The sequence below is a fragment of the Brucella sp. GW823-FHT04E01 genome (assembly GCF_058796175.1).
Window position 1 is genome coordinate 279,416 of sequence record NZ_JBXAIK010000001.1, and the last position, 57,671, is coordinate 337,086.

Consider the following 57,671-nt stretch of genomic DNA (forward strand, 5'->3'; position numbering starts at 1 on the left):
CCACCGAACACCTGTTTCCGTGATTTCGCTGAACATGGACAAACGGTTGAGCACACCGCGAGCGCGTGCCGCTTCAATGGCCGGCGTCAACGGCAGCCCCGTTACTGAAACGACCGATCCAGGTGGCAAGCCCCGGCGTACCCTTTCCTCAACCAAAGCCACGGCAGCACGGCCCAACTCCGGTGTAAACGGACCTTTCCGGAAAGCAGGTTCTTTGCGCGTGACCCATACGGTTTTCGTCACACGCGATATCTCGTCCAGAAGCTGCACAGCCGAGATACCCGCGCCTACGACAAGAACACGTTTGCCCTTGAAGGCGTCAGCTGTCTGATAATCCCGCGTGTGAAGTTGCTGGCCTTTGAAAAGCTCCGCACCCGGATAGGGTGGGATATAAGGAGACTCCCATGTGCCGGTCGCGTTGATGATCCCGCGTGCCGAATAGTTGCCCCGATCTGTCTCCACACGAAGCCGTTCGCCACGATCGCAAACGACTTTCACGGCCACAGGACGGTGCACCGGAAGATCGAAGGCTTCCTCATAGGCGCGGTAATATTGTGGGACGGCAACCGATGCACGCACCTCGCCATTGGTCGTTTCGACAATATCCTCGAACTTCATGCCGGGGAGATCGTGAATGGCGTTGGCAGTCTGGAGAGTTAGCGAAGGCCAGCGGAATTGCCAGGCTCCGCCCGGCCCTGCGGCCTTGTCCAGAACCACGAATTGCCGTTCGCCTGCGAGACCAAGTTTATTCAGATGATAGGCCGACGAGAGCCCCGCCTGCCCGGCTCCAATAACCACAATGTCGACCTTGCGGACGACTTTCACATGGCCATTATCGGCTGGCTGCTGATCGACGGACTGTATATCTGACATGATGCGCTATAGGCTTCCGAAATATGATTTGTGTCCGTAGATAGGGATCAGACGGCGGCGTCGAAAGCCCACCTATCCTACCATCGCAGCCGAGCGCAGTCTTTTATTGCGCCCCTCCCAAACACTCACGACCAGCATGATAACCGTCGTCAATATGCCCATTTCCAATAAATCGGCCATATAGCCGACCGGGATCGCTGCCAGTAGAGCCAGAACGCCAAAGACGTGGGACGTGGGAATAACGCCATAGACAACCTTCTTGTAGATCGCGCTGCCAATCAGATAGATCGCCGGTCCTGCGACAAGAACAAGAACGTAAGCAGTCTTCAACGGATCATGCGGATGGGCCATGACAAGATCGTTTCCAACTGCCGTTGCGATAATCCCGGCCACCAGAATGGCGTGAACATAGTGGAAATATGCGCCAATCCGTCCAGGATCAGCGGAGTGGGTGATCGTATCTGTCGCATCCTTGCTGGAGGTGCCAAAGTATAGCCACCACATGGCAAGCGTCCCGAGAAAAGTGGCCAGCAGCGCCGACATGAGGGCCAAATTCCAGACTTCAGCATTTGCAAGGGTTGCCCCGGTAGCCAAAACCGTTTCGCCAAGTGCCACGATTACGAACAACTGGCAACGCTCCGCCAGATGTCCGCCTTCAATGGTCCAATCACTGGTGTGAGAGCGTCCGAGACCCGGTAGAGCAAAGCCGAACATCGGCGATAAATATTCGCAAAGCACGGCAATAAGCCACAACACCATACGGGCTTCATGCTCGACGAAACAACCGGCTATCCAGAAGACAGCGGAAATAGTGAGCCAACCGAGCATACGCCTGTAATTGGCGGCAAGTGGATGGTTCTGCCCCAGAACAAACACGATATAGGCTGTTTTGCCGACCTGAATCGCCACATAGGCCAGAGCAAATATCCAGCCTTTGTCAGCGAAAGCACCGGGGATGGACGATGCCATCACCAAACCGAGCAACATGACGCAGAACAAAAGGCTGCGTATCTGCGGCGTTTCCGGGTTGAACCAGTTTGTCACCCAGCAGGTATATTGCCAGCCGAGCCATACCGCGAACCAGAGGATCAGCGTTTCGACAACACCGGTGAGCGTCAGATTGTGCAGAAGTTCATGACTGAGCTGCGTAACCGCGAAAACATAGACCAGATCGAAGAACAATTCCTCGAATGTCACCCGGGCATGGTGCCCGTCTCTTTGTCTCAAAAGCGGATGTGAAGCGACGGTAGAAGCTGAATTCATGCGAATGTACCTTCCCCTCAGACGGCAAGCATTCAATACCACTGTCCGGCAGCTTAGCCCGCAGTCGATCAGCCGTATATCCGAATGTGCTGATTTCCACTTAAAGAAGTCAGTGTCGTCTTATTTCCCGCCGAACGTGTTACCTGCTTCGAGCCATGCATCGATACCGTCCGCCGCCGCGCGGCCCATCGCGAAACAGGCAGTCAGGAGATAGCCGCCAGTTGGAGCCTCCCAGTCGATCATTTCTCCGACAACGAAAATGCCGGGTAGCTTCGGCAGCATGTAGTTCTTGTCGATTTCATGCCAACGAATACCGCCTGCCGACGAAATCGCTTCATCCAGCGGGCGCGGACGGAGCAGTGGAATGGAAATAGCTTTGATCGCAGTGGCCAGCACTTTCGAGCTTCTGTCGCGGGTAAATTCCGTCACAAGAGCTGCCTTCACGCCCGTCAGACCTGCAGCCTTGCGCAACAGATTGCCGAAGCTCAGCTTTGTATCCTGCCGAGCAATATCGCTTTCCAGTCGCTCGATAGTTCGTCCAGGAACAAGATCGAGCGTCAGAAATGCCTTTCCATGTTTCTGCAAGCTGTCGCGCAGAGCTGCGGAATGCGCATAGATGAGACTACCCTCAACCCCACCGCGTGTAATGACAAACTCGCCCTGTGTCGCGCCTGCATGGGAAGTTGCGATAACAGACTTCACCGGTTCACCGGCGAAGCGTTCAGCAAAGAAGTCGCTCCAGGCAACGTCAAAACCGCAATTTGCGGGTTGAAACGGTGCTATATCGATTGACCTTCGCTGAAACTCATTGATCCAGAGGCCGTTGGAACCGAGCTTCGGCCAGCTGCCACCGCCAAAAGCAAAGAGCGCGGCATCACATGTAATCGTCTGAACACCGTCGGGGTTCTCGATCTTGAGACTATTGCCCTCGAAGCCAATCCAGCGATGTCGGGTGAGAATGCGAACACCCTGATCTTCCAGACGTTTTCCCCAAGCCCGCAAAAGCGGAGACGCTTTCATCGCTTTGGGAAAGACACGACCGGATGAGCCGACAAATGTCTCGGCACCCAATTCATCCGCCCAGGCACGTAATTCGGTCGGGCCGAAAGCCGTCAAGGCTGGCAATATACGGTCACTGCTTGAGCCGAAGCGTTTCGCGAAAGTTGCAAAATCTTCCGAATGCGTAATGTTCAGCCCTGACTTTCCGGCAAGCAGGAACTTGCGGCCAACTGTCGGCATCTGCTCGTAGACCATCACGCGATAGCCTCGCGCTGACAGTCTTTCGGCGGCCATCAGACCAGATGGCCCGCCTCCGAGAATGGCAATATTGCCTTCAGGCATCACGGTATCAGCCTCGCCGCAGTATTAATCCTGCTTCTCCAGCATTTCCTTAACTGTGGTCGCCAACTGCTTGAGTGAGAACGGCTTTGGCAGGAATCCGAACTTGGCATCAGCTGGAAGATTGCGTGCAAAGGCATCCTCCGCGTAACCCGACACGAAGATGAATTTGATATCAGGATACGTCTTGCGAAGCTCACGCAGCAGTGTCGGGCCATCCATTTCGGGCATGACGACATCCGATACGACGATATCCACCTCACCGCCAAGTTCTGCCATGACTTCAAGCGCTTCGACACCGGAAGCCGCTTCGTGGACTGTATAACCGCGTGACTGGAGTGCGCGCACGCCGCCCATACGGACCGCGTCTTCGTCTTCCACCAGGAGAACGGTCGCGGAACCGGAAAGATCGGTTGCTTTCTCGACCTTCTTTTCCTTCACGACAACCGGCGCATCGTCGGCGCGTTTTTCCTCGATGAGGCGCGGCAGGAAGATCTTGAATGTCGTGCCTTTTCCAACCTCGGAATCACAATAGATGAAGCCACCGGTCTGTTTAATGATCCCGTAGACCATCGACAGCCCAAGGCCCGTACCCTTGCCCACTTCCTTCGTCGTGAAGAACGGCTCGAAAATCTTTTCGAGCACATCCGCAGGAATACCCGTCCCGGTGTCTTCCACTTCGAAGACCACATAGTCCGCTTCCGGAAGATCGCGATAATGCAGCTTTGCGACTTCCTGCGCCGACACGTTACGGGTGCGCAACGTGATTTCGCCGCCGTCCGGCATGGCATCACGTGCATTGACCGCGAGATTGACAGCAACCTGTTCGAACTGTCCGAGATCGGCCTTGACCGGCCAGAGATCACGTCCATGATCGATCTTCAGCTCTATATCCTTGCCGACAAGGCGAGCCAGAAGCATACGCAGATCTGCAAGAACGTCGGTCAGGTCGAGCACTTCCGGACGAAGCGTCTGACGGCGCGAGAAGGCCAACAACTGGCGCACGAGCGAGGCCGCGCGATTGGCGTTCTGCTTGATGTTCATAATGTCCGGGAAGGACGGATCGGATGCGCGATGGTTGGTCAGCAGCAGGTCCGACGACATGATGATCGCCGTCAGAACGTTGTTGAAGTCGTGCGCAATACCACCTGCAAGCTGGCCGACAGCCTGCATCTTCTGGCTCTGCGCCATCTGGTTTTCAAGGGCTTTCTGCTCGGTTGTTTCGACAGCCGAGATAATCGCCGCTTCTTCGGCGCGCTCGCCGCCCAGATCAGTGACAGGGCTCATATAAAAGCGGATGTGCCGCTCTTCGTTGCCCGGCAACACCGTATCAACAGGCGAAATGCTTGCCTGTCCTGCAAAGGCTGCGGCAAGCGCTCTGTTGAAGGTCTCGCGGTCGCGTTCATGCACGACAATTTCAAGCTTCGCATTGCCGTCAATCGCATCGCGATCGACAACAGGGGCGAAAATATCGAGGAAGCGCGCATTGGTGCGCAGTATATGTCCGGCAGAATCAACCGCAGCGATGGCCATCGGAGCCGAATTGAAGAAACGCGTGAAGCGCACTTCTGCGGAACGCAGCGCCATTGATGAATCTTCGCCCTCCGCACGATCCAGAACGATGGTACGGCTCGTACCGCGCGTTCCATCACGCGCAGCCTGGACACGGTGATAGAAGCGAACGGCGAGGCTCTGTCCGTTCCGCTTGATCAGATCAAGATCGATGACAGTGTTGCGGCTTGTGCCCGGCTCGGCTTTCACCGCCTTGATGAGCGCCATTCCACTGCCTGCCACTATATCGTTGAGTGTCAACGATCCCGGTGTGAACTGGGTCAGATCGACACCGAGCCACTCTGCAAGCGTCGCATTGAGGTAGATGATCCGGCCGGAAGGGTCGGCAGAAAAGAACCCGGCTGGCGCGTGATCGAGGTGATTGATCGCTTCCTGCAGCTCCTGAAAGAAGCGCTCCTGCTCCGCACGCTCGTCGGAAATATCGGCAATCTGCCACGCGACGAGCGGGCTTTTGAATTCGTGTCCGGCTTCAACGGGACGCGCCTTGATGCGATACCAGACAGGCGCCAGCGAGCCATGCCCCTCACGGGAAAGGCCGCCGGAAAGACGCACTTCCTCCTGTGCCGACAGACCATCGCGAACGGCATTCGTCAGACGGTATATGGCATCGGATGCCGCGGGTTCTGCCGTCAATACATTATCGAGCGAACGGACTCCTTCGGCATTCGCAACACCAGTCATGACGGCATAAGCCTGATTGGCATAAACGATCTGGCCGCGCGCGTCGGAAATGACAGTCCCTTCCGGCTGCGAATCCATAAAGGAATGAGCGAGGTCCTGTTCACCGTTCTTCTGGCTGAATTGAATGAGACCCGTTGCTGCGCCGAAAAGGTAGAATACGCCGACCATCGACAGAACGCCCATAAGAACGAGGGCGAATCCATCTCCAAGCCGGTCGCGGAACACAAAATAGGCGATTGCGGCGACCGTAAGCAGAATACCGGCGATCAGCAGGCGAAGAGCTCCGCTGCGATTGCGCTTGGGCATTACGAGCGGTTTCGGGTAAGCGTTGTCCGTCTGTCGCGACATCAAGCCTGCTGCCCTTTCATGTTGCGTGGCCGAGCACCAACAGGCATCCGGGTGTCCCGGGTGCCATGCATTTTTTCGATCAGCCAAGACGTCATTTCAATCATCCGCATATCCGATTTTCTCGAATGCACTTTTCCGCACAGTTCAGCTCTCACGTGGGAACACGCAGCCAATATGTCAGGGTATATCCGATTCGCAGAATGCTTTAATCGGCGAGCAGTACAAGCATTGCCGTACTGAAACGGTGCAAATTGGACTTTTTTGCACCGTTTTGCCTGGGGATCATATATTTCTCGCATTTCCAAGAAACATTCCCAAGGCTTAGAAATTCAACTACTGTACCAATCATGTGATGATGCGGAGTGCCGGGGGAAGCGCAGTCTCCATTCGCCGCAGGTTTTTCGTTTATTGTATAAGAGGGTATCCGCATGAAGGAATGGCTCAGCGGCATCGTTGGAGAGAGTGCGGCTAATATTGTTGGCTTCATCCTAATATTTGCGATCATTCTTGGCGGAATTTTCGTTGTTCTCAGTATCATTCGCCGTTTCAGCGGCGGTACTTTCGTTTCCAACGGGCGTACGCGACAGCCGCGCCTTTCGGTGATGGACGCAGCAGCGGTCGACAGCCGACGCAAGCTCGTGCTTATTCGCCGCGACGACGTGGAACATCTCCTGCTCATCGGCGGGCCAACCGATGTTGTGGTGGAACAGAATATTGTCATGGAATCGCGGGCTCATGCGCGTGTGCAAGCTTCACGCATCGAGCCTGAACATATCGAACGCTTCAAGCAGCACGAAGCAACCCTGACCAATGACAAGGCGGAGCGCCCTGCTCTCTCACTGCAAACACCGCAGGCCGAAGAGAAGGACGAAGCGATCCAGATCACCTCCGCAATTGAAGCACCGGTCTACCGCAAGCCTGAGCCAGCACGAGAAGAGCCGGTCCAGCAGGCTGCTGCACCTGTTCGTGTGCCGCCGCAGGCGCCGACGGCACCAATCCCGCCGCGACCACCTGTCGAGCAGAAATCCGCTCAACCACCCCAACCACGGCCTCAACCGCGCCCGGCGCCGAACTATCCGCCGCAGCCACGCACCGTATTGCCGCCCCGCCCCGCGCAAGCACAGCCGCAGTCAACACGTGCACATCCGGCCTATCCATTGAGCCAGGTTTCGCGCGGCGTTCTGAGTTCAACCTCGTCCGGTGCGACCGCCACTGCAGCCGGTGTTGCCGCCGCCGCATCGGTTGCTTCAGCAAATCTTGGCAGCATCGTTCCCGAGCGTGAAACAACGGTTGCGGATAAATCTCCTCCGGTCGATGTAACCGGACCTACAGTCTCTTTGACTGCAGCTCCGGCATTCAGCGCCCCTTCGGAACCGGAGCGCGTCGAGCCTGAAATCGTGGTTGCCGAGTCAAAGCCTGTAGCAACAGAGGCCGTAGCAGTAGAAACGCCGAGCGATAATCTGGCCGATCTCGGCGGTGCATTGCACGAAGCAATTGCTGCAGACGTCAATTCGGAGAGCGCCGCCAGCGATGACGCCAAGGACGCGATCTCATTCGATACTGAATTCTTCGAGAATGAGCTTCTAAGCTCACTTGATATTTCCGCAACGGACGACGTTGTCGAAGACAAGGCGAAGGATGATATCGAAGATGAAATGGAAAAGCTTCTCGGTGAATTGACCAAGGATGAAACTCGCAGAAGCTGAACTTCCGGCCAAAATTTGTCTCAATACAAAGAAAATAGGCTGCGGAAACCGCAGCCTATAAATTTTCAAACCGTCTCGAAGCTTAGTCGTCGCGATAGACTTTCTCACGACGCTCATGGCGCTCCTGCGCTTCGATAGATAGCGTAGCGATCGGACGCGCATCAAGCCGCTTCAAGCTGATAGGTTCTCCCGTTTCCTCGCAGAAGCCGTATGTTCCTTCATCAATGCGGCTCAATGCTGCGTCGATTTTGGAGATCAATTTGCGCTGTCTGTCGCGAGCACGTAGCTCAATTGCCCGATCCGTTTCGGAGGATGCCCTGTCCGCCAGGTCCGGGTGGTTTGCATTTTCCTGCTGTAGCGCCTCAAGCGTTTCACGCGCTTCTCGCAGAATATCATTCTTCCATGCGACCAGTTTCGCGCGGAAGTAAGACTTCTGCCGCTCATTCATGAACGGCTCGTCTTCAGTGGGCCTATAGTCAAGGTCAATCAATTCACTCATTCTGAATTACCCCACATCTAGGAGACGCGAGCGGTTATATAGTTCCATAGCAACAAGGACACAACATCAAACAACCGTATCCCACTACTTTTTAGTGCATCAATTTTGTATGATTTTGCATCAAAATTATGCAATTCAAAACTGCACGCAAAAAATTGCTCTTTGGACTTTCAGAATAACTTCAATCAATTGCCAATAAAGTGGGTATATTTTCCAGTCACTGTCACCATCAACCTATGGAAGCATAATCAGCCCAATAATTAGGCATGTGGCACCTGTAAATAATGCTGACAGACATCAAAAAATCGGGAGAATGGACCACCGGAGCGCTCAATTGCGCTCGAAATATGGTCGAAAATGCTCACAAAACACAGCTTGGAACGTTACAGATGAGTCGTTTGCTTCTCCTTAGACATGCTAAAGCCGTGTGGGCGAAACCTGGAATGAAGGATTTTGACCGCCCTCTTGATCAGGAAGGCAAAGCTTCGCTCGACCGGCTTGCAAGGACGATGAAGTCAATCGATCTTTATCCTGATCGGGTGGTTCTTTCCGGTTCATGTAGGACGCGAGAAACCGCGTTAGGCATTATTGAACGTCTGGGTATCGAGGTCGAAACCATCGTCGACGATACGATCTATAGCGGCGGCGCGGCTGACTACATGCAAGCTATACGTGAACATGGCGATGTGCCGACGCTGTTGCTCGTGGGACACAATCCCAGCATAGAGGATCTGGCGCTGGCCTTATGTGGCGATGGCAACAAGGATGGCCTCTTGAAGCTCCGGGCAGGTTTTCCCACTGCCGCACTGGCAAATATTACATTTCCTGCCTCACTGGGCGAACTCGAACGTGGAGCAGGCTATCTCGAAAGCTTCATACTACCCCAGTAGATTTTCCGTAAGTGCACCAACATTCCTTGCCAAGACCGCTGACACAACCCTATCTATACCGCTGACAGATCATTGAATTCGGCGAGGATTAATTGGCTAAGCTGACAAGTATCGGCGACGAAGCGAAGATCGCACTGGATACGCTGGCAGATCGTGCGACCGGGCTTTTGTCTCCATCATTGCGGCTCGGTGTGACTGGTTTGTCGCGTGCCGGAAAGACGGTCTTCATCACGGCTCTCGTTCACAACATGCTGCATGGCGGCAGGCTTCCAATGTTCGAGGCCTATAAATCTGGCCGCATTTCACGCGCGCTGCTCGAACCGCAGCCCGATGATGCAGTCCCCCGCTTTCAATATGAAGAGCATCTGTCGGCTTTGATTGATGAGCGTATCTGGCCGGACTCCACGCGCGCAATCTCGCAATTGCGCCTGACAATCGAATATGAATCCGCTTCTGCCTGGGGGCGCTGGTTGTCACCGGGCAAGCTTTCGGTCGATATTGTGGATTATCCCGGAGAATGGCTGCTGGATCTGCCTTTGCTGGGCAAATCCTATGCTGAATTCAGCGCGGACTCCTTTGCTCTGGCCCATGAACCGACGCACAAGGATCTGGCTCAGGATTGGATCACCGAAGCTTCACTCATCACCTCTTCCGAAAAGGCAGATGAACTGACCGCACAGCGTCTGGCCAAGAGTTTTACGGCTTATTTGCGTGCAGGCAAAGCCGATGAGCGTGCATTATCGACCTTGCCGCCGGGGCGTTTCCTGATGCCGGGCGATCTCGAGGGTTCACCGGCACTGACATTTGCCCCGCTTCCCGACCTGAAACCGGACGATCTGAAGGCCGGTTCTCTGGGCGCAATGATGGAGCGGCGCTACGAAGCCTATAAAACCTATGTCATCAAGCCCTTCTTTCGCGAACATATTGCGCGGCTCGACCGGCAAATTGTGCTTATCGACGCCATGCAGGCAATGAATGCCGGTGGCGCGGTCGTTGCCGACCTCGAACGTGCACTCACCGATATCCTGTCCTGCTTCCGACCGGGACGCTCTAACCTGCTAACCGGGCTGATCCAGCGACGGATCGGCCGGATTCTCGTGGCTGCAACGAAGGCCGACCATCTGCATCATGAAAGTCATGACCGTCTGCAAGCCATCGTGCGCCGTCTCGTGGAACGGGCTATAGAGCGCGCCGATTTTTCCGGAGCAGATATTGATGTCCTCGCAATGGCTGCCGTGCGCGCCACGCGCGAGGCAACCGTTACACAAGGTAAGGAAACTCTGCCCGTCATCGTCGGCACACCGCTGAAAGGCGAAAAGATCGACGGTGAAGTATTCGATGGCGAAACCGAAACAGCTATATTTCCCGGCGACTTACCGAAGAATCCCAATGCGATTTTTGAAAAGTCCTTTGCGCAGGATGATCCAGCCATTCGTTTCGTCCGTTTCCGGCCACCCCGGCTTGAACGTACCGCCGAAGGCATCACGTTGTCCCTGCCCCACATAAGGCTGGATCGTGCCTTGCAGTTTCTGATTGGGGATCGTCTCGCATGACAGAGAAGACACCACGCAAACCAGCTTCCTTTACGGTAAGCCAGCCCTCCGCCCGCACAGAAACAGTGGATGAAGCGCCGCGCCGTCCTCGTGCAGTGCGGGACCTTGATGTTGTTGTCGCCCAACCAGATGTTTTTGCATTGAGCGAGGAAGAGGCGGCAGAGCTGGAAATCCTCGATCCGTCGTTTGAAGCGCCTGAACGCAAGGGCTGGTCGCTCAGCAGAATACTTTTCGGTGCACTCGGTATCCTTGTTTCATTCGCCATCGGCATCTGGACCGAAGACCTTATCCGAGCGCTATTTTCCCGCGCGGATTGGCTGGGCTGGACGGCTCTAGGTGTTGCGATAATTGCGCTTGCCGCCTTTATCGCCATCGTCGTTCGCGAACTGGTCGCATTACGCCGCCTCGCTTCGGTGCAGCACCTTCGCAAGGACGCGGCAGATGCCGCAGAGCGGGACGATATGGCCGCGGCCAGAAAGGCAGTGGACGCCTTGCGCTCAATTGCGGCGGGCTTGCCGGAGACGGCACGCGGACGACAGCTTCTGGACGGTCTGACAGACGATATCATTGACGGCCGAAACCTGATCCAGCTTGCCGAAACAGAAATCCTTCGCCCCCTCGACCGTGAAGCACGCACACTTATTCTGAATGCTTCAAAGCGGGTTTCGATTGTCACGGCAATCAGCCCACGTGCGCTGGTCGATATCGGTTACGTCATTTTTGAATCAGCTCGGCTGATCCGCCGACTGTCACAACTTTACGGTGGTCGTCCTGGCACGCTAGGCTTTCTGAAACTTGCCCGCCGGGTCATTGCCCATCTGGCCGTGACAGGAACGCTGGCCATGGGGGACAGCGTGATCCAGCAGCTCGTCGGCCATGGTCTTGCGTCCCGGTTATCGGCCAAGCTCGGTGAAGGCGTCGTCAACGGACTCATGACGGCGCGCATCGGGATTGCCGCCATGGATGTGGTGCGTCCGTTTCCATTCAATGCGGAAAAACGCCCCGGCATCGGCGACTTTATCGGCGATCTCGTGAAGATCAACGGCGAACGACCGGATAAAAAGCATCCCGGAAAATAGCGGTTTATTTCCGAAGCATTAACCATTCGCGACGATTATGGATAGATAGAAATCTGCGCCAGAATCGAGCGACCAGATGTATCGGCACACTCCCCTGAACCGTGCCCTTCTCTGTCAATCGGCTTATGGCAACGTCGGCAAATCCGACGGTTTGCGAGGCGCGACCAGCTTTTGGTCGTGACATGCTGGAAAACAACGATTAGGAATGACGTCCGATCAAGGTCGTGAATCCGGGACAGAGCTGAATATGAAGAATTGCATCGCCGCCTGCCTGACGCTGCTGCCCGTGTCATTTTCCGCTGCGCCGGTTCTGGCCGCTGACAAGGACAAACAGTTCTTTCAAACGATCGAAGGCCAATGGTCAGGCCCGGGTGAAATCGTCGCCGGGAAATACAAAGGCACGAAGTTCGTCTGCAATCTCGCCGGGTCGACCCCGGATGAAGATATTGGCATGACACTCGACGGCACCTGCCGCGTCGGTGTCTTTTCGCAGCCGATGAAGGCCACCGTCACGCGTGTCGGGTCCGCTTATTCCGGCAAGTTCAATGATGGTGCAGCGGGCAAAGGCCTTGATGTTACGTCGGGTTCCGTCAGTGGAAACAAGGTTGTTTTCGGCCTGAACCGCAAGCAGCTCAATGGTGCGATGCTGGCACGTGTCTCCGATCCGAACACGATGAACGTGACGGTTTCGGTGCGGGTCGACAAGGAACTGGTTCCGGTCATCGGCATGAGCCTGAAGCGCGTCGATAATATCGCTGTCGGCAGTATCGCCAAGAACTGACCGGAACGCTATTCACGCCACCAGCCCGCATCCGTGCGGGCTTTTTCTATTCCGGATTGCTCTATCCCGGCATTCCAGTCCGCAACGGCCTTGCCTGCAATTTCGAGAGACGGTGCAATATCGCTCAGGGGCACGAGGACGAAAGCCCGCTCGTGCATACGCGGATGCGGAAGCTCGAGAGCGGAATCCGCCATGACGACAGTCTCTCCGGCATCATCCTGCATTGCCAGTATGTCGATATCGATGATGCGCGGGCCCCATCTTTCAAGCCTGACACGCTTCAAAGAACGCTCCACATCAAGGCAGGTCGCAATCAACTCCAATGGCTGCAACGACGTTTCTATCTCTGCACAGGCATTGTGAAACCACGCCTGATCCGTCTTCCCCCATGGCGGCGTGCGATAGACTGCCGAAACCGCAACGACATCTGTGTCGGCTCGTTCGTCCAATATACGCAACGCCTTGCCCATCGAAGCGACAGGATCATCGATGTTTCCGCCAAGCCCCAGCCAGGCACGATAATGTCTGCCTGTAGTCACTGCGGATAAACCACCGTCACTTCAACATGGTCCAATACGCCCGGAACAGGTGCATTCGGCTTGCGGACGGTAATTTCTGCGCGCTTTACCTGCGGAAACCGGGCAGTCATTGCCTTGGCCACGTCGAGAGCCAGCGTCTCGATCAGATAGCGCTGACGACCGGTGATGATGTCTTCAATGACAGCAAAGGCGATACCGTAATGCACGGTGCCGTCGATATCGTCATTCTCCAGCGCATTGCCCGGATCGACATCAAGGATAGCATCGACGTAAAAACGCTGACCGAGCTTGTGCTCTTCATCGAAAACGCCGTGATGCGCGAAAAACGCGCAGTTCATCATTCGGATCGTGTACACGGCTTCACTTTCTATTTTCACTGCGTCTGGATTGCAGGATATCATCTGCAACGGCAAGTGCATCTCTATTAAAAGCGACATTGTGAACACGGAAGATGTCGGCACCTGCCAAACGCAGTGCGACAGACGTTGCCGCAGTTCCTATGTCGCGGTCGAGCGGATTGTCCCTGCCCGTCATGCCGCCGATAAAGCGTTTGCGCGACGTGCCGACGAGCAACGGAAATCCGAATTTCTGCAATTCGCCTGCTCTCGCCAGCAGCGCAATATCCTCATCCTTGTTCTTGCCGAAACCAAAACCGGGATCGAGTACGATGCGGGTTTCTTCAATGCCTGCCTTTTTCGCTATATCCAGTGAAGCATCCAGGAACGAGAACTGGTCCTCGATGACATCAGCAAGAACGGGTCGATCCCTGCTGGTATGCATGATGACCAGCCCTGCGCCGCTCCTTTTGGCGACATGAGCGATTTCTGGTTCTCGTTGTAGCCCCCAGACATCATTGACGATATGTGCCCCGGCACTAACTGCCGCCTGCGCTGTTGCTGCGCGGTAAGTGTCGATGGAGATGATGCAATCGTATTTTTTCACCAACGCTTCGATGACCGGGACAACGCGCGCGATTTCCGTTTCGGAATCGATCGCAGCAGCTCCGGGCCGGGTCGATTCTCCGCCAACATCAATGATCGTCGCTCCATCGGCAAGCATCTGACCGGCCACTTCGACGGCCCTTTCCAGCTCATTGTGGTGGCCGCCATCGGAAAATGAGTCTGGCGTGACATTCAATATGCCCATGATCACGGACTTTTCCCCCAGACGAAGGCTTCTTCCATGAGCAACGTGCCATTCTTTCGTCATAGCGAAATGTTCCTGTGTCATTTCCTTGGGCTGTTTACCTGGGGCATTTCATTGCGGCGAGGTTGCAACCAACCTCGCCTGAAGTCATTTTGTGAAGGGCGTTATAGTTCTCTTGACGATTGCATGCCATGCTCACGGCAATAAAAAGAGAATTTCTTACTGGTTTTAGAAAGAGGTGCCAGGACATGAATTTGAGGAAGAAGGTTCTGGCTCTCAGTGCAGTTCTTGCCATCGTAGCTCCCCAAGCGGAAGCCGCCGCGATCTTTCGCGAATTCAGCTACTATACCGTGAGCGGCAAAACGGCAGCGGACCTCGACAAGGCTCTTTCCCGCAATGGCCCCTTCCTCAAGAAGACTGGTCAGCATCATCCCGGTGCCGCTGAAATCCGTTTCGATGCGAAGGTACGTTATGGTCGCGCGCCCGGGAAAGCCTGCAAGGTGCAGGACGTTTATGTAAACGTTCACGCAAAGGTCTCCCTGCCCCGCTGGAAACAGCGCCGCAAGGCCACGCCGGAACTGGCGCTGATCTGGGATACCCTGTTGCAGGATATTCGCCGCCACGAAGAGAGTCACATCGTCATTGCCCGCAGCTTTGCAAGCCAGATGGAACGGGAAATACGCGGACTGCGCACCCGCACGGATTGCTCTGTGCTTCGCGCTGACATCGACAAAGTGACTGCACGCCTTATGGAAGCGCATGATAAGGAGCAACAACGGTTTGACCGGGTTGAGACGATCAATTTCGAAAACCGCTTTGCACGCTTGCTGACTTATCGCATGGAGCGCGCCCAGCAGGCTTCCAAACAACAGTAGTGCCGAACTATCTCAATTCGCGGCGTATAGCCTGCGTCATCAATGCTGCTTCATGGAACCCTGACAGGATAAGTTTCAGCTTGCCCGGATAGTGGCAAGCATCGCCGATAGCGTAGACCTTCGGACTTGAAGTTCTGAAGGTCTCGGGACTAACAGCCAGCATGTTGCCCGTCTTGATTAAGGAAATTTCGGCCAGAGGGTCGGGACGGATAACCTGTCCATCGAGACCGAAAGCACCAAGACCGGATGCAATCACCGCTGTCCGTGCTTCAAGCTTGTCGCCATTGCTAGTGTCAACAGCCACGCCGTCATCATCGACCGCGATGCTGACCGCGATCTTGTTGAAATGAAAAACAGGATTATATGGCGCGATCTGCTTGAGAAGCCTTTCGACAAGCTCCTCACCCATGATTTCAGGAAACCCGGGCACGTCGTAAATCGGCTTGTCGGCATAGAGTGCCGTACATTGACCACCGGGCCGATCACTGGCATCAATGAGATGGCACCTGAAACCGAACAGCCCAAGCTGAAAAACGGAAAAGAGTGCAACAGGCCCGCAGCCGATAATGACAATATCATTCTGCGGTTCGGCGCCCATCACATCACCATCTCTTTCAAAACTTAATTCTGGCGTTCGGGCACCTGCACGACAAGGCCGTCAATATCGTCAGAAACCCGGATCTGACACGAGAGGCGTGAAGTAGGACGAACTTCATAAGCGAAGTCCAGCATGTCCTCTTCCATCGCGTCAGGTCCGCCGACAGTGTCCGTCCAGTCTTCATCAACATAGACATGGCAGGTTGCACAGGCGCAAGCACCGCCACATTCCGCATCAATGCCCGGAATGCCATTGCGAATGGCAGCTTCCATCACGCTTGACCCGTTGTCGGCTTCGACTTCGGTCCGTGTCGCGCCATCAGCTGATACGAATACGATCTTCGTCATTTTTATTCCTTGAAACACGCAAGTTTCGCGCGATCTTCATCCTGAGCGCCCGTCACTGCCTTCGCAGGGAAACGCAAATAAACTCGGAATGGCAGATACGGCGTTCTGCAATTAGTTTCAACCTTGACCGCGCCCGCGCCCACAACTGCGCCAATATGCCGTGCATCGACGACGAGTTTCCCTGCCTGATAAACCCGACAGTTGGGCCCAAAACCCGAAAACTCTTCCTTGCCGTCTGCGGAAACTGCATCATATGATGTGAATTGAGGAACGGTTAGGAATGACGGACAGAATCCAGCGCTACAGTGCATGCAATCATGAAATGAAATTCAGTCATCCAGACACTCTATACGGGTATTCTTGTTAATAAACTCGTAGAGCTTTCCTGGATGAAGGAAACGGTCCGGATCGATTTCCACAACTTGCTGGTAAATGCGGGAAGCCCGGAAATGTCGAATTTTCATGAATTGAGCCGGTTTCCGTTAACCTTGTATTTAAAGTTTTAGGTATCGGCAGAAGAGGCCTATTTCCTTAACAAGCCCGAGCCGATACGATGCAAAATGGCGGAGAAAGTTTTGTAACGGCCTTTTTATGGTCCGGCCGTCGCAGTAATGAGTACGAGGTAGGCAAACAATGGCTTCCAAATCCAAGGCACAGAAGCTCGACCTTGAGGTTGAAAAGGCGCTGGAACAGGCACTCGATATCGATTTCGGTGACGATCTTGATATCGACATGGACTTGAGTGCGTTCGATGAAGGCTTCTCCGTCGATGATCTGGAAGAACAGATTTCGCGCGCGGCTGAAGAACTTGTTGCTGAGCAGAAGACCAAGACGGTAGAGCCCGTTGCCGTTTCCCCTGTGGAAACTGCTGCAAAAGTGGCCACCATCACCACTGCCTCGGTGATTGCAACGCCTGCAGCGCCGCCGGTCCCGCCGGTTGTGAAAGCTGCCGGACCAGTTTCGCAAGGTACGGCCAACGTTCAGCACAAGCCTGCCAACACCTCGAAGGTCGCAACGCCCGCGCCCGAACCTGTTGTCAGCAAGCCTGTTTCCGCTGCACCTGTTGCAACCGCCGCCACCGTTGCATCCCCTACCTTCACGCCGGCCAATGACGATTCCCGCAGTGAAAAAGCGATTATCGCCGCTCCGCGCCGTGCGACGGAAAACTCCTCTAAGCTTTTCTGGACGACAACTGCAATCAGCGTGCTCTGGGCCGCTGGCGGCGTCGCCCTGAGCAAAGCCATCAATCCTGATGTCTTTTCGACCCTGCAAGCCACCAAGGACTTTTTCACCTCGCCCGCCGGCCTCGGCGTCGTTGCGGGTGTAGCATTGCCGGTCGCCATGTTCTGGGGCTTCGCGCAACTCGTAAAACGCGCGCAGGAAATGCATACGGCAGCACGCAGCATGTCGGAAGCTGCGATGCGCCTGCTCCAGCCGGAAGCCGTATCCGGTGATCGCGTTTCTACCCTCGGACAGGCAGTGCGCCGCGAAGTCGCCGCCATGAACGAAGGCATCGAACGCACCTTGGCTCGTGCCGTCGAGCTGGAAACGCTCGTTCAGTCCGAAGTCAATCAGCTTGAGCGTGCTTATAGCGACAATGAAGTTCGCATTCGTTCGCTCGTCAGCGATCTGGGCAATGAGCGTGAAGCTGTTGTCAGCCATGCCGAACGGGTACGTTCATCGATCTCCGGTGCGCATGAGCAGCTTAAGGAAGAACTTTCCAGCGCGTCCAACATCATCCGCGACAATGTTCTGTCTGCCTCGCAGCAGCTGAGCACCCTGCTCGGCGAATCCGGTGAACGCCTGATCGGCAGCATCAACGAAAGCGGCGGCGCTATTGCCGAGGCCATTGAAACCCGCACCGGTGACATCGGCTCCCGCATCACGACTTCGGGCGAAGCTTTTGCAAACCTGCTCGATACGCGCATTGCAACGCTTGATGAACAGTCGCGCACTGTATCGGACCGCCTGACGGAAGCTCTGGACGAACGCACGACCGGTATTGCCAATCTGCTCGGCGGTGCAACGCAATCCATGGTCAGCGAATTCGACACCCGTCTTGCAAACCTCGAAAGCACCCTTTCCGAGCGTGGCCGGTCGCTTCTGTCCGAATTCGAAGCCCGTGCGCATGCTCTCGACAGCAGCACTGAGAAGCTCAATGCAGCTCTCGAAACCCGTTCGCGCCAGATCAACGAAAACCTCATCGCTCGTACTCGTGAAATCGCAGAGACCTTCTCCAGCGGTCGCACGTCTCTGAGCACGATGATCGACGAAACCAAGACAAAGATCGGCGAAGATCTGACATCTATCGGCGAAAGCGTCGGCAATATTCTTGGCGAAAAGGCCGATGCCTTTGCAGGCAAGCTTGCCGAAAGCCGTGATGTTCTGGCTGCTTCGCTGGAAGGCGAAACGGAACGCGTTTCCTCCGTCATCCGCGGTCATGCCGATACGCTTGCTGCACGCACGAGCGATATCGAGAATGCCGTTAACGTCAGCGCATCTGCCCTCAACACCGTTGCCGATAGTCATGCGGCAATTCTGGAAGAGCGGACCAACGCATTGCGCGAGACAATGGCAAGCCATTCCGCACTGCTTGATGCAAGCTTTGCAGACCACGCTCGTTCGCTGGAAGAGCGCGCCACCACGCTTCATGGTGTCATCGCGGGCAATCAAGCCATGCTTGCTCAACTGATGGATGAGCGTGCCGCCGCAATGCGCGATAACTTCAACGAAAACCGTGAGGTTCTCGCTCGCACTTTCGATGAGCGCGTAAATTCGCTACAGGCGCTCATCACTGATAATCAGAACACGCTCGCACGCATTCTCGATGAACGTGCAAGCAGCATGACTGATTCCATTGGTGCCGGTCGCGATGCATTTGTTGCCGCCTTGGGCGAACATGTTCGTCAGGTCGAAGAGCGCACGAGCGGCCTTCATAACGTCCTGAACGATCACAACAATGCCCTCTCCGGCATTCTGGACGGTCACGAGCGCACAATTGAAACGCGTGCTGCCGAAATCCGCTCGACCCTGAGTGAGAGCACGACATCGCTGAGCCAGACGCTGCAGGATCACAGTGATATCCTGGAACAGCGCACGACCAACCTTCACAACGCAATTGCCGACAGCAGTTCGACCATCAGCCGCGCATTCGAAGGCCAGACCGGCATTATCGAAGAACGCACACAGACGATGGAAAAGGCACTCACCATCGGCGTCGACAATGTCCGTCGTGCACTCGAACAGAGCGCTGGCATCGTTGCTGGCACGCTGCGCGAGAAGATCGGCGAAGCCGCGAGCACGCTTTCGGCTGAAGCAGCCAAGGCTGGTGAAGCTCTGGACGGCTTCGGCGAAGCATTCAGCGCTCGCCTGATCGATAATCTGTCTGGGACGGAAGCACGTCTCGGCGACCGCGCCGACGCGATTGCCGGTCGTCTTGGTGAGATCGAAAGCCGCCTCACCGGCGAGCTTGGCTCAATCGAAGCCCGCATCGCCAACACGGCAAGCAGAACCAGCGAAACGCTTGCTGGTCACAGCGAAGCCTTCGCTGCAAGCGTCGCCGACAACCTTGCTGGCACCGAAACGCGCCTCAATGAACGCGCCAGCGCTATTGCCAGCGGTCTTGAAGCAATCGAAAGCCGCCTCACCGGCGAACTTAGCTCGATTGAAGCGCGGATTGCCGATACGGCTTCCAAGACGAGTGAAACGCTTGCAGGCCATAGCGAGTCCTTCTCGGCCAGCGTTGCCGACAATCTCGCTGGTACCGAAACGCGCCTCGCTGAGCGTGCTGACGCGATTGCAACCCGTCTCGGTGATATCGGCTCGCGCATCACGATGGAACTCGGCTCCGTCGAGGCTCGTATTGCACAGGTAACCGACACGACTGCGGTGACGCTGGAAGAACGTACTCGTGAGCTCAATGCCGTTCTCGCTGCCCGTTCGCAGGAAATCACCAAGATCCTCAACGATACTGCAGAACCGCTTGTACAGCGGCTTGCTGATAGCGGTCGTGGACTGGCGCAGCAGCTTGAAGAAGCAACCCATGCCGCAACAGATAGGCTTCGTTCGGAAAACGCCGCTCTGGTCAATGCGCTTGCAAGCCGCACAGCGGAAACAATTGCCGCTGTTCAGCAGGCCAAGACCGGTCTTTCCGACAATGTCAGCGAACTGATCGATCGTCTTGCAGCCTCCAACGGCGAACTGGGCAAGTTGATCGACACTGCAACGCGCAATCTCACCGATATCGATGGTCGCCTTGTCGACACGACGTCGAGCTTCGTTGAGAACACCAACCGTGCAGCGCAGATGTTCCAGGCCTCCACGGGCCTGATTGACGGCAATATCGGTACGCTGCGCGCTATCTCCGACAGCACGCTGTCGCAGATCGCAGACATCGCCGACCGTTTCGAAGAGCACGGAAAGGTTCTCTCTTCGGCTTCCGACATGATCAACACGGCCCAGAACGGCCTTGTCAGCACGCTTGAAGATCGCCATCAGGCGCTCGACAAACTGGCATCCGGTCTCGTCGAGAAGTCGGAAGGCGTGGAAAAGCTGATGCAGTCCTTCGAAGGGCTGGTGACCTCCGCATTCCAGCGCGCCGAAGGCCAGACCCGTTCGTCTGCCGAGAAGATGCGGGAAAGCGTTTCGGAAATCGTTGAACAGGCAGCACAGAAGTTCTCTGCAGCAACCGACGATATTCGCCGCACTGCAAGCGAAATTCGAAACGAGCTCAACACGACCCGTGGCGAACTGAAGCGTGGCGTTCTCGACATGCCTGCCGAGGCCAAGGAAACAACGACCGCTATGCGCAAAGCCGTGAGCGAGCAGATCAATGCGCTCAAGGAACTGGCCGAAATCGTCAATAAGTCTGGTCGTCTGGTAGATGTCGGCGAAAGCCGTGCTGATCGCCCGGTTTCGCGTCCGGCACCGGCAGCAGCTCGTCCAGCCCCTGTTCAGGCACCGGTGGTACAGGCAGATGTTGCAATTCGCCAGCGCGCCTACGAAGCGCCGAAGGCTCAGCCTGCACCGGCAGCCGCACAGGCAGAAAAGCCGCGTGGATGGGTGTCTGATCTCCTAGCCCGTGCTTCCCGCGAGGAAGAAGAAGCCGCGCAGCCGAAAGCACAGCCGGTCGCAACGCCTCGTTCACCAAGCCATGTCGTTGAATCGCTAAACTCGCTTTCGGTGGACATTGCCCGCGCTATCGACCACGAAGCTTCGGTGGAGCTTTGGGACCGTTATCGTCGCGGTGAACGAAACGTCTTTACTCGCCGTCTCTACACGCTGAAGGGTCAGCAGACTTTTGATGATATCAAGCGCAAGTATCAGACGGATGGTGAATTCCGCCGCGCCGTCGACCGCTACATGGACGACTTCCAGCGTCTGCTTGAAGATGTAGCCCGCAACGACCGTGACAACATGGTGACGCGGACTTACCTCACCTCGGACACTGGTAAGGTCTACACCATGCTTGCCCACGCAAGCGGTCGCCTTCGCTAAGACCAGAACTCAAAGGAAACGCGGCCTTCGGGCCGCGTTTTTGTTTGTCTGGCTCGGATGAAACCGGCTGGTTCCGTTCAATAAAAAAGGTCGGTGCAACACGCCGACCTTTTTTATTGTTCCACCTTGCCTCAGTTGGAGTGCATCTCGAAAAGTGTGAAACGGTTCTCAGACAATATGTGCTTTAAAAAAACGGTTAGAGCGCTGTCACTGTCCAGCTAACAATCTCGCTAGCAGTCCGTTCAAAAGCCGCGTCAAGTGCCTTCACATAGGCCGCATTCGTCGCACCGCTTACCGGAATGGCCGTACGGAACACGCGGGTGGCCCGAACCTCGCCATTCTTGTCATTCATCAGTTTGACAGCCAGTTCGACCACTGCGAGCTTAGGCGATGCATAGGCCTGAATGCCGAACATGCGCAGATCGGTCAGAATCTGATAGTTGATTGCCAGCCCGTCTCCTGGACGGCCAATCCCGCCGAACACACCTGTATTCTCATAGGCCTGCACCAGACGTGATTGCACAATGTTCGTCAGCCTGTCACCCCATTGAGCACCCTTCAGATATTCGATGGAACCGGGCGCTGAGCTGACAACGATATTCTCGCTATCGAGCGCCTTAAGGGCTGTTGGCGTCGGAACCAGCAACTGTGTGTTCTTGCGGCTTGGCGAAGAAACACCGGGCTGCGGTGCAGACAGATTGAACGTGTCAAGCGGCGTTGTCGTCCCGCAGCCAGCAAGAAGTATGCTGAGCAGAACAGATATTGAAGTTGTACGACAAAGAGTGCGACGTGATTTCATGTCAATAAGGCTAGCTTTGGAAATCAATGACGCGTCCTCCCGTCATACTGAGGTACATTCCCTTTACCGCCAAAGATAAGGCGCTGAGGGTTACGCTCGAGATCGGTAATTGCCTGTTCTATGCGCTGAATGGAGCGGCGGCTATCCACCACGACGGATTGCACATCACGCAATCCCTGTCCCGAAAAACGCTGGAGATTGTCCGCAATCGGCCCCATCCGCTTGTCGAGATTGTCGGATGTCTGGCGGATGGATTCCAGCGTTGCCTTAGCCTGTGCAACAACCCCATCCTTGTCGTCGCTCGACAGGAGCTTGTCGGTCTTCGCCAGAATGGCGTCAACACGCACAGAAGCAGCGTTCAAGCGAGCCATCATATCCTTGGCGTCAGTGACGATCTGGTTGATGTTTCCGGTGTTCTCACCAAGTTCCTGAATAATGTTGGCGTTCTGTGCCAGTGCGTCGGTGAAAGTCTTCGTGTTGTTGATTGTATCCGTCAGCGGTCCACGAGCATCCTTTACGAAACCCTCCAACTGACCAAGCACGGCATTGGCTCGTGCAGCAATATCCTGTGCGGTAGCAAGAAGATTGTTGATTGAGGACGGATCGGCATCAATACGCGCAACCGAATCTACGTTTGCAGCCTCGGTCAGAAGATTGGGCTCATCAAGACGACCGCCCTTCAGTTCAATATAAGCCTGCCCGGTCAGTCCCTGAAAACCAAGGGTTGCTGCAGTTGAGCGGGTAATAGGTGTTGTCGCGTTGACGCGAGTTTTAACGATCACCATTTCTGGATTGGACGGATCAAGACGCAGCGCCCGAACATCGCCAACTTTGATACCGTTGAATAGAACCTGACTCCCGATCGAAAGGCCAGTCACGGAACCCGGGATACGAACATCGAGCTCCAGAGAATCGCGTGCTTCCCCAAAACGGGCGATCCAGAACACAAACGCGAAAGCCAACAGGCTGACGATCAGCGTAAAGACACCCACCAGAACATAATTGGCTTTAGTTTCCATATCTTATCCAGTCTGCAAGCGGCTGCCGGGCCGCCGTCTCGTTGGCGCCGATGGATCAATCTGGCGCGCACGCTTGCCCCGAAAATAGGATTTAACCCACGGATCGTCTACCGTTAGCATGTCTTCAATGGTGCCGCTGACGAGTACCTTCTTGTTTCCAAGAACGGCAATCCGGTCGCAAATTGCAAAAAGACTATCGAGATCATGAGTGACCATATAGACGGTCAGACCCATCGTATCCCGCAGATTGGCAATCAGGTCGTCAAACTCTGCAGCGCCAATGGGATCAAGACCCGATGTCGGTTCGTCAAGGAACAGAATATCCGGATCCAGAGCCAGAGCACGTGCAAGCGCAGCACGCTTGATCATGCCGCCGGAAAGTTCGGACGGAAACTTTTCTGCCGTGTCAGGCTTCAAACCGACAAGGTCGATTTTCAGTCGCGCCAGCTCGTCCATCAGCTTCGGCGACAGATCAAGATACTCGCGCATCGGAACCTGAATATTTTCAAGAACATTCAGCGCCGAAAATAGCGCTCCATGCTGAAACAAGACGCCCATACGCATGTCGATGGACATTTTTTCCATCTCATTCAGCTGATCGATGTTGCGACCGAGAATCTCGATTTCACCCGACTGTTTCTTGTTGAGACCGAGAATGGTCCGCATCAGCACTGATTTTCCCGCCCCCGAAGGACCGATGAAGCCCAGAACCTCGCCCTGGTAAATCTCAAGCGACAGCTTGTCGAGCACCGTCTGACGCCCGAACGAAACCGTCACGTCGCGCACCGAGATCATCGGCGCGGTCGTCTGGCGATTGTCTTCGTCCTGCAGTTGCGACCGGTGGTCGATGCCGTTCTCCATAACCATTCTTTAACCGAGCTTGGCTTCGGACTGAACCGTTGAACACGATTGAGGGGTCAATTTTCTGTGCAACTGTGTCTCAAAGAACCCATTAAAAACAAAGAACATAAGCAGTTTCTAAAAATTAATGGCCGCATAGAACATCGCAAACAAACCATCCACGACAATAACCACAAAAATTGCTTTCACAACGGAAGCAGTAACACGACGGCCAAGTGATTCTGCACTGCCACCGACCTTCATACCTTCTACCGAGGCGAGAATCCCGATGATCATGGCCATAAACGGTGCCTTGATAAGACCGGCGAAATAAGTATTAAGCGCCACTGCGTCATGCAGGCGGCTGATGAAAGCATCGGGCGAAATATTGGAGTAGAACCAAGCGACCCCGCCTGCCCCGATCAATGCAGCCAGGTCGGAAATGATGGTGAGCAATGGCAGGACTACGACCAGCGCAACGAGACGGGGAAAAACCAGAACGCCGACCGGATTGAGGCCGATAACCGTCAGAGCATCCGTCTCCTCGCGCATTTTCATGGAGCCGATTTCAGCTGTGATCGCACTGCCTGAACGACCGGCGATCATGATAGCTGTCAGAAGCACCCCGAGTTCACGCAGCACCAGAATGCCAACCAGATCGACGACAAAGATTTCTGCACCGAAATAGCGCAACTGAAATGCGCCCTGCTGGGCGATGATCGCACCAACGATCGTCGACATCAGGATGATAATGGGAATCGCACCGACGCCCATGCGGTCCATCTGCGTAACGATGGCAGCGATTGGAATACCGCTTCCTCGACCGTATTTCAGCTGGGCCCCGCGGATGGTGGCGCCCAGGATATGCATCGCCATCTTGAAGTCGTTACCCATAGAGATAACGCCACCGCCAAGCGCGGCCAGAAACGAGATAAAAAAGAACGGCTTCTTCTGACGTGGAATATCCAGAGTACGTTCGACAGCCTGCCCCACTTCCTCCATCAGAGGGAGCCAGGATTGACGCACGCCTTCAAGCTGGGCGTCGGCACTCTTTGCAACGAGCCGCTGCCGCAAGCGTTCAATCAGCCAGGCACCTGCCGTATCGAGACCGGATACGCCAGAAACATCGATTATCGTTGCTTTGTGTTCGTCCGTTTTCTCAAGACTGCGCATCTTGTCATCGACAAGATTGACGCTCTGCGAGACCCAGCGACCGCTCAACCTGATATGGCGCGCACCGTCCTGCTCCGTCAGATCAATCTTCGGCGCAGGATTATTGGTGGCTCTTGCTTTGTCGGCAGTGTCGGTCAACATGGCCTACCTCATATACGAGTCGTTGAACGACCGAAATACTGCGTCCCAGAGGGCATCTCTATGCACAATACCTTGAATATCATTGTCGAACGCTATCCCATCGCCGGAAAATTCACAATCTCCAGAGGTTCCAAGACGGAAGCCGTTGTCGTTGTGTGTGTGATTGGCAACGGTCTCAATCAAGGGCGCGGCGAATGCGTTCCTTATGCGCGTTATGGCGAAAGCATTGAGAGCGTGAGTGCCCAGATTGAAGCCGCCCGTACAGCTATCGAAAGTGGCGCCACACGACAGGATATCCAGACTTTGATGCCAGCCGGCGCTGCTCGCAATGCGGTCGATTGTGCCTTATGGGATCTCGAGGCAAAGGCATCAGGCAGAAGCGTCGCCGATATGCTCGGTACGCCAACCCGACCACTTGAAACCGCAATCACCGTTTCGCTCGGCACACCCGCCGAAATGGCAGAGTCGGCAGCCAAGGTCGCTCACTATCCTCTCATCAAGGTCAAAATGGGTGGTGAAAACGATATCGAGAAGATACAAGCGGTCACGAGTGCGGCTCCGAACAGTCGCATCATTATCGATGCAAACGAAGGTTGGACGGCCGACAATATTGCCGAGAACATGCGCGCAGCAGCCGACGCAGGCGTCGTTCTTATCGAACAGCCCTTACCAGCGGATAACGATCATATTCTCAGTGAAATTGAACGGCCTGTCATTATCTGTGCCGATGAAAGCGTTCATACGTCGGTCGGACTTGAGGAGCTGGCCAAGCGCTACGACGCGGTGAACATCAAGCTCGACAAAGCAGGTGGACTGACTGAAGGTCTCATCATGCGAGACAAGGCAATCAACTACGGTCTTCAGATCATGGTCGGCTGTATGGTCGGCACATCGCTCGGCATGGCGCCAGCTGTTCTGCTCGCCCAGAAAGCCAATGTGGTTGATCTTGATGGCCCGCTACTCCTCGCCCATGATCGTGACCCAGGCTTGCGCTATGATGGGGCTCTGGTTTACCTGCCGGAAGCCGCCGTTTGGGGCTGACTTGCACGTTGATAACTCTCGCTCGCGGTTCCGCTTATCGGAGCGAGAGCATCTTCGAAAATGTCCGCACAAGCGTCCCAGGTGAACTGCCTGAGCACCTGTGCGGGCTCAAACGGCTCCATTTGCAGGGCTGACAGACACGCCTTCCCAAGATCTTCGGAGAGAACGCCTGCCCCGGTTGCCCCCACGACATCCCGTGATCCGGGAACGGGATAGGCCGCCACCGGCAAGCCGGAGGCAATCGCTTCCAGCAAGACGAGACCAAACGTATCTGTCCGGCTTGGGAAGACAAACACGTCGGCTGCGGCATAGGTGTTTGCCAGCGTTTCACCTTCCTGTTTCCCGACAAACACAACCTCCGGGAAACGCGCACGCAGATCGTTGAGGGAAGGACCATCCCCGACGATCAACTTTGTGCCGGGAAGATCAAGCTCCAGAAACGCTGGCAGGTTCTTTTCCGTGGCGACGCGTCCCACACAAATGAACACCGGACGTGGCAAGTCCTTGACCACTTCCGGCCGAGGATAAAACAGATTGCGATCGACACCGCGCGTCCAGAGGTCCAGCCGCGTAAAACCTCGCCCCTTGAGATCATCCACAATAGATTGGGTCGGTACCAGCGTATGCTGGGCCGCATTATGGAAACGTCGCAGGAAAGCATAGGTCCATTGTGGCGGGACAGGAAAGCGTTCCGCAAGATATTCGGGAAACCGCGTGTGAAAGCTTGTCGTGAAGGACCAGCCCATTTTCAGGCAGGCGCGCCGTGCCATAAACCCGAGTGGACCCTCGGTTGCAATGTGCACATAGTCCGGTCGCATGACCTTCAGACGTCGTCTAAGCGCACCTGGCGTCGTCAAGGCGAGCCGGATTTCCGGATAGGTCGGACAGGGGACCGACCGATAATCCAGCGGAGATATGACGGTGACGTCGTATCCGCGCTCAATCATCAGATCACGACATTTGGTCAGCGTGCGCACGACGCCGTTGACTTGAGGATGCCAGGCGTCGGTAACGATGACAATTTTCTTCATCAGCGGAAGGTCGCCAGTTCGCGGACGGGAAGTGGGAGCTGGATTACCCTATCCTCGTCACGCTCTTCACTGTCGGAATTGACAATACCTGTCGTCGGGCGGCGATCACGGCGTTCCGTCCATTCGATGAGCTCCATACGGCCATCGAAATGTTCAATCACGGCCGTGCAGCTTTCCACCCAATCGCCCGTATTGATGTATTCCACGCCATTCATGCTCTCGATCGTGGCGTGATGAATATGGCCGCAGATCACACCATCAACCCCGATACGCTGCGCTTCTTCCGAAACCACGCTCTCGAACTGACCAATGAAATTGACCGCCTTTTTGACGCGAAACTTCGCCCAGGCTGAAAATGACCAGTAGCGCAGACCGAAAAGCGAGCGAACCCGGCTCATAACCGTATTTATCCAGATCGCTGTGTCATATGCCCAATCGCCCAGATAGGCGATAAAGCGGGCATTGCGTACAACCACATCGAACTGATCACCATGGATTACCAGAAACTTGCGACCGTCCGCCGTCTCATGGATCGCGCGGTTCATCACTTCGATGCCGCCAAAATGCGTTCCCTGAAAATTGCGCAGGAACTCATCGTGATTACCGGCAATGTAGATGATGTTGGCGCCCTTGCGGCTCTTGCGAAGCAGCTTCTGGACTACGTCATTATGCTCTTGCGGCCAATGCCAATTGCGCCGCAGGCGCCACCCATCGACAATATCGCCGACAAGATAGATCGTCTCGGCTTCATGATAGCGAAGAAAATCCAGAAGCAGTTCCGCCTGTGCGGCCTTGGAACCGAGATGCACATCCGAGATAAAGAGGGTTCGGAGTTTTCTGGGCTGCGGAGCGTCGGTGCTCATGTGGTTGTCCCCTTCAATGGCAACCTGATCTGAGCGCAGAAAACCCGATTCATGTCACAGAGATATGACGGTCGGCTTTGAGGCGCGGAAGGTAGCGTCCGCGCCTCTTGTTGTGTCCACTTTAGGCGACAAGTCCCACAGTTGGGCCGACATATCGCGATTGCGGACGAATGAGCTTGTTTGCCGCAACCTGTTCACGGCAATGCGCTATCCAGCCCATGGTTCGCCCCATAGCAAAAACGCAAGTGAAAGCCTCACGCGGGAACCCCAGTTGTTCCAACAACAAAGCAGTATAGAACTCGACATTGGTTTCGAGGGAACGGTCCGGCTTGTGGCGCTTTAGAACTGCGATAGCGGCTTTTTCAACGGCCTCGGCCAACTCAACGCGGTGTTTTCCACGCCCTTGTTCTAGGGCTTCGATGTGCTTCAATGCACCTTTCAAGGCATCGGCACGAGGATCGCGTACACGATAGACCCTGTGACCGAACCCCATCAGCCTGTCTCCATCGGCAACAGCAGATTCAAGCCAACGTTCAGCGTTGTCGGGTCTACCGATTGCATCCAGCATATCGAGGACCGGTCCGGGTGCACCACCATGCAGCGGTCCTTTCAATGCGCTGATTGCGGCAAGCAGCGATGAGGTCAATCCGGCTCGTGTTGATGCCACGACACGCGCAGCAAAAGTCGATGCGTTCAATCCATGGTCGGAAACCGTCATAAGATAGGTGTTCAGCCCCGCAACTTCTGCTTCATCCGGCATTCCCGCATTCATCATACGAAGGATGTCAGCGCTATGGGGAAGCGTCGGATCAGGATGTATGGGACGGCGCCCCTTCTGGCCCCTCAGAATGGCCGTCGTAAAGACTGCCGGTGCCGCCATCAGGTGTAAGGCTGCGGTCAGATCATCGTCATCAGGGATGCGTGCCATCAATGCGCGAAGCGCTTCGATGGGAGACATTTCCATCAATGTATCGTCAAGCGCATCCGTATGATGAAATACCTGTACGCGCGCTTCACCGAGCGCTTTTTGAAGCTCTTCCCCTTTGGGAAGGTCATTGAAAAAGCCGCCCCACAGAAGTTCTATTCCATCTTCGACGCTGCTATGCGGGACCAGATCGTCCAGCGACCGACCGCGAATAACCAGCCTGCCTGCAAGCCCATCGACGTCAGACAACACGGTTTCAGCAGCAATCACATCTTCAAGTCCGCTATTCATAATTATTCTCCTTGTTTGCCTTTCGACATTGAATCCAAGTATAGTTGACGTCAATCTTGACGAAATAGATCAATGTAGGGGGCAATAATGGACTGGCTAACTGCGGAGGAAGCCCTCGCTGTTCTCCAGACAAAGCCGCAGACTCTCTATGCAAATGTGAGCCGTGGCCGCATCCGTTCCAAACCATTGCCGGATGATCCGAGACGCAGCCTCTATCGGTCGGAGGATGTCCATCGTCTGGCTGGCAAGCGTCCCGGTCGCAAGAGAGATAGCGTGGTTGCCGCCGACACCATTCGTTGGGGCCTGCCGATCATGCGCTCGGGCATTTCGACCATCCTGGATGGCCGCTTGCTCTATCGCGGCTGCGACGCTGCTGAGCTGTCCGAAACAGCGACGCTGGAGGAAGTGGCTGCACTGCTGTGGCAGATGGATTTCGACGGTATCATCAGGAGTGACAACGAATCGACCTTGAACATTCGTCAGACCGAAACTGCGCCTCTGGAACGGCTGTTTACTGTCCTTGGTATTCGCGCTGCGAATGATCTACCCAGTTCGGGGCGTTCAACATCGATTCTGCAGCAAGAGGCTTTTGGTCTGCTGCAACTGTTTCACAATACCGTTCTTGGCGTTTCCGCATCGAATATGCCGATGCATGAACGCATTGCTCAGGCTTGGCAAAAGCCGCAGGCAAGTGATGTGATCCGGCGCATTCTTGTGCTTCTGGCCGACCACGAACTCAATGCATCGGCATTCGCTACACGCGTTGCGGCGTCTACAGGTACACCGCTTTCCGCTGCGGTTCTCGCCGGATTATCAACATTGATTGGCCCGCGACATGGACGAGCGGCTACAGCGGCGGCGGCTATTATTACGCAAACCCGGCAAATAGGAGCGGAAGCAGCGATCAAGGGCCAGCTCAGGCAAGGAACACAGTTTCACTTTTTCGGCCACCCGCTTTACCGCGAAACAGGTGATATTCGCGCCACCGCACTATTGGAACATCTGGAATTGCCTGCCTCCTATAGCGATCTGGAACAAAGTGCCGCGAACATTCTCGGAGAAAAGCCAAACGTCGATTTCGCCCTCGCCGCCGTTACAGAAATCTATGATCTACCGCCCGACGCACCGCTATTTCTGTTTGCGCTCGCACGCATTGTGGGATGGCTCGCCCATGCACTGGAACAGGCTGATAGCGGATCGCTTATACGCCCGAGGGCAGAATTCATGCCGCCGCTTGAATAGCACTTCACCAAATATTGTTCGCAATGAACGCATATTCTGCCGGTAAAAGGTGGACATATGCGCCCGTGAACCAGAATCCGGTTGATCGGACTGCTCGCTTGGTGGCATGTCTCTAAAACTTGAACAAGATGTGAGGATCAAGCCGTGGACTTGGGCCTGAAGGGTCGAAAAGCAATTGTATGTGCTTCCAGCAAGGGACTCGGACGGGCATGCGCGGAGGCGCTCGCCGAAGCCGGTTGCGATCTGGTTCTCAATGGACGCAACGAAGAAACTCTCGCCACAACCGCGGAAGCAATTCGCAAAACATTTGGCGTGAAAGTCGATGCTGTCGTTGCCGACGTGTCCACCGCTGAAGGGCAAGCCAAACTGCTTGCCGCCTGCCCTGCACCCGACATTCTCGTGAATAATAACGGCGGTCCAGCCTTCAAGGATTTCCGCCTGCTCGACCGCGACGCGATCCTGCAGGGTGTGACACAGAATATGGTCACCCCCATAGAATTGATCAAAGCTGTTATCGACGGAATGGTCGAGCGCCGTTTCGGCCGTATCGTCAATATCACATCGACGTCGGTTTACGCCCCCATTCCCGGGCTTGATCTCTCATCTGGCGCCCGCGCCGGTCTGACTGCATTTCTGGCTGGCGTCGCCCGCACGGTTGCAGCCTCCAATGTGACGATCAACAACATCCTTCCCGGGGCCTTTGACACGGATCGCCTTCGCAATGGCTTTGCATTCTCAGCCCAGAAGAACGGCACGACAGCGGATGCGGAAGCTGCAAAGCGCGCATCAGCAATTCCCGCCGGAAGAATCGGGCAGCCAAAGGAATTTGGTCAGGCCTGTGCCTTCCTATGTTCGGAACATTCCGGGTTCATTACCGGGCAGAATCTCGTTATCGATGGCGGCGCCTATCAGAGTGCGTTTTAACAGCATCAAATAATAGATCTGCAAAATTGGAAAAACTCATTCTCGAAAACGGGCCTACTGAGATTTGAGCCGATAGACTAAGAACAATGACGGCCCAGAGTGCGGAAGTCGTGTACGGAAACTGTATGCGGATACCGCACCCTCCACGTGCAAACGAGCTTTTGCCCTGCACGAAAGATTTTGGAAAGCGATGCGACCATGACCAAGAAAACACCTTTCACTTCCCGTTCGGATTTCGATGAAGCAGCTCTGTTCTTCCACCGTTATCCGAAGCCCGGAAAGCTGGAAATTCAGGCGACAAAGCCACTTGGCAACCAACGAGATCTGGCGTTAGCTTATTCTCCCGGCGTAGCCGCTCCCTGCCTCGCAATCCACGAAGACCCGGCAACTGCCGCCGAATACACCGCTCGCGGCAATCTCGTTGCCGTCGTGTCAAACGGCACTGCGGTTCTCGGCCTTGGTAACATTGGTGCGCTTGCTTCCAAACCGGTCATGGAAGGTAAAGCTGTCCTTTTCAAAAAATTCGCCGACATCGACGTGTTCGACATTGAAATCGACGCGCACGAAATCGGTCGCATCGTTGATGTTGTTGCCGCTTTAGAGCCGACTTTCGGCGGCATCAACCTTGAAGACATCAAGGCACCGGAGTGCTTCGAAGTTGAAGAACAGCTTCGCGCGAAAATGAACATTCCGGTTTTCCACGACGACCAGCACGGCACAGCGATCATCGTTGCTTCGGCGGTGTTGAACGGTTTGGAACTTGCCGGCAAGAAAATCGGGGACGCCAAGATCGTTACATCGGGCGCTGGCGCTGCTGCCCTTGCCTGCCTCAATCTTCTCGTCAATCTCGGCGCGAAACGCGAAAACATCTGGGTCTGTGATCTCGAAGGCGTTGTCTACGAAGGCCGTAACACGCTGATGGATCGTTGGAAGGAAGTTTACGCCCAGAAGACTGACGCGCGCGTTCTGGCCGATGTCATCGGTGGTGCTGACGTCTTCCTCGGCCTGTCGGCTGCTGGCGTGCTGAAGCCTGAACTTCTGAAACAGATGGCCGAAAAGCCACTCATCATGGCCCTTGCCAATCCGAAGCCGGAAATCATGCCGGAAGAGGCTCGTGCGGCCCGCGCCGACGCCATGATCTGCACCGGACGTTCGGATTATCCGAACCAGGTCAACAACGTTCTCTGCTTCCCCTATATCTTCCGCGGCGCACTCGATGTCGGTGCGACTGCAATTAACGAAGAAATGAAGTTGGCGGCTGTTCGCGCAATTGCCGCTCTTGCCCGCGAAGAGCCTTCGGATGTCGCAGCACGCGCTTATTCCGGCGACACACCCACTTTCGGACCAGACTACATCATTCCATCGCCATTCGATCAGCGCCTGATTCTGCGTATCGCCCCGGCAGTGGCCAAAGCGGCCATGGAAACAGGCGTGGCGACACGCCCGATCGAAGACATGGAAGCCTATCTCGATCGTCTGAACCGCTTCGTCTTCCGCTCCGGCCTCATCATGAAGCCGGTTTTTGCTGCCGCCCGCGCCCAGGAAAAACCAAAGCGCGTCATTTATGCAGATGGTGAAGATGAACGCGTGCTCCGCGCTGCTCAGGTAGTCATTGAAGAGCGTATCGCAGCTCCGATTCTCGTCGGACGCCCGCAGGTTATCGAAACACGCTTGCGCCGCTACGGCCTCAAGATTCGTCCGGGAACGGATTTCGAACTCATCAATCCGGAAGACGATCCGCGCTATCGCGACTATGTAGACCTTTATCTGTCCTACACCGGCAGGCAGGGCGTCACACCGGAAGCTGCACGCACCATCGTCCGCACGAACTCGACCGCAATTGCCGCTCTCGCGGTTATGCGCGACGAAGCAGACGCCATGATCTGCGGTCTTGAAGGTCGCTTCGAACGCCACCTCCGTGTCGTACGGCAGATTATCGGCAAGGTTCCCGGTATCCGAGACTATTCCGCCTTGAGCCTGCTCATCTCGCAGCGTGGCGCCCTCTTCCTCACAGACACTTATGTCAACGTCGAACCGGGCGCGAACGAGATCGCCGAAATGGCAATTCTTGCCGCAAAGGAAATCAGCCGCTTCGGTATTGAGCCAAAGGCTGCCCTAGTATCCCATTCGAATTTCGGGTCGAAAGAATCAGCCAGCGCCGAAAAGATGCGTGAAGCAGCGGCAATTCTTGCCGAGAAGGCGCCTGAGCTGGAATCCGATGGCGAAATGCACGGCGACTCTGCTCTCTCTCAGGCTCTGCGCGATCGTGTGTTCCCGAATTCGCGCCTGAAGGGCGAAGCCAATCTTCTTGTCTTCCCCAACCTTGACGCTGCAAACATCACGCTGAACGTAGTCAAGATGGTTACAGATGCGCTGCACGTGGGTCCAATCCTGCTCGGCGCGGCACGTCCGGCACATATTCTGACGCCATCCGTCACCTCGCGTGGCGTCGTCAATATGACAGCACTGGCAGTTGTTGAAGCCTTGCAAAAATCAGGAGAGACTCTTCGCAAGAAGAAGTAATTTAACAACAACTAAGTTAGATAATTATAACATAAGTTTAAATAACGGCGAGTATATTTAAATATACTCGCCGTTAGTATTTAATTTACTATATTTTTTAAACATGATATCGCCAGCATCGTTATCGAGGTTATCATGTCTTTTATTTCAATTAATTCTAATAGATCGCTGACTTACTCAGTAGTCTTGATATTTTCGGGAATATTGGCTGGCTGTACAACTATACGCCCTCCAGAATTATGCACGCCTGCCGAGCAGATACAGCTTAAGAAGCAACTTCGCGTCACCCAGTCACTCCTTGATCGCAAGGAAGCAGAGCTTTCTCAGATGAGAAAGACCTCGGCTCAGAATCGTTGCGTCGGGATCCTGTTTACACCTGCTGTCAAATCCGCGCAGTGCACGAAATTGCTGACCAGAACAGATCATCTGGTAACCGAAACACAGACTTTGCGCGAACGCGTCAATGAGCTGAATATGGCGCTTGCCGGACGTCCGTCTCCGTCCAAACATGTCAAATTGTGCAAGGCCTCCTGGGTGGTGTCCCCTAAGAAACCTCAGTCGAAAACTGTCCACGTACCACAGCGGAAGTCCAGAGGCATCGCCAAGCCGAGCGCCGAGATGGCCAACTCAATTGCATTGCCTGCCTATGAAACTCCCGCTCCTGTCGAAACAGAGAAAGTGGATTACACGTCGTCTGCAACGGTGCAGACCTCGAATACCACACCAGCCTATGTTGCACCTGTCGCAACGACACCGCCTGTGGAACGCCCCTATACGGCAAACGCAAAAGTCAGGGTCGTCGGGTCAGGGTTCTTTCCGGACCAATCAACACCAGCAAGTCAGCCAACTCCGGCCCATGCGCCTGCCCCGTAAGCGCCAGTCGCAAGGGCATGAAAAGGTTCTTGCCCTTGCGCCCAGTTGCAGCCTTCACTGCTTCGGTCCAGACTTTCCATGTCTGATGATCCCAGGGAGTTGGTGGCAAAAGGGCAAAAGCCTCTTCCAGGAAAACACGATCCTCTTCTGATAGGTCCGGCGTTTCTGGCAGATCACCGTCAACGATAGACCACCAATGTACCGCATCCTTGAAGCGGTCGAGATTTCCTCGCACCGCCTGCCAAAACGGCTCAGCCTTCTCGCCGCAAATGCCCATGGCAGCCAGACGTGGCTGGGCTTCTGAAAACGGCATCTCGTGCAGCAGGGCACGATTGAGCGTGTCCAGTTCCGCAGGATCGAACTTTGCCGATGACTTCGATATGGATGCCAGATCGAAACGTCCGGCGAGACTTTCCATATTGGGTGCCGCCGAAACATTTTCCGAGGTGCCGATCAAAATCGCCAACGAGGCCACTGCCATCGGTTCGAACCCGGCGTCGCGCAGCGATCCGACAGACAGTGCGCCGGTTCGCTTTGAAAGCCCCTCGCCCGAAATTGTCGTCAGTAGATTGTGGTGCCCAAAAACCGGAGCCTTGGCCCCCAGTGCCTCGAAAATAGCAATCTGCACACCGGTGTTGGTTACGTGGTCGTCACCGCGAATGATGTGCGTGACACCGAGATCAATATCATCCACCACCGACGGCAAGGTATAAAGATAAGTGCCGTCTTCACGCACCAGCACAGGATCGGACATAGAGGCCAGATCGACAGTCTGCGGGCCCCGAACAAGGTCATCCCAATGAACCTCCGTGCGCTGCGTATCAAACGGATCAGCTTCGAAATTCGGCAGCAGGAAACGCCAGTGCGGCTTGCGCCCTTCAGCTTCAAACGCAGCTTTCTCATCGTCAGTGAGTTTTAAACCTTCGCGGCCATATACCGGCGGCAGACGACGTGCGAGGCGCAGTTTGCGGCGACGCTCCAATTCATCAGCCGTTTCATAGCAAGCATAAAGCAAACCAGCCTGTTTGAGCTTCTCTACCGCCTTGCCATAAACATCAAAACGCTTCGACTGATATTCGACGCGATCAGGTTTGACACCGAGCCAGTCAAGATCGACTGCGATTGCCTGTGCGTATTCTTCTTTGGAGCGTTCAACATCGGTGTCGTCATAGCGCAGAATGAACTTGCCGCCATTCTTCTGTGCGAAAAGCCAGTTTGAAAGCGCTGTGCGCGTATTACCAATATGGATATAGCCCGTCGGCGACGGAGCAAAACGAACGGTTGCGGTCATCTTATTGTCTTTCAGCGGTCGCGGAAGCGGTTCGTTATAGGGTAGCGGCGATCGCGTCCGAAATTCTTCTTGGTAATTTTAACACCGGGCGCCGATTGTCGGCGCTTGTATTCAGCCAGATAGAGCAAATGTTCGATCCGTTGAACGGTTTCGAGCGGATGCCCGCGTTTAGCAATCTCGGTGTTGCTCATTTCGTTTTCGACAAGGCATTCAAGAATATCGTCCAGAACCGGATAAGGTGGCAGACTATCCTGATCCGTCTGGTTTTCACGCAGTTCAGCAGACGGCGCCTTGGAGATGATGTTGTGCGGGATCACCTCACCCGATGGTCCGAGTGCGCCGTTCGGAACATGACTGTTGCGCCATTCCGACATCGCATAGACCTGCATCTTGTAGACGTCTTTGATCGGATTGAACCCGCCATTCATGTCGCCATAAAGCGTCGCATAGCCTACCGACATTTCAGACTTGTTGCCGGTGGTGACAACCATCGAACCGAACTTGTTTGAAACAGCCATCAGAATGGTGCCGCGTGCGCGGCTTTGCAGGTTTTCTTCGGTAACGCCGCTCTCGGTGCCTTCAAACAGCGGATGCAGCGCTTCAAGAAAGCCTTCAACTGGCGCAGAGATCGGAACAATATCGTACCGAACACCGAGCGCTTTTGCACAATCGGCTGCGTCTTTCAGAGATTCATCGGATGTATAGCGGTAAGGCAGCATGATGCAGCGCACGCGATCCTTACCCAATGCATCGACGCCGAGAGCCGCGCAGATTGCCGAATCGATACCGCCCGAAAGCCCGAGCACCACATCCTTGAAACCGTTCTTGTTCACATAATCCCGCAAGCCCAGCATGCAGGCGGAATAATCAGCTTCAAGCCCTTCAGGAAGATTAGCCTTTTCGCCTTCGTCACAGCGCCAGCCGTCATTCTCTCTGCGCCAAACGGTCAGCGTGATCTGCTCCTCAAACTGAGGCATTTGCAGACAGAGCGACCGGTCAGTGTTGAATGCAAACGATCCACCATCGAAAACCAGTTCATCCTGTCCGCCAACCTGATTGGCATAGACCATCGGTAACTCGGTTTCGATCACCTGCTTCAGGACAACCTGATGGCGCCGGTCCATCTTCGCACGATGATAAGGCGAACCATTCGGTACAAGCAAAATCTCTGCGCCGCTCTCAGCCAGCGTTTCCGCCACACCGAGTTCGCCCCAAATATCTTCACAGATTGGAATCCCTATGCGAACACCACGGAAATTGACTGGCCCAGGCATTGGGCCTGCCTGAAATACGCGCTTCTCGTCAAACTCGCCATAGTTGGGCAGATCGACCTTGAACCGTTCGGCAATGATCTCGCCGCCATCCAGAACCGCGATAGAGTTGTGCAGACCGCTTTCACGGCTAAGCGGCGTGCCGATAATGACGCCTGGTCCGCCGTCGGCAGTGTCGCTCGCCAGCGCACGAACAGCCTTTTCACACGCAGCAAGAAAAGATGGTTTCAGAACCAGATCTTCCGGCGGATAGCCGGAGATGAACAATTCTGTAAACAAAATGAGATCGGCCTTCATCCTGGCCGCCTCAGCGCGTGCCGCGCGTGCCTTGGTCAGATTTCCGGCGATATCGCCCATGATGGGATTAAGCTGCGCAACGGCAATACGGAGCATGGCAAGATTCTCATGAGAGGCTAACATGCCCAAGCTTTAGCGCGCTTGGGCAAGCAAATGCAACGGATGCAATCAACAGACTACTCTGTTTGTCAGGCCAAATAGGTATTGGCGAGGATATAGCCCCAGATCGCGACGACGAACACAATGGAAATCAGAACAGCAAGAGAACCGCAGTCCTTCGCAATCTGAATTTCCTTGTGAAAATCCCGCGAGACGGCATCACACGTTGCCTCGATACCAGTGTTCAACACTTCCACGAGGATGAGAAACAAGATCGAGCCAGTCATGAAGAGGAAAGCGAGCCATGTCGGCGCAAGGAAAAAAGCCACCGGCAGAGACAGAAGAAACAGCACAAGCTCCTGTTGGACGGCCTTTTCATGTCCTGCGAGGTACTTCAGTGCTCGCATGGAATTAAGAAAGGCCAGGAAAATGCGCTGCATCATTACCCTCAATCAAATTGGTTACAGCTTGGCCCGAAAATCAGAGCCAATTTTCTGAAAGCATAAAGCGTCCTTTATGCATCCATTCAGACACATGCCGCTCCAAGGCAATCAATAGGTGAGTTTCCCCGAAATGCAACAGGGCGGAGATCGAAACCTCCGCCCTGCAAGCTCTAGAATGTTGGAAACCGGTCAGGCACTCGCAACCTGTTTGTCCGCACCGGCATCGCGCTCCTTCTTGAGGAGTTCGGCCAGCAAAAACGCGAGTTCCAGTGCCTGATCGGCGTTGAGACGTGGATCGCAATGCGTGTGGTAACGATCGTGCAGATCTTCTGCCGAGATCGCACGCGCGCCGCCCGTGCATTCCGTCACATTCTTGCCGGTCATTTCGACATGGATACCACCCGGATGCGATCCTTCAGCGCGATGGATCGCGAAGAAGGACTCCACTTCCTTGAGGATACGGTCGAACGGACGCGTCTTGTAGCCACCGGCAGTGATCGTATTGCCGTGCATAGGATCGCATGACCATACGACCTTGCGACCTTCCTTCTCGACAGCACGGATAAGCTGCGGCAGATGATCACCAACCTTGTCGTAGCCAAAGCGCGCAATCAACGTCAGGCGCCCTGCTTCGTTTTCCGGATTCAGAAGATCGATAAGGCGGATGAGATCATCCGGCTGCAGCGACGGCCCACACTTGAGACCGAGCGGATTCTTGATTCCACGGCAGTATTCGATATGCGCATGGTCAGCCTGACGTGTGCGATCACCGATCCAGATCATGTGGCCGGACGTGCCGTACCAATCGCCGGACGTCGAGTCCACACGAGTCAGCGCTTCTTCAAAGCCAAGAAGCAGCGCTTCATGGCTGGTGTAGAAATCGGTTTCACGCAGCGAATGATTGCTGTCAGCCGTGATCCCGATTGCACGCATGAAGTTCATGGTCTCGGAAATACGCTGCGCCAAAGCTGCATAGCGCTCTGCCTGCGGGCTCTTGCCGACAAAGCCGAGCATCCACTGGTGAACGTTCTCCAGATTAGCGTAACCGCCCTGGGCGAATGCCCGCAGCAGGTTAAGCGTAGCCGCCGACTGGCGATATGCCATGTCCTGACGCTGCGGATCCGGAATGCGCGATGCCGCGTCGAACTCGATACCGTTGATGATGTCACCACGGTAGGACGGCAGTTCCACACCATTCAGCGTTTCCATGTCCGATGAACGTGGTTTGGCAAACTGACCGGCGATACGACCGACCTTCACGACGGGCTTCGACGCACCGAATGTGAGTACAACGGCCATCTGAAGAAAGACGCGGAAAAAGTCGCGGATGTTATCCGCGCCATGTTCAGCAAAACTTTCAGCACAATCGCCGCCCTGGAGCAGAAATGCCTTGCCTTCCGCCACTTCAGCCAGTTGCTGCTTGAGCTTGCGTGCTTCACCTGCAAAAACCAGCGGCGGATAGGTGCGAAGACGAGCCTCAACGTCGTTCAGAGCCTGTGCGTCTGGATAAAACGGCACTTGCTTGATCGGTTTGTTTCTCCAGGAATGCGGGGTCCAGTTCTTCGTCATTTGAGCACCTGTTTGCTTCTATCCGCTCGATTTCTCTCGGATTATATCCTCCTTACACGAATGCCGGAATCCCTTAACGGACAGCTCGCATCTGACAAAGATGACAGTCTGCCCCGGAAAACCGGCCTGCGTGGTCGCGCTGATATAATGCAGGCCGAGACTTTATGCCAGCAATAATCGTTAACCGGAGAAACCGGTCGCGAAAGAGTTAGTCGTCGACTTTCTCACCATTCACGACGCGATAGGTCGGCTTGTACATGGTGACCAGTTCTTCGGCCGCAGTCGGATGAACCGCCATCGTGCGATCGAAATCATCCTTGGTCGCACCAGCCTTGAGGGAAATACCCAGAAGCTGAGCCATTTCACCGGCATCTGGCCCCATGATATGCGCCCCGACCACCCTGCGGCTCGCGGCATCAACGATGAGCTTCATCAGCATTTTTTCATTGCGGCCGGAAAGCGTGTTCTTCATAGAGCGGAACAGCGCTCGGTAAACCTCAAGTTCCGGATACTTCTTCGCAGCCTCATCTTCCGGCAAACCGACCGTGCCAATTTCTGGCTGAGAGAACACCGCCGTCGCAATCAATTCATGGTCGGGCTTCGTCGGATTGTCCTTGAACGCCGTTTCGAGAAAGCACATGGCTTCGTGAATTGCCACCGGCGTCAGCTGGACGCGGTTCGTAACATCACCGACGGCCCAGATATTCGCGACATTGGTACGCGAATAATCATCGACCGGAATTGCGCCAAGCTCATCCATCTTGACGCCAGCTCTCTCTAGCCCAAGACCCGTCGTGTTGGCCTTGCGCCCGATCGCCATCATTGCCTGACCGACTTCCAATGTATCGCCATTGTTCAACACGATTTTCAGATTACCGTCGGACTGCTTCTCGATTTTCTCGAAAACCGCTTCGCAAATGATACGGATACCTTTTGCTTCCATGGTTTCATGCAAAAGATGGCGCAAGTCCGGGTCGAAACGGGAGAGGATTTCCTTGCCTCGATACACGAGTGTCGTTTCGACGCCAAGGCCGTGGAATATGTTCGCGAACTCAACAGCGATATATCCGCCACCCGCAATGGCAATCGCTTTCGGCAGCTCAGCGAGATGAAACGCTTCGTTGGAGCTGATGCAATATTCATGTCCGTGCATGGATTCGGGCATGCTCGGATGACCGCCGGTCGCAATCAATATCTGGTCTGCAGTAACGCGACGACCGTCTGCCTTCAGCTCGACAGTATGTTCATCGATCAATTCGGCGCGGCTGGCAAAAATTTCGACATCGGAATTCTGGAGGCCCTTGGTGTAGAGCCCTTCAAGCCGGGCAATTTCTTTGTCCTTGGCATCGATCAGCTTTTTCCAGTCAAACGTCGATGTGCCGACATCCCAACCATAGCCGGCTGCATCCTCGAAATGCTCAGGAAACTGCGAAGCATAGACGAAGAGTTTCTTCGGTACGCAGCCACGAATAACGCAGGTTCCGCCCATGCGATATTCTTCTGCAAGACCGACCTTTTTGCCCATGGCCCCAGCGAGACGCGCTGCCCGAACACCGCCAGAACCACCGCCGATAACAAAAAGATCATAGTCGAAGCCGGTCATGGGATTCTCCAGTAAACATTAGGTTGGCTGTTATGTAAGCAAAAGAAAAAGCCCGGCCAAGGGACCGGGCTTCCAAATTCCTCGTTACCGCAAAAATTACTGCTGCGCAGGCTGTGCCGGAGCTGCAGCAGCGCCAGCCTGTGCCGCCAGAACCTCAGCTACGCCGGTCGCCAGATCACGAGCGATGCCATTCTGCCAGATATTTGCTGCTTTCACGACTTCACGCGTCACAATCGGGCCTTCGGACAGAAGCTTCTTGCCTGCAGGCGACGTATAGAATGCTGCTATGGCTTTGAGTTCGTCTTCGGAAAACGCTTTTGCATAGGCGCGAGCGGATTCGGTTTCGAGATCAGCACGGCGGGAAGCAAGAGCGAGAGCCTTGTCATCGACAGTCTTCGTGATCAGGGCTTCCAGATTCGGATCTTTCTGGATCAGTTCACCCTTGAGGGAGCGCGCTGCGTTCGGCAGAATTTCGTCGAACTGCTCAGTAGCACTAATCGCAGAAATAGCGGCACGGGCAGCTTCCAGATGAGCTTCAGTGATTTCCTGTGCCGAAGCTGCATGAATGCCCGACATCAGTACGAGCGCGGAAAACGGTGCAATCAGACGGCGAAAGCCAGTTGCCGGGATCATAAGGTCAGTACTCCGTTCAATCAGTTCAAGACCGGTTCATGGTGCGGATGCCGTCGTTGCCGGCAACCACTGCCGCACGCGCCAGTCCGATGAAAAGTCCGTGCTCGACAACGCCTGGAATTGCGAAGAGAGCGTCAGATAGTGTCTTTGGATCGGGAATGCGGCCAAAAGATGCATCCACGATATAATGCCCACCATCTGTTACGAAGGGTGAGCCATCTTTTAAACGCAGTGCCAGTGGGCCTGCAAGACCACACTTCGCAGCTGCCTCTTCAATCGCGTGCATGGTAGCACCGAGACCGAAGCGATTGACTTCTATAGGCAGTGGAAAACGCCCAAGCGCCTCAACTACCTTTGAGCTGTCGGCAATAACGATCATTGCGTCAGATGCCGCAGCCACGATCTTTTCACGAAGAAGCGCTCCACCGCCGCCCTTGATGAGCGAAAGGTTGGTATCGACTTCATCGGCACCATCCACGGTAAGATCGAGATGAGGCGTTTCATCGAGCGTCGTAAGCGGAACCCCGAGTTCCTCGCAAAGTTTTGCGGTGCGTTCGGAAGTAGGCACTCCAATGATCTTGAAGCCGTTGCTTACCTTGTCGGCAAGCAGGCGCACGAATTCCTCGGCTGTCGAACCAGTACCAATCCCCAGACGCATTCCGTCCTTGACGTGCGTGAGCGCTTCTGCGGCGGCTGCGATTTTCAGCTTGCGAGCTTCGTCCATACTTGAATTCCCGATATTCCCCTGCGGATTCTCATTGTGGTCCGGTTCGCCTCTAGCATGCGGACGCGGCACAACAAAGCGCCTATTCGAACTATGACGCAGAATTTCGGTTTTTAGAGCGCATCCCGATCGCGAGGTTGAGCCGAAGTCGACAATCAGATAGGACTTCCTTATTCCCCATTTCACACACGAGAAGCTAATGTCTGCTGCCAACCCCAAGCCCATCATCGTTTTCGATCTCGACGGAACCCTTGTCGACACAGCACCAGACCTTCTCGACAGTCTCAATCACTGCCTCGCTATATCGGGCCTGAAAACAGCAGATCGTGAATCGTTACGCAGATTCGTAGGGCAAGGCGGGCGCGTCATGATCGAGCGTGCTTTCGCTGCGCAGAAGAAACAGGCTGACGAAGCACTGCTCGACAACCTCGTGGAAGAGTTCCGCGAACATTATGCGGATCACATGCCGGGACATTCAACCTTTTTCCCAGGCGTTGTGGAAGCAATGGACCGCTTCTCGGCAAGTGGCTACGAGTTGGCAGTTTGCACGAACAAATTTGAGGCCTTGTCGGTAAAACTCCTGACTTCCATGGGTGAAGCCGAACGATTTGCTGCAATCTGCGGAGCCGATACATTTGCTTATCGCAAGCCTGATCCGCGCCATCTCACCGAGACCATTGTACGGGCTGGTGGCAATCGTGAACGGGCAATCATGGTCGGGGATAGCCGAACCGACATCGACACCGCAAAAGCTGCAGGCATCCCCGTTGTTGCCGTCGACTTTGGGTATACCGATCTTCCCGTGCAGCATTACGATCCAAGCCGTGTGATTTCGCATTTTGACGAGTTCACTCTCGAAATGGCCGAACAGCTCATCGATGCGGTCACCGATCCCGTATAAAGGGAGAATGGTAAATGATTACGCAGCGTTTTCTTATATTTGGCTTTGTTTTCTTAGCCACGGTATCAACAGCGTCTGCGAACGACGGATCGCCGGGACTGCCCGGCGTTCAGGCTCAAAAACCCATTGTGACCGCCCCGCCGCCTGCTCCCGAACCGGAACAGGCACCAAGCGGTAACTGGAAAAATTTTCGTGTTGGCAATACTGACGTTTCGGTCTCTGGAAGCATCACGATTGATGTCGGCACCAAGAACAGCCGGACGTCCGGTCGTTAATTGCGAGAGGATCGCACCAATGCCGACAGGACAGCAGGTATCTGAGCAGGCAAATCTTCCGCAATAAGTCCATGGCCAAAGCGTCGCGCGGCGTCCGCATGCATCCACACGGAAGCACAGGCCGCTGCAAATGCGGGCATCCTTTGAGCAAGCAGGCCGCACACAATTCCCGTCAAGACATCGCCTGATCCTGCAGTGGCGAGCAGCGGGGTTCCATTGGCATTGACCACTGCCAGACCACCCGGTTCTGCGATCACGGTATCGGGACCTTTATATATAAGGACTGCGTTAGCACGCCTTGCAGCCTCGCGAGCCTTTTCGATCTTTGATGTCGAACTCTTTGCTATATCTGGAAAAAGCCGCCGGAACTCTCCCTCATGTGGTGTAAGCACAAGAGCAGTCTTTATGCCCTGTCGCTTATCGAAAAGCTCAGCTGGATTCTGCTCAAAGGCCGTAATCCCGTCGGCATCAAGAACCAAACCATGAAACCCCTCAGCCTCACCGCTTGCGAGAAACAGGGCGTGCTCACGCGCGAACGCGGGATTTCCATAGCCCGGACCGAGTACCGCTGCTGCGACCTTACGTTCGGCAAAGAACTGTCGAACATCCCTCAAACCACGGGTTTCACGGATCATGATACTGGTCAAATGCGTGGCATTGACCGTCATAGCATCGGGTGGAGACAGAAGTGTTACCGCACCCGCTCCACTACGGGCCGCAGCGAGGGCTGATAAGCGTGCGGCACCTGTCGAATGAGCGCCACCGGAAAACACGGCTGCATGGCCGCGACTATACTTATGGGCCTCAACGCCAGATACTGGCAGGGCGCTTGCCCAAAGGTCTGGAGCATTCTCGAATGCATGCGGTACGATCGCCGCGAGCATGTGATCGGGAATGCCGATATCGGCCGCATGAAGTACACCGCAATGCGCCCTTCCCGGTTGTAGCAAATGGCCGGGTTTCTTGCGAAAGAACGTAACTGTTGCTCGTGCACGGATCGCCGTTCCGAGGATATGGCCGCTTTCACCGGATATGCCACTAGGTAAATCAACCGCCACAACCGGCACATCAGAAGTGTTCACAGCATCAATCGCGATGGCTTCAGCTCCGTGAACATCGCGAGCGAGGCCAGCGCCGAATAATGCATCGATTACGCCACCGAAACTCGCGACCGAAAATTCACCGAAGTTCGAGACAGGCCCCTTATAGAACAACGACGCACGCATGGCATCGGAGCCTTTCCTCGGGGGAGCGGATGCGAAGCACACAACTTCCAAACCCGCTTCCAGCAGAAACTGCGCGGCGATGTAACCGTCGCCACCATTGTTGCCAGGCCCGCACAGAACAGCAACTGGAGCATTGCGAGGAAACATCCGCTGTGCAACCTCTGCGACGGCTCGGCCTGCAGCAAGCATCAGTGAGAAACCATCCTTGATACCAGTCTCGATCGTCTGGCGATCCGCTTCTGCCATTTCCTGCGGGGTCAGCAACTCGTACATCGCGTACCTTCTCAATACGGGGTCTCATTGTGATTAAATACGCGGCACCGGACTTTATGCAAGCTTGCCCTCTTTTGATGCACAATGACTAATTTTTAGACAGATAAACCAGAATGATAGTGCCTATTTCATACCCGTCAGCAGAGTCCCGCTTGCACAAGCGTCATGAATAGTGCCACTCTGCCTGCGGATGAACGAAATCGAAGAAATTATTTATACAGACTTCAAACTGGCACACTTCATGCTTCTCTATTGGTGAAACGGGCACAATGTCCATTTCCGTAGAAGAGCGGAGACCATTCTCTGATGAAAAAGATCGAAGCCATCATTAAGCCCTTCAAGCTGGATGAAGTGAAGGAAGCCCTTCAGGAAGTCGGCTTACAGGGGATCACTGTCATCGAAGCCAAGGGCTTCGGACGACAGAAAGGTCATACCGAGCTTTACCGCGGCGCCGAATATGTCGTCGACTTTCTTCCCAAGGTGAAAGTTGAAGTCATCGTCGCAGACGAAACCGTGGACAGCGCCATCGAAGCCATCCGCAAGGCTGCCCAGACGGGACGCATCGGCGACGGCAAGATTTTCGTCTCCAACATCGAAGAAGTTATCCGTATCCGCACCGGTGAATCCGGCGTGGATGCAATCTGATAATACCTGCGTACAATCCATCGTCGTGCAAACAGGGAATTAAAATGACGACTGCCAACGATATTCTCAAACAAATCAAAGACAACGACATCAAGTTCGTCGACCTTCGCTTCACCGACCCGAAGGGCAAACTGCAGCACGTTACGATGGATATCGGCCTCGTCGACGAAGAAATGTTTGTCGACGGCGTGATGTTCGACGGCTCTTCCATCGCCGGTTGGAAAGCCATCAATGAATCCGACATGGTTCTGATGCCGGATCCGACGACGGCCCATATCGACCCGTTCTTCGCTCAATCCACGCTGGTCATCCTTTGTGACATTCTTGACCCGATCTCGGGTGAAGCCTATGGCCGCGATCCGCGCACGACTGCAAAGAAGGCGGAAGCCTACATGAAGTCGCTCGGTATCGGCGACACGGTCTATGTCGGTCCGGAAGCTGAATTCTTCGTCTTCGACGACGTGAAGTACAAGGCTGACCCGTACAATACCGGTTTCAAGCTCGACTCGACCGAACTGCCGTCGAACGACGATACCGAATATGAAACAGGCAATCTCGGCCACCGTCCGCGCGTCAAGGGCGGCTATTTCCCGGTACCGCCGATCGACAGCGCGCAGGACATGCGCTCGGAAATGCTGACCGTCCTCACCGAAATGGGTGTCACGGTTGAAAAGCATCACCATGAGGTTGCTTCCGCACAGCACGAACTCGGCGTGAAATTCGATACGCTGGTCCGCAACGCCGACAAGATGCAGATCTACAAGTATGTCGTGCATCAGGTTGCCAATGCCTATGGCAAGACCGCAACCTTCATGCCGAAGCCGATCTTCGGTGACAACGGTTCGGGCATGCACGTCCATTTCTCGATCTGGAAAGAAGGCAAGCCAACCTTCGCTGGTAACGAATATGCCGGCCTGTCGGAAAACTGCCTTTACTTCATCGGTGGCGTCATCAAGCACGCCAAGGCCGTGAATGCCTTCACCAACCCGTCGACCAACTCTTACAAGCGTCTGGTTCCGGGTTACGAAGCCCCGGTTCTGCTTGCCTACTCGGCTCGCAACCGTTCGGCTTCGTGCCGTATTCCATTCGGCAATTCGCCGAAGTCCAAGCGTCTGGAAGTTCGTTTCCCTGATCCGGCGGCAAACCCGTATCTGTGCTTTGCTGCCCTGCTCATGGCTGGTCTTGACGGCATCAAGAACAAGATTCATCCCGGTCAGGCCATGGACAAGGATCTTTACGATCTGCCTGCCAAGGAACTGAAGAAGATTCCGACCGTCTGCGGTTCGCTGCGTGAAGCACTGCAGTCGCTCGATAAGGATCGTGAATTCCTCAAGGCTGGCGGCGTGTTCGATGACGATCAGATCGACAGCTTCATCGAACTCAAGATGGCCGAAGTGATGCGTTATGAAACGACGCCGCATCCGGTCGAGTACGACATGTACTACTCGGTTTAAGAAAGCTGCGCGGGCGTTAATGCGTTCGCGCCATTTCTTTTGCTCTTACCGAGGGGAACGACGCACAACACTTGATGATTGCGCGCGCAAAAGAAACCCCGGCATTGCCGGGGTTTCTTTATTAGATCAATGCGATAAGTCTGATATTTAAAGTGCTTTGAGCACGCGCGCCGCCATCATCATTTCAATTTCGCGGTTTTCTCGCCGCTCTATGGCTTCCGCGTCCGAACCCCAATGCTCGATAGTCCAGTCCTCATCAATATGAGCCAGATTCCAGCCTTGCTCTGCTGTTATTTCACCCTTTGCGATAGCAAGTGCAATAATCGCTGACCCGGTCAGCGTCGTCATTGTATGCAGTGATGCCAGCGCGATTGGGTCTTTGAAACCAGCCAGATGAACACCGAATGCCGCGATGGCTTCCCGAGGCTGTTCAACGTGCATCACACCTTCGGCAAGTGAAAAACGTGCGCCAAGGCCTTCCATCCAATCGATCAGCGGATCCCATTGCTCGGTCTGCCGGGAAACGAGTTCCTGCGGACTATCGGCGCGATAGCAAAGCATATCCGTGCCCGCGAAACGCAAAATGTCCTCAAAAACTGCCTGTGGATCCTGCGCAATCCCGTCAATCGCTGTGTTGACGAGACGGGTCGCAGGCATTTTCCCTGGGTCGATAACCTTTTCCTGAGCGGTGAATTCATCCGCTACAATCTGGGCCGCCGCCTTGGTCGGCAACAGCAGCAGATTGCGAGCCGGCGTCTTGACAGGGCGACCATCCAGATGGACGGCAAAGCCGCCTTCAACTTCCGCCACTTCTGCCTTTTCGTAGAAGCGTTTAGGCAGTTGCGCCAGCATCTGCTTTTGTGCCCGCACGATCGGGTTTTCGTCCGAAAGCTGCTTTCCTGCCTCAAGATCACTCAAAATATCACGCATAGATTTGTCCAGTTCAGTGTCGCTGACTTGGTGGAAGGCTCAACAACTAGAGAACCTGTTCGTCCATACCTTGCAGCAATGCATGGAGTTCAGATGGCGTGTCCAGAATGTGATGGGCGCCAGATTCAATCAGTCCCTGTCGGTTATGATACCCCCAGGAGACGCCCACCGCCATAGCCGCCGCCGCGCGTGCCATCTGCATATCATAAACAGCATCACCGATAACAATTGTCTGGCTGGGTTCTATCCCCATTTCCGCACAGGATTCAAGCACCATGGCCGGGTGCGGTTTCGACGGGCAATCGTCAGCAGTACGCGTCACCACGAAATGATGCCCGATGCCATGACGTTCGAAAACAGAGCGGACGCCGCGCTGGGATTTTCCGGTCACTATGCCAAGCAGAAGATCGTCCCTCGCCCCGAGCTCCGTCAGAAGCGGCATAATTCCATCGTAGAGCGGCTCCGTGAAATCGGGCGCCTGTCGCAACATCACAAAGTTTTCCTTGTAGCGTTGCGTCAACCAATGCACCTGCTCATCCGGCTCGCGATCCAGAATCTTAGCAATAGCCAGATGCAGCGACAGGCCGATGATCGAATGCGTTTCCTCGATTCCGGGAGGTTCCAGACCGGCATCTGCGAAGCTCGTAGCCATGCATCTGTGAATGAAGTCACCGCTGTCGACCAGCGTACCGTCGCAATCGAAAAGGACCAGTTTCATCGGGCGTTGGTGACCTTTGCCGGCTTGTTGATAATCATCAGTCCGCAACCAATCAGCGCAAGAGCCGCGAATATTTTCCAGCTCAGAGGCTCATTCAGGATCAGACCGCTCAATAAAACGCCGAAAGCGGGCGTGAGAAAGGCGAAATTAGAAAGTTTCGATGCCGGATAACGGCGCACCATCCAGAACCAGAGCGGATAGGTGAATGCCACCACGAATATCGCCTGAAAGAGAAACGCCGATATGGACAAGGCATCCGGGCTACGAAGCAATGGGCCGCTCAACGCGATGAATGGCAGCGGCACCAGTGTCGCGACCACCAGCTGGTAGAGAAGCGTCTTTTCTGGAGCCGTATAGGCAAGCCGGGTTCGCTTGATAACCAGCGTGGTAAGTCCCCACAGCACACCTGACACCAGCGCAAGCATATCGCCATAGATGGCGTACGGCCCCGGTCGGCTGACATGATCGGAGAAGACGAGAAACACACCCAGAAAGGCGATACACATGCCAACGAAGGCCCGGACAGACATCCGCTCGCCGAGAAGGAAATGACTGCCAATCGCGACCCAGAACGGCATGACGTTCATCATGAGTGTGACGCGCCCAACGCTCGTCAGCTCCATCGCCAGAAAAATCAGGACGAATTCGCTTCCGAACAACAGCCCGGCGGCAATTCCGGCCCAGAGCGTGCCATCACGCTTGAAAAGCGGAATACGGCGCCAGTAACACCAGAGAAAAACGCACAAGCCACCGAGCGCAGCACGCCCCGCTGCCATCAGCATGGGATTGAACCCTCGATTGCCGATCTTGATGGCAACCTGATTGAGCCCCCAGCTGAACATGATGAACATGACCAGCATGATGGCCAGTCCATCGAACGAAACTCGTCCCTCGGACGATCCCCCCGCTTCGCCTGACATTTTTAATCTTCCGCACTTTCCTCATCAAAGCCGAGCAGGTTCCACGACTGAACCATATGCGGCGGCAGTGGCGCGGTCACATCGATAGTACCGCCCGACGGGTTTGGAATACGAATACGGCGCGCATGAAGATGCAGACGTTTTTGTATACCGCCCGGGAATTCCCAATTCTGGTCAGCTTCAAAATACTTTGGATCACCGATGATAGGATGACCGATATAGGCCGCATGAACGCGCAACTGATGGGTTCTGCCGGTATAAGGCTCCATCTCCAGCCAGGTCAGATTGTTCCCTGCCTTCTCAATGATGCGATAATATGAGACAGCGTGATCGGAATCCGGCTCACCATGCTGGCAAACACGCATCTTGTCGCCATCCGGTGTCTGTTCCCTGACCAGCCAGGTGGAAATTTTGTCTTCGCGCTTGCGTGGAACGCCTTTGACCAAAGCCCAATAGGTCTTTTTGGTGTCGCGTTCACGGAAGGCGGTGGTCAACGCCTGCGCTGCGCCCCGCGTACGAGCAACGACAAGCACGCCCGATGTGTCACGGTCGATACGATGCACAAGACGCGGTTTTTCGCCCTTCTTGTTGCGCCATGCCTCCAGCATTCCATCAACATGACGCGATACGCCTGAACCGCCCTGCACGGCGAGACCTGCAGGCTTGTTGAAAACATACACTTTCGGGTCTTCATAAAGAAGCATCTGCGAAAGCACGTCGCCGTCCTGCTGACTGCGGATTGTGCGCGCCGTGACCGGGCCGACGGCCTTTTCATCGACGCCAAGAGGTGGAATACGAACAGTCTGTCCGGCCTGAATACGCGTATCTGCCTTGGCCCTTGAGCCGTCGATACGAACTTGCCCCGACCGCAGAAGCTTCTGCAGATGGCCGAAACCCAGCCCCGGATAATGGACCTTGAACCAGCGGTCGAGCCGCATGCCCGCCTCGCCTGTATCCACAATCTTCTGTTCAACGCCTGCCATGGAGAAACCCGATCAACTCTTGCTATTGCGGTGCGTACGCGCGCGCCGGTCATTAAGTCCTGTCAATAGACGCGAGTTCCGACGATTGCTAGGCGGAATTCCTGAAAACTGCAATTTGGCTGCTTTAGCCGAAACTGGTCCAGCAATCCCTAAAGAATTCCATTTCGACTACTGAATCTTCACACTCGGTTACACACGTTCTTAATTTATGGTCGATCTTGACACCCAATCGCCACTTCTTGTCGTCATCAGATATTGATAGAACTAAGGGGCTATACCATTTAGTCCCGTGAAATAGAACGAGCGGGAGTGCGAAAGTGTCATTGCTCAAAATCTACTGGCGAGCCATGGAATACCTTGCGGTCGAAAAGACTGCAACGATTACCATGTGTGTCGCCAGCGTGCTGGTTGCCCTGGTCACACTTGCCGAACCTATTCTGTTCGGTCGGGTCATTCAGGCTATCTCCGATAAGGGCGACATCTTCTCGCCTCTTGCGATGTGGGCTGCGCTTGGCGGCTTCAACATCGTTGCTGCAGTCTTCGTGGCGCGCGGAGCCGACCGCCTCGCACACCGCCGTCGTCTGGGCGTGATGATCGATTCTTATGAGCGTCTCATCACTATGCCGCTTTCGTGGCACCAGAAGCGCGGTACATCCAACGCACTCCACACGCTGATCCGCGCAACAGACTCGCTTTTCACGCTCTGGCTCGAATTCATGCGCCAGCATCTGACGACCGTGGTTGCTCTGGCAACGCTCATTCCGGTTGCAATGAGCATGGATATGCGCATGTCGCTGGTGCTCATTGTGCTCGGTGTCATCTATGTGATGATTGGCCAGCTCGTCATGCGCAAGACCAAGGATGGTCAGACCGCTGTCGAAAAGCATCACCACAAGCTGTTCGAACATGTGAGCGATACGATCAGCAACGTCTCGGTTGTGCAGAGCTATAACCGCATTGCGTCGGAAACCCAATCTCTGCGTGATTATGCCAAGAACCTGGAGAAGGTACAGTTTCCTGTTCTCAATTGGTGGGCGCTGGCCAGCGGCCTGAACCGCATGGCATCGACCTTCTCAATGGTGGTGGTTCTCGTTCTCGGCGCTTACTTCGTTACCAAAGGCCAGATGCGCGTCGGCGATGTAATTGCCTTTATCGGCTTTGCACAGCTGATGATCGGTCGTCTCGACCAGATCAGCGCCTTCATCAACCAGACCGTTACGGCACGCGCCAAGCTTGAAGAGTTCTTTCAGATGGAAGATGCCACGGCTGATCGTCAGGAGCCCCAGAGCGTCTCAGACCTGAACGACGTCAAGGGCGACATCATTTTCGACAATGTAACCTTCGAGTTTCCGAACTCCGGCCAGGGCGTCTATGATGTATCGTTTGAAATCAAGCCGGGACAGACGGTGGCCATCGTCGGCCCAACCGGTGCAGGCAAGACGACGCTCATCAATCTGTTGCAGCGCGTCTTTGATCCGGCAGCTGGCCGCATCACGATCGACGGAACAGATACGCGTACCGTCAGCCGTCGTTCGCTACGTCACGCCATCGCAACCGTCTTTCAGGATGCAGGCCTGTTCAATCGATCGGTCGAGGAGAATATTCGTGTCGGTCGTGAAAGCGCCACGCATGAGGAAGTGCATGCTGCAGCACGTGCCGCAGCAGCCCACGACTTCATTCTGGCCAAGAGCGATGGCTACGATACGGTTGTCGGCGAACGCGGCTCACAGCTTTCGGGCGGTGAACGTCAGCGCCTTGCGATTGCGCGCGCAATCCTGAAGGATTCGCCGATCCTCGTTCTGGACGAAGCCACCAGTGCGCTTGACGTTGAAACCGAAGAGAAGGTGAAGCAGGCGGTTGACGATCTCAGCCACAACCGCACGACCTTCATCATTGCTCACCGTCTTTCTACAGTCCGCTCCGCCGATCTGGTCCTTTTCATGGACAAGGGCCATCTGGTCGAAAGCGGCAGCTTCGATGAACTGGCCGCACGCGGCGGTCGCTTTACCGACCTTCTTCGTGCTGGCGGCCTCATGCTGGAGGACAAAGCGCCCAAAGCTGTTGAGGGTAGCAATGTGATGCCGTTCCCGTCCAAGGGCGCAGTGGGCTAAATCAAAGAGCTTTCAAATGAAAAGCCCGCGATGATCTCATCGCGGGCTTTTTTCTTCATGGCCTAAAATCTAAAACGGTACGTCGAAGCGGAGTCCATCATATCCCGGTTCGACATTACCCGGTGTCTCACGCATGACGGTCTCGTAATCGAGTGGAACGTGCATATGCGTGAGAATGGCGCGCTTGGGCGCCAGCTTCTCGATCCATTCCAGCGCTTCGCCAAGCGAGAAATGGCTTGGATGTGGGCGGTATTGCAATGCATCGATGACGAGCACGTCGGCCCCGCCCAAATACTTGAGGCTTGTTTCAGGGAAAGCGCTCACATCGGTGCAATAAACAACAGATCCGATACGAAAGCCGAGCGATTCAATATCGCCGTGCACCTGACTAAACGGCTCGAAGCGGATTGGGCCACCCGCTCCCGATATGGAAAACGGCGTCTCCGGAGCAATGTCGTGCATGCTGAGGATCGGCGGGTAGCTCGATCCGGCAGGTGTTTCGAAACAATAGCCAAATGCCTCGAAGAGCCGGTTCCGCGTCAATCGATTGGCATAGACATCCATGAGACGACGATTTTCAACGACATATGTGCGAAGATCGTCGACACCGTGAATATGGTCAGCATGCGGATGTGTATAAACAGCCGCATCGAGGCTGTGTGCGCCTGCATCAATCATCTGAGCACGGAAATCCGGCCCGGTATCGATCACAACTGTTGTGCTGTTACCTGTATCGTCAAATCGCTCAACCAATAGCGATGCGCGACGACGTTTGTTTCTCGGATTATTGGGATCGCAACTGCCCCAATCGCCATTGATACGCGGCACGCCGGGCGACGAACCACAGCCCAGAACCGTGAAACGCAGGCAATTTTTGGGGGGAGTCACGCTCAATCTTCCCCCTTACAATGCCAGTGTAGGCCGAGGCATCTTGGAAAACAGCCTGAACACATTGTCGCTCGTGATACGCGCGACTTCGTCATTGCTCACGCCAATTGTCTCAGCCAGCACGGCCGCCGTATGCTGCACGAAAGACGGTTCGTTACGCTTGCCCCGGTGCGGCAACGGAGCAAGGAACGGCGCATCCGTTTCCACCAGCAGGCGGTCACGCGGAACGATGGTCGCTATTTCACGGATCTCCGGTGAGTTCTTGAAAGTCAGAATCCCTGAGAAAGAAACATAACCGCCGAGCGCGATGCCCTTTTCAGCCAGAGCACGACCGGAAGAGAAGCAGTGCAGGATAAACGGAAAAGCGCCCTTCTCCGTCTCACGCTCCAGTATCTCGGCCATATCCTCATCCGCACTGCGGGCATGAATGACTAACGGCAACTGAGTCCGACGCGCCGCCTCGATGTGTACGAGGAAACCTTGGCGCTGCGCTTCCGGTGGGGCATAGTCGTAGTGATAATCGAGACCCGCCTCGCCTATGGCGACAACCTTCGGATGTTCCGAAAGACGCACGAGATCATCAGCCGTAATGTCGAGTTCTTCATGCGCATTGTTCGGATGGGTACCGACCGAGCAATAAACGGAATCATAGGCTTCCGCGATCGCACGGATCGTATCGAATTTCTTTACCCTCGTGGAAATCGTCACCATGCGCCTAACTCCGGCATCCAGAGCGCGCTGAACAATATCATCACGCTCCGGTTCAAAGTCGGCAAAGTCGAGGTGACAATGACTGTCGACAAGCATCATTGAACTCAGTTCTGTTCTTCTGTTTCCACATAGCGCGGAAATACCGGCTGCGGGGCTGGCAGATCGGCACCCCCGACAAGCTGGCTTGCCGTAACGTCAGAGAACTGACGCTTGTCGGCAGGAATTGCCAGTATGTCGAGAAGCTTTTCTGCCGACTGCGGAATGAACGGCTGCACCATAATGCCGACACGGCGAATGACTTCAGCTGTTACATAAAGGACAGTGCCCATGCGTGCAGGATCGGTCTTGCGCAGAGCCCAAGGCTCCTGCCCTGCGAAGTAACGATTGGCTTCCGCAACGACGGCGAAGATCGCGCCGAGCGCCAGATGCAGCGCTTGGTCGTCCATAGCTTTACGCGCCGTTTCCAGCGCCGCATCGGCCTGATCGAGAATGGCTTTATCCGCGTCGGAGAATTCACCCGGAACCGGAACCTTACCTTCGCAATTCTTGGCGATCATCGACAGCGAACGCTGCGCCAGATTACCGAGATCATTGGCCAGATCGGCATTGGTGCGGTTGACGATGGCGTCATGACTGTAGCTGCCGTCCTGACCGAATGGTACTTCACGCATCAGGAAATAGCGCAGCTGATCGAGCCCATAACGTTCAACGAGACCGAAGGGATCGATCACATTGCCAAGGGACTTCGACATTTTCTCGCCGCGGTTGAACAGGAAGCCATGTGCGAAAACCCGCTTCGGCAGCGGAATACCAGCAGACATCAGGAATGCAGGCCAATAGACGGCGTGAAAGCGCGAGATATCCTTGCCGATGATATGTGCATCGGCAGGCCAATAACCCCACTTTTCATCCGAAGTATCAGGATAGCCAAGAGCAGTAATGTAATTGGTCAGGGCATCGACCCAGACATACATGACGTGTTTCTCGTCACCCGGCACCGGAATGCCCCAGTCGAATGTCGTACGCGAAATCGACAGGTCCTTCAGACCCGACTTTACGAAGCTCACGATCTCGTTGCGACGTTCCGCAGGCATGATGAAGCCCGGATTCTTCTCGTAAAGATCGAGCAATTTGTCCTGATAGGCTGAGAGACGGAAGAAATAGCTTTCTTCCTCAACCCATTCGACAGGAGTCCCTTGCGGACCGTAGCGCACACCATCCTCGCGGACTTCCGTTTCCTCTTCGCCGTAATAGGCTTCGTCACGCACGGAATACCAGCCGGCATATCCACCCTTGTAGATATCGCCATTGTCAACCATCGCTTTCCAGATAGCCTGGCTCGCCTTGTAATGGCGCTCTTCCGAGGTGCGAATATAGTCGTCATTCGAGCTGTTCAGCACATCCGCCATCTGGCGGAACGCAGCCGTATTGCGATCTGCGAGCTCGCGCGGCGTAATGCCTTCCTTGCGCGCGCTCTGCAACATCTTGATGCCGTGTTCGTCCGTACCGGTCAGAAAGAAAACATCCTTGCCATTCAGGCGCTGAAAACGCGCCATTGCATCGGTCGCGATCAACTCATACGCGTGGCCGATGTGCGGCTTTCCGTTCGGATAAGCAATCGCGGTGGTGATGTAATATTTTTCGCGGCTCATTATGGACCCGGTCTTTCGAAGTTTGAAAGCGCGCCTGAATGATTAGCAGACACACGAGGAGAAAATTATCAGCGGTGACATAACGCATGTCAGCGGCCATGTCACGCAAGCGGAGGCTGACCGGAACGAAAAGCGCGATGCGTTTTTTCCAAAAGGATTACCACAGCTTGCCGGCGGTCGAGATTATAGGTTTCAGCATCCACGGTCTCGCGTACGAGATCACTCCAGAAACGCGACCAGCGATCTGCATCACGCAGTTGCCCTGCCTCCGCACGACGACGAGCTTCGATTGCAACCTGCCCAAGCAGATGATCACGGAACAGCTCATATTGAACCTCCGACTCACGACCATTCAATATGCCGCCGAGCGCCTGCGCTTTCGGCAAATCGAAATTTTGTCCTTCGAGAAGGGAATCGACAGTGTCGGAGATTTCGATACCGCCATTCGCTACCAGCAGAAGTGCCTTACGCACACTGCCTTCCGATCGCTGGAGCAGTGTTTGCGTAACAGCATCAGCCTGCATTCCGACACCGGGACTGACATGTGCCAAGGCATCCGTCAACCCAGCATCGTCGAGTGGCTTGAAGCCGATGCTCTGGCAACGCGACCGGATTGTCGGGAGCAAGCGTCCCGCCGAATGGGAAATCAGGATAAAGAGCGCCCGTGCAGGAGGCTCTTCCAGGGTTTTCAGGAGTGCATTGGCGGCATTGCGGTTCATATCATCGGCAGGGTCGACAATAACGATGCGCCAAGCGTGGTCTGATGCCGTTCTGGTCAGAAAATG

The 57,671-nt window shown here is 55.0% G+C and carries 49 protein-coding genes (2 of these 49 running past the window's edge); 16 read left to right on the plus strand and 33 right to left on the minus strand.

Annotation, left to right across the window (positions count from 1 at the left end):
- From AC1RHM_RS01515 to cckA, 4 genes are all read right to left on the minus strand, one after another.
- Positions 1-873: the 5' portion of an NAD(P)-binding domain-containing protein gene (locus AC1RHM_RS01515; RefSeq protein WP_192798593.1), read on the minus strand. 255 nt of this gene lie to the left of the window's left edge; 873 of the gene's 1,128 nt are visible here — the first part of the coding sequence; it begins with the start codon at positions 871-873; its stop codon lies off the left edge, out of view.
- 72 nt (positions 874-945) lie between these two features.
- Positions 946-2,136, minus strand: a complete 1,191-nt coding sequence (locus AC1RHM_RS01520; RefSeq protein WP_029376101.1) for a low temperature requirement protein A — start codon at positions 2,134-2,136, stop codon at positions 946-948.
- 120 nt (positions 2,137-2,256) lie between these two features.
- Positions 2,257-3,477: a TIGR03862 family flavoprotein gene (locus tag AC1RHM_RS01525; protein ID WP_151576355.1), complete on the minus strand. Its 1,221-nt coding sequence runs from the start codon at positions 3,475-3,477 to the stop codon at positions 2,257-2,259.
- A gap of 24 nt (positions 3,478-3,501) precedes the next feature.
- Complete coding sequence (cckA, locus tag AC1RHM_RS01530; RefSeq protein WP_151576354.1) at positions 3,502-6,075, minus strand: cell cycle histidine kinase CckA; 2,574 nt, start codon at positions 6,073-6,075, stop codon at positions 3,502-3,504.
- A gap of 428 nt (positions 6,076-6,503) precedes the next feature.
- Here cckA and AC1RHM_RS01535 point away from each other — a divergent pair, with 428 nt between their 5' ends.
- Positions 6,504-7,781, plus strand: a complete 1,278-nt coding sequence (locus tag AC1RHM_RS01535) for a flagellar biosynthetic protein FliO (RefSeq protein WP_010660069.1) — start codon at positions 6,504-6,506, stop codon at positions 7,779-7,781.
- A gap of 82 nt (positions 7,782-7,863) precedes the next feature.
- Here AC1RHM_RS01535 and dksA read toward each other — a convergent pair whose 3' ends face one another.
- Entirely contained in the window at positions 7,864-8,280 is a 417-nt protein-coding gene (dksA, locus tag AC1RHM_RS01540; RefSeq protein ID WP_010660068.1) for an RNA polymerase-binding protein DksA, read from the minus strand.
- Positions 8,281-8,669: 389 nt separating this feature from the next.
- On the opposite strand from dksA, the gene AC1RHM_RS01545 reads away from it, so the two are divergent.
- The 4 genes from AC1RHM_RS01545 to AC1RHM_RS01560 all read left to right on the plus strand — a co-directional run bounded on the left by AC1RHM_RS01545 (position 8,670) and on the right by AC1RHM_RS01560 (position 12,583).
- Positions 8,670-9,170 carry a SixA phosphatase family protein gene (locus tag AC1RHM_RS01545; protein ID WP_010660067.1) on the plus strand — a complete coding sequence of 167 codons (501 nt, stop codon included), beginning with the start codon at positions 8,670-8,672 and terminating at the stop codon, positions 9,168-9,170.
- Positions 9,171-9,262: 92 nt separating this feature from the next.
- Positions 9,263-10,723, plus strand: a complete 1,461-nt coding sequence (locus tag AC1RHM_RS01550) for a YcjX family GTP-binding protein (RefSeq protein WP_010660066.1) — start codon at positions 9,263-9,265, stop codon at positions 10,721-10,723.
- A complete protein-coding gene (locus AC1RHM_RS01555) occupies positions 10,720-11,802 on the plus strand; it encodes a YcjF family protein (RefSeq protein ID WP_010660065.1) in 1,083 nt (360 codons plus the stop codon). Before AC1RHM_RS01550 ends, AC1RHM_RS01555 begins: the two co-directional genes overlap by 4 nt.
- 247 nt (positions 11,803-12,049) lie before the next feature.
- Positions 12,050-12,583 (plus strand): hypothetical protein, encoded by a 534-nt coding sequence (locus AC1RHM_RS01560; protein ID WP_012092019.1) that lies wholly within the window; start codon positions 12,050-12,052, stop codon positions 12,581-12,583.
- Positions 12,584-12,591: 8 nt separating this feature from the next.
- On the opposite strand, the gene folK is transcribed toward AC1RHM_RS01560, so the two are convergent.
- The 3 genes from folK to folP are packed head-to-tail and all read right to left on the minus strand — an operon-like array spanning position 12,592 to position 14,331.
- Complete coding sequence (gene folK, locus AC1RHM_RS01565) at positions 12,592-13,122, minus strand: 2-amino-4-hydroxy-6-hydroxymethyldihydropteridine diphosphokinase (RefSeq protein WP_010660063.1); 531 nt, start codon at positions 13,120-13,122, stop codon at positions 12,592-12,594.
- Positions 13,119-13,478 (minus strand): dihydroneopterin aldolase, encoded by a 360-nt coding sequence (gene folB / locus AC1RHM_RS01570; RefSeq protein ID WP_010660062.1) that lies wholly within the window; start codon positions 13,476-13,478, stop codon positions 13,119-13,121. The genes folK and folB overlap by 4 nt, the downstream gene beginning before the upstream one ends.
- A 4-nt stretch (positions 13,479-13,482) precedes the next feature.
- A complete protein-coding gene (folP, locus tag AC1RHM_RS01575) occupies positions 13,483-14,331 on the minus strand; it encodes a dihydropteroate synthase (protein WP_010660061.1) in 849 nt (282 codons plus the stop codon).
- 185 nt (positions 14,332-14,516) lie between these two features.
- On the opposite strand from folP, the gene AC1RHM_RS01580 reads away from it, so the two are divergent.
- Positions 14,517-15,143 carry a DUF922 domain-containing Zn-dependent protease gene (locus tag AC1RHM_RS01580; RefSeq protein ID WP_010660060.1) on the plus strand — a complete coding sequence of 209 codons (627 nt, stop codon included), beginning with the start codon at positions 14,517-14,519 and terminating at the stop codon, positions 15,141-15,143.
- A gap of 7 nt (positions 15,144-15,150) precedes the next feature.
- On the opposite strand, the gene AC1RHM_RS01585 is transcribed toward AC1RHM_RS01580, so the two are convergent.
- Together AC1RHM_RS01585 and AC1RHM_RS01590 are read right to left on the minus strand one after the other, a co-directional pair.
- A complete protein-coding gene (locus AC1RHM_RS01585; protein WP_010660059.1) occupies positions 15,151-15,741 on the minus strand; it encodes an NAD(P)/FAD-dependent oxidoreductase in 591 nt (196 codons plus the stop codon).
- A gap of 23 nt (positions 15,742-15,764) precedes the next feature.
- The gene (locus tag AC1RHM_RS01590) at positions 15,765-16,088 is read right to left on the minus strand and encodes a 2Fe-2S iron-sulfur cluster-binding protein (RefSeq protein ID WP_010660058.1); all 324 of its coding nucleotides are present in this window, start codon (positions 16,086-16,088) and stop codon (positions 15,765-15,767) included.
- A 633-nt stretch (positions 16,089-16,721) separates the two neighbouring features.
- Between AC1RHM_RS01590 and AC1RHM_RS01595 the strand changes: the two genes are divergently transcribed.
- On the plus strand, positions 16,722-21,584 hold the full coding sequence (locus AC1RHM_RS01595; protein ID WP_010660057.1) for an apolipoprotein A-IV repeat region-like domain-containing protein: 4,863 nt from the start codon (positions 16,722-16,724) through the stop codon (positions 21,582-21,584).
- A 196-nt stretch (positions 21,585-21,780) separates the two neighbouring features.
- On the opposite strand, the gene AC1RHM_RS01600 is transcribed toward AC1RHM_RS01595, so the two are convergent.
- From AC1RHM_RS01600 to AC1RHM_RS01615, 4 genes are all read right to left on the minus strand, one after another.
- Positions 21,781-22,383: an ABC-type transport auxiliary lipoprotein family protein gene (locus tag AC1RHM_RS01600; RefSeq protein ID WP_010660056.1), complete on the minus strand. Its 603-nt coding sequence runs from the start codon at positions 22,381-22,383 to the stop codon at positions 21,781-21,783.
- Between the two features lie 23 nt (positions 22,384-22,406).
- Positions 22,407-23,402, minus strand: coding sequence for an MlaD family protein (locus AC1RHM_RS01605; RefSeq protein ID WP_010660055.1), 996 nt, complete (start codon positions 23,400-23,402; stop codon positions 22,407-22,409).
- 3 nt (positions 23,403-23,405) lie between these two features.
- Positions 23,406-24,269, minus strand: a complete 864-nt coding sequence (locus AC1RHM_RS01610; protein WP_029376099.1) for an ABC transporter ATP-binding protein — start codon at positions 24,267-24,269, stop codon at positions 23,406-23,408.
- Between the two features lie 111 nt (positions 24,270-24,380).
- A complete protein-coding gene (locus AC1RHM_RS01615) occupies positions 24,381-25,556 on the minus strand; it encodes an ABC transporter permease (protein WP_010660053.1) in 1,176 nt (391 codons plus the stop codon).
- A gap of 60 nt (positions 25,557-25,616) precedes the next feature.
- Between AC1RHM_RS01615 and dgcA the strand changes: the two genes are divergently transcribed.
- Complete coding sequence (gene dgcA, locus AC1RHM_RS01620; protein ID WP_010660052.1) at positions 25,617-26,597, plus strand: N-acetyl-D-Glu racemase DgcA; 981 nt, start codon at positions 25,617-25,619, stop codon at positions 26,595-26,597.
- On the opposite strand, the gene AC1RHM_RS01625 is transcribed toward dgcA, so the two are convergent.
- The 3 genes from AC1RHM_RS01625 to AC1RHM_RS01635 all read right to left on the minus strand — a co-directional run bounded on the left by AC1RHM_RS01625 (position 26,567) and on the right by AC1RHM_RS01635 (position 29,707).
- Positions 26,567-27,628 carry a glycosyltransferase family 4 protein gene (locus AC1RHM_RS01625; RefSeq protein WP_151576353.1) on the minus strand — a complete coding sequence of 354 codons (1,062 nt, stop codon included), beginning with the start codon at positions 27,626-27,628 and terminating at the stop codon, positions 26,567-26,569. The genes dgcA and AC1RHM_RS01625 overlap by 31 nt on opposite strands.
- Entirely contained in the window at positions 27,628-28,491 is an 864-nt protein-coding gene (locus AC1RHM_RS01630) for a UDP-2,3-diacylglucosamine diphosphatase (protein ID WP_010660050.1), read from the minus strand. Before AC1RHM_RS01630 ends, AC1RHM_RS01625 begins: the two co-directional genes overlap by 1 nt.
- Before the next feature lie 121 nt (positions 28,492-28,612).
- On the minus strand, positions 28,613-29,707 hold the full coding sequence (locus AC1RHM_RS01635) for a citrate synthase/methylcitrate synthase (protein WP_010660049.1): 1,095 nt from the start codon (positions 29,705-29,707) through the stop codon (positions 28,613-28,615).
- Positions 29,708-29,794: 87 nt separating this feature from the next.
- On the opposite strand from AC1RHM_RS01635, the gene AC1RHM_RS01640 reads away from it, so the two are divergent.
- The 3 genes from AC1RHM_RS01640 to AC1RHM_RS01650 all read left to right on the plus strand — a co-directional run bounded on the left by AC1RHM_RS01640 (position 29,795) and on the right by AC1RHM_RS01650 (position 34,396).
- Entirely contained in the window at positions 29,795-30,949 is a 1,155-nt protein-coding gene (locus AC1RHM_RS01640) for a citrate synthase (RefSeq protein WP_010660048.1), read from the plus strand.
- A gap of 144 nt (positions 30,950-31,093) precedes the next feature.
- Complete coding sequence (locus tag AC1RHM_RS01645; RefSeq protein ID WP_010660047.1) at positions 31,094-31,873, plus strand: SDR family oxidoreductase; 780 nt, start codon at positions 31,094-31,096, stop codon at positions 31,871-31,873.
- A 198-nt stretch (positions 31,874-32,071) separates the two neighbouring features.
- Positions 32,072-34,396: an NADP-dependent malic enzyme gene (locus AC1RHM_RS01650; protein ID WP_010660046.1), complete on the plus strand. Its 2,325-nt coding sequence runs from the start codon at positions 32,072-32,074 to the stop codon at positions 34,394-34,396.
- A gap of 790 nt (positions 34,397-35,186) precedes the next feature.
- Here the strand turns inward: AC1RHM_RS01650 and gltX are convergent.
- The 7 genes from gltX to rpiA all read right to left on the minus strand — a co-directional run bounded on the left by gltX (position 35,187) and on the right by rpiA (position 43,199).
- Positions 35,187-36,560: a glutamate--tRNA ligase gene (gene gltX / locus AC1RHM_RS01655; protein WP_010660044.1), complete on the minus strand. Its 1,374-nt coding sequence runs from the start codon at positions 36,558-36,560 to the stop codon at positions 35,187-35,189.
- Between the two features lie 11 nt (positions 36,561-36,571).
- Complete coding sequence (locus AC1RHM_RS01660) at positions 36,572-38,251, minus strand: NAD+ synthase (RefSeq protein ID WP_010660043.1); 1,680 nt, start codon at positions 38,249-38,251, stop codon at positions 36,572-36,574.
- 65 nt (positions 38,252-38,316) lie between these two features.
- Positions 38,317-38,667 (minus strand): diacylglycerol kinase, encoded by a 351-nt coding sequence (locus tag AC1RHM_RS01665; protein WP_010660042.1) that lies wholly within the window; start codon positions 38,665-38,667, stop codon positions 38,317-38,319.
- Positions 38,668-38,859: 192 nt separating this feature from the next.
- Entirely contained in the window at positions 38,860-40,239 is a 1,380-nt protein-coding gene (locus AC1RHM_RS01670) for a class II 3-deoxy-7-phosphoheptulonate synthase (protein WP_010660041.1), read from the minus strand.
- A gap of 208 nt (positions 40,240-40,447) precedes the next feature.
- A complete protein-coding gene (gene gor, locus AC1RHM_RS01675; protein ID WP_010660040.1) occupies positions 40,448-41,842 on the minus strand; it encodes a glutathione-disulfide reductase in 1,395 nt (464 codons plus the stop codon).
- Positions 41,843-41,938: 96 nt separating this feature from the next.
- The gene (locus AC1RHM_RS01680) at positions 41,939-42,475 is read right to left on the minus strand and encodes a DUF2059 domain-containing protein (protein ID WP_010660039.1); all 537 of its coding nucleotides are present in this window, start codon (positions 42,473-42,475) and stop codon (positions 41,939-41,941) included.
- Positions 42,476-42,500: 25 nt separating this feature from the next.
- Positions 42,501-43,199 (minus strand): ribose-5-phosphate isomerase RpiA, encoded by a 699-nt coding sequence (gene rpiA, locus AC1RHM_RS01685; protein WP_010660038.1) that lies wholly within the window; start codon positions 43,197-43,199, stop codon positions 42,501-42,503.
- 199 nt (positions 43,200-43,398) lie between these two features.
- Here rpiA and AC1RHM_RS01690 point away from each other — a divergent pair, with 199 nt between their 5' ends.
- Both AC1RHM_RS01690 and AC1RHM_RS01695 read left to right on the plus strand, forming a co-directional pair.
- The gene (locus AC1RHM_RS01690; protein ID WP_010660037.1) at positions 43,399-44,100 is read left to right on the plus strand and encodes an HAD family hydrolase; all 702 of its coding nucleotides are present in this window, start codon (positions 43,399-43,401) and stop codon (positions 44,098-44,100) included.
- A 14-nt stretch (positions 44,101-44,114) separates the two neighbouring features.
- A complete protein-coding gene (locus AC1RHM_RS01695) occupies positions 44,115-44,375 on the plus strand; it encodes a hypothetical protein (RefSeq protein ID WP_010660036.1) in 261 nt (86 codons plus the stop codon).
- Here AC1RHM_RS01695 and AC1RHM_RS01700 read toward each other — a convergent pair.
- A complete protein-coding gene (locus AC1RHM_RS01700) occupies positions 44,372-45,874 on the minus strand; it encodes a bifunctional ADP-dependent NAD(P)H-hydrate dehydratase/NAD(P)H-hydrate epimerase (protein ID WP_010660035.1) in 1,503 nt (500 codons plus the stop codon). The genes AC1RHM_RS01695 and AC1RHM_RS01700 overlap by 4 nt on opposite strands.
- A 306-nt stretch (positions 45,875-46,180) precedes the next feature.
- Between AC1RHM_RS01700 and AC1RHM_RS01705 the strand changes: the two genes are divergently transcribed.
- Both AC1RHM_RS01705 and glnA read left to right on the plus strand, forming a co-directional pair.
- Entirely contained in the window at positions 46,181-46,519 is a 339-nt protein-coding gene (locus AC1RHM_RS01705) for a P-II family nitrogen regulator (RefSeq protein WP_002964122.1), read from the plus strand.
- A 44-nt stretch (positions 46,520-46,563) separates the two neighbouring features.
- On the plus strand, positions 46,564-47,973 hold the full coding sequence (glnA, locus tag AC1RHM_RS01710; protein WP_010660034.1) for a type I glutamate--ammonia ligase: 1,410 nt from the start codon (positions 46,564-46,566) through the stop codon (positions 47,971-47,973).
- Between the two features lie 147 nt (positions 47,974-48,120).
- On the opposite strand, the gene AC1RHM_RS01715 is transcribed toward glnA, so the two are convergent.
- From AC1RHM_RS01715 to AC1RHM_RS01730, 4 genes are read right to left on the minus strand one after another with little or no spacing between them, the layout of a single operon-like run.
- Positions 48,121-48,903 (minus strand): ATP12 family chaperone protein, encoded by a 783-nt coding sequence (locus AC1RHM_RS01715; RefSeq protein WP_010660033.1) that lies wholly within the window; start codon positions 48,901-48,903, stop codon positions 48,121-48,123.
- A gap of 46 nt (positions 48,904-48,949) precedes the next feature.
- Positions 48,950-49,621: an HAD-IA family hydrolase gene (locus tag AC1RHM_RS01720; protein WP_010660032.1), complete on the minus strand. Its 672-nt coding sequence runs from the start codon at positions 49,619-49,621 to the stop codon at positions 48,950-48,952.
- Positions 49,618-50,541 (minus strand): DMT family transporter, encoded by a 924-nt coding sequence (locus tag AC1RHM_RS01725; RefSeq protein WP_010660031.1) that lies wholly within the window; start codon positions 50,539-50,541, stop codon positions 49,618-49,620. The genes AC1RHM_RS01720 and AC1RHM_RS01725 overlap by 4 nt, the downstream gene beginning before the upstream one ends.
- Positions 50,542-50,543: 2 nt before the next feature.
- Positions 50,544-51,524: an RluA family pseudouridine synthase gene (locus AC1RHM_RS01730; RefSeq protein WP_010660030.1), complete on the minus strand. Its 981-nt coding sequence runs from the start codon at positions 51,522-51,524 to the stop codon at positions 50,544-50,546.
- 317 nt (positions 51,525-51,841) lie between these two features.
- Here AC1RHM_RS01730 and AC1RHM_RS01735 point away from each other — a divergent pair, with 317 nt between their 5' ends.
- On the plus strand, positions 51,842-53,635 hold the full coding sequence (locus tag AC1RHM_RS01735) for a glucan ABC transporter ATP-binding protein/ permease (RefSeq protein WP_010660029.1): 1,794 nt from the start codon (positions 51,842-51,844) through the stop codon (positions 53,633-53,635).
- Positions 53,636-53,704: 69 nt separating this feature from the next.
- Here AC1RHM_RS01735 and AC1RHM_RS01740 read toward each other — a convergent pair whose 3' ends face one another.
- The 4 genes from AC1RHM_RS01740 to AC1RHM_RS01755 all read right to left on the minus strand — a co-directional run.
- Complete coding sequence (locus AC1RHM_RS01740) at positions 53,705-54,523, minus strand: MBL fold metallo-hydrolase (RefSeq protein ID WP_010660028.1); 819 nt, start codon at positions 54,521-54,523, stop codon at positions 53,705-53,707.
- Between the two features lie 15 nt (positions 54,524-54,538).
- Entirely contained in the window at positions 54,539-55,330 is a 792-nt protein-coding gene (locus AC1RHM_RS01745) for a TatD family hydrolase (RefSeq protein ID WP_010660027.1), read from the minus strand.
- 8 nt (positions 55,331-55,338) lie between these two features.
- A complete protein-coding gene (gene metG / locus AC1RHM_RS01750; protein ID WP_010660026.1) occupies positions 55,339-56,886 on the minus strand; it encodes a methionine--tRNA ligase in 1,548 nt (515 codons plus the stop codon).
- 101 nt (positions 56,887-56,987) lie between these two features.
- Positions 56,988-57,671, minus strand: partial view of a DNA polymerase III subunit delta' gene (locus tag AC1RHM_RS01755; protein WP_010660025.1) — the 3' portion only. Its footprint extends 393 nt past the window's final position; 684 of the gene's 1,077 nt are visible here — the last part of the coding sequence; the start codon falls outside the window, past its right edge; it ends in the stop codon at positions 56,988-56,990.

Bases quoted from the DNA above. Each gene is read 5' to 3' on its own strand.
- AC1RHM_RS01725 (WP_010660031.1), bottom strand. From the start codon at position 50,541: ATGTCAGGCGAAGCGGGGGGATCGTCCGAGGGACGAGTTTCGTTCGAT.
- AC1RHM_RS01665 (WP_010660042.1), bottom strand. From the start codon at position 38,667: ATGCAGCGCATTTTCCTGGCCTTTCTTAATTCCATGCGAGCACTGAAG.
- AC1RHM_RS01535 (WP_010660069.1), top strand. From the start codon at position 6,504: ATGAAGGAATGGCTCAGCGGCATCGTTGGAGAGAGTGCGGCTAATATT.
- AC1RHM_RS01590 (WP_010660058.1), bottom strand. From the start codon at position 16,088: ATGACGAAGATCGTATTCGTATCAGCTGATGGCGCGACACGGACCGAA.
- AC1RHM_RS01670 (WP_010660041.1), bottom strand. From the start codon at position 40,239: ATGACGAAGAACTGGACCCCGCATTCCTGGAGAAACAAACCGATCAAG.
- AC1RHM_RS01600 (WP_010660056.1), bottom strand. From the start codon at position 22,383: ATGAAATCACGTCGCACTCTTTGTCGTACAACTTCAATATCTGTTCTG.
- dgcA (WP_010660052.1), top strand. From the start codon at position 25,617: ATGCACAATACCTTGAATATCATTGTCGAACGCTATCCCATCGCCGGA.
- metG (WP_010660026.1), bottom strand. From the start codon at position 56,886: ATGAGCCGCGAAAAATATTACATCACCACCGCGATTGCTTATCCGAAC.
- AC1RHM_RS01630 (WP_010660050.1), bottom strand. From the start codon at position 28,491: ATGAGCACCGACGCTCCGCAGCCCAGAAAACTCCGAACCCTCTTTATC.
- AC1RHM_RS01525 (WP_151576355.1), bottom strand. From the start codon at position 3,477: ATGCCTGAAGGCAATATTGCCATTCTCGGAGGCGGGCCATCTGGTCTG.
- rpiA (WP_010660038.1), bottom strand. From the start codon at position 43,199: ATGGACGAAGCTCGCAAGCTGAAAATCGCAGCCGCCGCAGAAGCGCTC.
- cckA (WP_151576354.1), bottom strand. From the start codon at position 6,075: ATGTCGCGACAGACGGACAACGCTTACCCGAAACCGCTCGTAATGCCC.
- AC1RHM_RS01520 (WP_029376101.1), bottom strand. From the start codon at position 2,136: ATGAATTCAGCTTCTACCGTCGCTTCACATCCGCTTTTGAGACAAAGA.
- AC1RHM_RS01660 (WP_010660043.1), bottom strand. From the start codon at position 38,251: ATGTTAGCCTCTCATGAGAATCTTGCCATGCTCCGTATTGCCGTTGCG.
- folP (WP_010660061.1), bottom strand. From the start codon at position 14,331: ATGACGAAAGAATGGCACGTTGCTCATGGAAGAAGCCTTCGTCTGGGG.
- AC1RHM_RS01730 (WP_010660030.1), bottom strand. From the start codon at position 51,524: ATGGCAGGCGTTGAACAGAAGATTGTGGATACAGGCGAGGCGGGCATG.
- AC1RHM_RS01555 (WP_010660065.1), top strand. From the start codon at position 10,720: ATGACAGAGAAGACACCACGCAAACCAGCTTCCTTTACGGTAAGCCAG.
- AC1RHM_RS01690 (WP_010660037.1), top strand. From the start codon at position 43,399: ATGTCTGCTGCCAACCCCAAGCCCATCATCGTTTTCGATCTCGACGGA.
- AC1RHM_RS01705 (WP_002964122.1), top strand. From the start codon at position 46,181: ATGAAAAAGATCGAAGCCATCATTAAGCCCTTCAAGCTGGATGAAGTG.
- AC1RHM_RS01745 (WP_010660027.1), bottom strand. From the start codon at position 55,330: ATGCTTGTCGACAGTCATTGTCACCTCGACTTTGCCGACTTTGAACCG.
- AC1RHM_RS01560 (WP_012092019.1), top strand. From the start codon at position 12,050: ATGAAGAATTGCATCGCCGCCTGCCTGACGCTGCTGCCCGTGTCATTT.
- AC1RHM_RS01585 (WP_010660059.1), bottom strand. From the start codon at position 15,741: ATGGGCGCCGAACCGCAGAATGATATTGTCATTATCGGCTGCGGGCCT.
- AC1RHM_RS01610 (WP_029376099.1), bottom strand. From the start codon at position 24,269: ATGGTTATGGAGAACGGCATCGACCACCGGTCGCAACTGCAGGACGAA.
- AC1RHM_RS01580 (WP_010660060.1), top strand. From the start codon at position 14,517: ATGAATTTGAGGAAGAAGGTTCTGGCTCTCAGTGCAGTTCTTGCCATC.
- AC1RHM_RS01615 (WP_010660053.1), bottom strand. From the start codon at position 25,556: ATGTTGACCGACACTGCCGACAAAGCAAGAGCCACCAATAATCCTGCG.
- dksA (WP_010660068.1), bottom strand. From the start codon at position 8,280: ATGAGTGAATTGATTGACCTTGACTATAGGCCCACTGAAGACGAGCCG.
- AC1RHM_RS01640 (WP_010660048.1), top strand. From the start codon at position 29,795: ATGGACTGGCTAACTGCGGAGGAAGCCCTCGCTGTTCTCCAGACAAAG.
- AC1RHM_RS01605 (WP_010660055.1), bottom strand. From the start codon at position 23,402: ATGGAAACTAAAGCCAATTATGTTCTGGTGGGTGTCTTTACGCTGATC.
- AC1RHM_RS01595 (WP_010660057.1), top strand. From the start codon at position 16,722: ATGGCTTCCAAATCCAAGGCACAGAAGCTCGACCTTGAGGTTGAAAAG.
- gltX (WP_010660044.1), bottom strand. From the start codon at position 36,560: ATGACCGCAACCGTTCGTTTTGCTCCGTCGCCGACGGGCTATATCCAT.
- AC1RHM_RS01695 (WP_010660036.1), top strand. From the start codon at position 44,115: ATGATTACGCAGCGTTTTCTTATATTTGGCTTTGTTTTCTTAGCCACG.
- AC1RHM_RS01650 (WP_010660046.1), top strand. From the start codon at position 32,072: ATGACCAAGAAAACACCTTTCACTTCCCGTTCGGATTTCGATGAAGCA.
- AC1RHM_RS01545 (WP_010660067.1), top strand. From the start codon at position 8,670: ATGAGTCGTTTGCTTCTCCTTAGACATGCTAAAGCCGTGTGGGCGAAA.
- AC1RHM_RS01700 (WP_010660035.1), bottom strand. From the start codon at position 45,874: ATGTACGAGTTGCTGACCCCGCAGGAAATGGCAGAAGCGGATCGCCAG.
- AC1RHM_RS01715 (WP_010660033.1), bottom strand. From the start codon at position 48,903: ATGCGTGATATTTTGAGTGATCTTGAGGCAGGAAAGCAGCTTTCGGAC.
- AC1RHM_RS01635 (WP_010660049.1), bottom strand. From the start codon at position 29,707: ATGAATAGCGGACTTGAAGATGTGATTGCTGCTGAAACCGTGTTGTCT.
- AC1RHM_RS01680 (WP_010660039.1), bottom strand. From the start codon at position 42,475: ATGATCCCGGCAACTGGCTTTCGCCGTCTGATTGCACCGTTTTCCGCG.
- glnA (WP_010660034.1), top strand. From the start codon at position 46,564: ATGACGACTGCCAACGATATTCTCAAACAAATCAAAGACAACGACATC.
- AC1RHM_RS01625 (WP_151576353.1), bottom strand. From the start codon at position 27,628: ATGAAGAAAATTGTCATCGTTACCGACGCCTGGCATCCTCAAGTCAAC.
- AC1RHM_RS01720 (WP_010660032.1), bottom strand. From the start codon at position 49,621: ATGAAACTGGTCCTTTTCGATTGCGACGGTACGCTGGTCGACAGCGGT.
- gor (WP_010660040.1), bottom strand. From the start codon at position 41,842: ATGACCGGCTTCGACTATGATCTTTTTGTTATCGGCGGTGGTTCTGGC.